At 61.5% G+C, this 51702-nt stretch carries 49 protein-coding genes; 31 read left to right on the forward strand and 18 right to left on the reverse strand.

Translation table 11 applies throughout. From position 1 onward, the window contains the following. Nucleotides 1-202: 202 nt before the first annotated feature. Both fabV and EYW47_RS37475 read right to left on the reverse strand, forming a co-directional pair. Entirely contained in the window at nucleotides 203-1399 is a 1197-nt protein-coding gene (gene fabV, locus EYW47_RS37470; RefSeq protein WP_133199853.1) for an enoyl-ACP reductase FabV, read from the reverse strand. Nucleotides 1400-1586: 187 nt separating this feature from the next. Next, the gene (locus EYW47_RS37475; protein ID WP_133199854.1) at nucleotides 1587-2612 is read right to left on the reverse strand and encodes an NAD-dependent epimerase/dehydratase family protein; all 1026 of its coding nucleotides are present in this window, start codon (nucleotides 2610-2612) and stop codon (nucleotides 1587-1589) included. 123 nt (nucleotides 2613-2735) lie between these two features. Here EYW47_RS37475 and EYW47_RS37480 point away from each other — a divergent pair, with 123 nt between their 5' ends. Further along, nucleotides 2736-3653: a LysR family transcriptional regulator gene (locus EYW47_RS37480; RefSeq protein WP_133199855.1), complete on the forward strand. Its 918-nt coding sequence runs from the start codon at nucleotides 2736-2738 to the stop codon at nucleotides 3651-3653. 28 nt (nucleotides 3654-3681) lie between these two features. Here EYW47_RS37480 and EYW47_RS37485 read toward each other — a convergent pair whose 3' ends face one another. The 3 genes from EYW47_RS37485 to EYW47_RS37495 form a co-directional block, all read right to left on the reverse strand. Beyond that, nucleotides 3682-4008: a DoxX family protein gene (locus EYW47_RS37485; RefSeq protein ID WP_133199856.1), complete on the reverse strand. Its 327-nt coding sequence runs from the start codon at nucleotides 4006-4008 to the stop codon at nucleotides 3682-3684. 127 nt (nucleotides 4009-4135) lie between these two features. Further along, nucleotides 4136-4756 carry an isochorismatase family protein gene (locus EYW47_RS37490; protein ID WP_133199857.1) on the reverse strand — a complete coding sequence of 207 codons (621 nt, stop codon included), beginning with the start codon at nucleotides 4754-4756 and terminating at the stop codon, nucleotides 4136-4138. A 141-nt stretch (nucleotides 4757-4897) separates the two neighbouring features. Further along, a complete protein-coding gene (locus EYW47_RS37495; protein WP_133199858.1) occupies nucleotides 4898-5653 on the reverse strand; it encodes an isochorismatase family protein in 756 nt (251 codons plus the stop codon). 141 nt (nucleotides 5654-5794) lie between these two features. On the opposite strand from EYW47_RS37495, the gene EYW47_RS37500 reads away from it, so the two are divergent. After that, on the forward strand, nucleotides 5795-6709 hold the full coding sequence (locus tag EYW47_RS37500) for a LysR substrate-binding domain-containing protein (protein ID WP_338117863.1): 915 nt from the start codon (nucleotides 5795-5797) through the stop codon (nucleotides 6707-6709). 42 nt (nucleotides 6710-6751) lie between these two features. Here the strand turns inward: EYW47_RS37500 and EYW47_RS37505 are convergent, their stop codons facing one another. Together EYW47_RS37505 and EYW47_RS37510 are read right to left on the reverse strand one after the other, a co-directional pair. Then, nucleotides 6752-8170 carry an amidohydrolase family protein gene (locus EYW47_RS37505; RefSeq protein ID WP_133199859.1) on the reverse strand — a complete coding sequence of 473 codons (1419 nt, stop codon included), beginning with the start codon at nucleotides 8168-8170 and terminating at the stop codon, nucleotides 6752-6754. A gap of 117 nt (nucleotides 8171-8287) precedes the next feature. Then, complete coding sequence (locus tag EYW47_RS37510; protein WP_133199860.1) at nucleotides 8288-9796, reverse strand: aldehyde dehydrogenase family protein; 1509 nt, start codon at nucleotides 9794-9796, stop codon at nucleotides 8288-8290. 609 nt (nucleotides 9797-10405) lie between these two features. On the opposite strand from EYW47_RS37510, the gene EYW47_RS37515 reads away from it, so the two are divergent. Continuing rightward, nucleotides 10406-11524 (forward strand): LacI family DNA-binding transcriptional regulator, encoded by a 1119-nt coding sequence (locus tag EYW47_RS37515; RefSeq protein WP_240764090.1) that lies wholly within the window; start codon nucleotides 10406-10408, stop codon nucleotides 11522-11524. A gap of 757 nt (nucleotides 11525-12281) precedes the next feature. Here EYW47_RS37515 and EYW47_RS37520 read toward each other — a convergent pair. Together EYW47_RS37520 and EYW47_RS37525 are read right to left on the reverse strand one after the other, a co-directional pair. Then, nucleotides 12282-13373 carry a porin gene (locus tag EYW47_RS37520; protein ID WP_133199861.1) on the reverse strand — a complete coding sequence of 364 codons (1092 nt, stop codon included), beginning with the start codon at nucleotides 13371-13373 and terminating at the stop codon, nucleotides 12282-12284. A 108-nt stretch (nucleotides 13374-13481) separates the two neighbouring features. After that, nucleotides 13482-14780, reverse strand: a complete 1299-nt coding sequence (locus EYW47_RS37525) for an MFS transporter (RefSeq protein WP_240764091.1) — start codon at nucleotides 14778-14780, stop codon at nucleotides 13482-13484. A gap of 516 nt (nucleotides 14781-15296) precedes the next feature. On the opposite strand from EYW47_RS37525, the gene EYW47_RS37530 reads away from it, so the two are divergent. Beyond that, nucleotides 15297-15707, forward strand: coding sequence for a RidA family protein (locus EYW47_RS37530; protein ID WP_133199863.1), 411 nt, complete (start codon nucleotides 15297-15299; stop codon nucleotides 15705-15707). A 74-nt stretch (nucleotides 15708-15781) separates the two neighbouring features. Here the strand turns inward: EYW47_RS37530 and EYW47_RS37535 are convergent, their stop codons facing one another. Next, nucleotides 15782-16732: an ABC transporter substrate-binding protein gene (locus EYW47_RS37535; RefSeq protein ID WP_165976790.1), complete on the reverse strand. Its 951-nt coding sequence runs from the start codon at nucleotides 16730-16732 to the stop codon at nucleotides 15782-15784. Between the two features lie 209 nt (nucleotides 16733-16941). Here EYW47_RS37535 and EYW47_RS37540 point away from each other — a divergent pair, with 209 nt between their 5' ends. From EYW47_RS37540 to EYW47_RS37565, 6 genes are all read left to right on the forward strand, one after another. Then, a complete protein-coding gene (locus tag EYW47_RS37540; protein WP_133199865.1) occupies nucleotides 16942-17856 on the forward strand; it encodes a dioxygenase family protein in 915 nt (304 codons plus the stop codon). A 14-nt stretch (nucleotides 17857-17870) separates the two neighbouring features. Beyond that, nucleotides 17871-18623, forward strand: a complete 753-nt coding sequence (locus EYW47_RS37545; RefSeq protein ID WP_133199898.1) for an SDR family NAD(P)-dependent oxidoreductase — start codon at nucleotides 17871-17873, stop codon at nucleotides 18621-18623. Nucleotides 18624-18647: 24 nt separating this feature from the next. Next, nucleotides 18648-19529, forward strand: a complete 882-nt coding sequence (locus EYW47_RS37550) for a beta-keto acid cleavage family enzyme (RefSeq protein ID WP_133199866.1) — start codon at nucleotides 18648-18650, stop codon at nucleotides 19527-19529. 137 nt (nucleotides 19530-19666) lie between these two features. Beyond that, entirely contained in the window at nucleotides 19667-20077 is a 411-nt protein-coding gene (locus tag EYW47_RS37555) for a gamma carbonic anhydrase family protein (RefSeq protein ID WP_240764093.1), read from the forward strand. Further along, nucleotides 20074-21051 carry a quinone oxidoreductase family protein gene (locus EYW47_RS37560; protein ID WP_133199868.1) on the forward strand — a complete coding sequence of 326 codons (978 nt, stop codon included), beginning with the start codon at nucleotides 20074-20076 and terminating at the stop codon, nucleotides 21049-21051. Before EYW47_RS37555 ends, EYW47_RS37560 begins: the two co-directional genes overlap by 4 nt. Then, entirely contained in the window at nucleotides 21048-21383 is a 336-nt protein-coding gene (locus tag EYW47_RS37565; RefSeq protein WP_133199869.1) for a cupin domain-containing protein, read from the forward strand. The genes EYW47_RS37560 and EYW47_RS37565 overlap by 4 nt, the downstream gene beginning before the upstream one ends. A 54-nt stretch (nucleotides 21384-21437) precedes the next feature. Here the strand turns inward: EYW47_RS37565 and EYW47_RS37570 are convergent, their stop codons facing one another. Continuing rightward, on the reverse strand, nucleotides 21438-21767 hold the full coding sequence (locus EYW47_RS37570) for a high-potential iron-sulfur protein (protein ID WP_133199870.1): 330 nt from the start codon (nucleotides 21765-21767) through the stop codon (nucleotides 21438-21440). Nucleotides 21768-21902: 135 nt separating this feature from the next. After that, nucleotides 21903-22676, reverse strand: a complete 774-nt coding sequence (locus tag EYW47_RS37575) for an IclR family transcriptional regulator (RefSeq protein WP_133199871.1) — start codon at nucleotides 22674-22676, stop codon at nucleotides 21903-21905. Nucleotides 22677-22903: 227 nt separating this feature from the next. On the opposite strand from EYW47_RS37575, the gene EYW47_RS37580 reads away from it, so the two are divergent. The 10 genes from EYW47_RS37580 to EYW47_RS37625 all read left to right on the forward strand — a co-directional run bounded on the left by EYW47_RS37580 (nucleotide 22904) and on the right by EYW47_RS37625 (nucleotide 33482). After that, a complete protein-coding gene (locus EYW47_RS37580; protein ID WP_133199872.1) occupies nucleotides 22904-24064 on the forward strand; it encodes an alpha/beta hydrolase family protein in 1161 nt (386 codons plus the stop codon). 101 nt (nucleotides 24065-24165) lie between these two features. Beyond that, nucleotides 24166-25548 (forward strand): MFS transporter, encoded by a 1383-nt coding sequence (locus EYW47_RS37585; protein ID WP_165976791.1) that lies wholly within the window; start codon nucleotides 24166-24168, stop codon nucleotides 25546-25548. A gap of 207 nt (nucleotides 25549-25755) precedes the next feature. Beyond that, nucleotides 25756-26820, forward strand: coding sequence for a porin (locus EYW47_RS37590; RefSeq protein WP_165976792.1), 1065 nt, complete (start codon nucleotides 25756-25758; stop codon nucleotides 26818-26820). A 32-nt stretch (nucleotides 26821-26852) separates the two neighbouring features. After that, nucleotides 26853-27353 carry a (2Fe-2S)-binding protein gene (locus tag EYW47_RS37595; protein WP_133199875.1) on the forward strand — a complete coding sequence of 167 codons (501 nt, stop codon included), beginning with the start codon at nucleotides 26853-26855 and terminating at the stop codon, nucleotides 27351-27353. Next, entirely contained in the window at nucleotides 27350-29521 is a 2172-nt protein-coding gene (locus tag EYW47_RS37600; RefSeq protein WP_165976793.1) for a xanthine dehydrogenase family protein molybdopterin-binding subunit, read from the forward strand. Before EYW47_RS37595 ends, EYW47_RS37600 begins: the two co-directional genes overlap by 4 nt. Before the next feature lie 172 nt (nucleotides 29522-29693). Then, nucleotides 29694-30167: a GlcG/HbpS family heme-binding protein gene (locus EYW47_RS37605; RefSeq protein WP_133199877.1), complete on the forward strand. Its 474-nt coding sequence runs from the start codon at nucleotides 29694-29696 to the stop codon at nucleotides 30165-30167. Continuing rightward, nucleotides 30164-31354, forward strand: coding sequence for an acetamidase/formamidase family protein (locus tag EYW47_RS37610; protein ID WP_240764094.1), 1191 nt, complete (start codon nucleotides 30164-30166; stop codon nucleotides 31352-31354). The genes EYW47_RS37605 and EYW47_RS37610 overlap by 4 nt, the downstream gene beginning before the upstream one ends. Nucleotides 31355-31408: 54 nt before the next feature. Further along, complete coding sequence (locus tag EYW47_RS37615; protein WP_240764095.1) at nucleotides 31409-31885, forward strand: RidA family protein; 477 nt, start codon at nucleotides 31409-31411, stop codon at nucleotides 31883-31885. 86 nt (nucleotides 31886-31971) lie between these two features. Continuing rightward, nucleotides 31972-32967: an amidohydrolase family protein gene (locus tag EYW47_RS37620; RefSeq protein ID WP_205710223.1), complete on the forward strand. Its 996-nt coding sequence runs from the start codon at nucleotides 31972-31974 to the stop codon at nucleotides 32965-32967. Nucleotides 32968-33011: 44 nt separating this feature from the next. Continuing rightward, entirely contained in the window at nucleotides 33012-33482 is a 471-nt protein-coding gene (locus tag EYW47_RS37625) for a RidA family protein (protein WP_133199879.1), read from the forward strand. Nucleotides 33483-33568: 86 nt separating this feature from the next. Here the strand turns inward: EYW47_RS37625 and EYW47_RS37630 are convergent, their stop codons facing one another. Then, nucleotides 33569-34462, reverse strand: coding sequence for an AraC family transcriptional regulator (locus EYW47_RS37630; protein ID WP_133199880.1), 894 nt, complete (start codon nucleotides 34460-34462; stop codon nucleotides 33569-33571). 149 nt (nucleotides 34463-34611) lie between these two features. Between EYW47_RS37630 and EYW47_RS42525 the strand changes: the two genes are divergently transcribed. The 4 genes from EYW47_RS42525 to EYW47_RS37650 all read left to right on the forward strand — a co-directional run bounded on the left by EYW47_RS42525 (nucleotide 34612) and on the right by EYW47_RS37650 (nucleotide 38878). Further along, nucleotides 34612-35259, forward strand: coding sequence for a c-type cytochrome (locus EYW47_RS42525; RefSeq protein ID WP_276322981.1), 648 nt, complete (start codon nucleotides 34612-34614; stop codon nucleotides 35257-35259). Between the two features lie 100 nt (nucleotides 35260-35359). Further along, on the forward strand, nucleotides 35360-36148 hold the full coding sequence (locus tag EYW47_RS37640) for an alpha/beta fold hydrolase (protein ID WP_133199882.1): 789 nt from the start codon (nucleotides 35360-35362) through the stop codon (nucleotides 36146-36148). Between the two features lie 29 nt (nucleotides 36149-36177). Beyond that, a complete protein-coding gene (locus EYW47_RS37645; RefSeq protein WP_133199883.1) occupies nucleotides 36178-36633 on the forward strand; it encodes a (2Fe-2S)-binding protein in 456 nt (151 codons plus the stop codon). Between the two features lies 1 nt (nucleotide 36634). Further along, nucleotides 36635-38878 (forward strand): xanthine dehydrogenase family protein molybdopterin-binding subunit, encoded by a 2244-nt coding sequence (locus EYW47_RS37650; protein ID WP_165976795.1) that lies wholly within the window; start codon nucleotides 36635-36637, stop codon nucleotides 38876-38878. A 16-nt stretch (nucleotides 38879-38894) separates the two neighbouring features. Here EYW47_RS37650 and EYW47_RS37655 read toward each other — a convergent pair whose 3' ends face one another. Beyond that, nucleotides 38895-39653 carry a pirin family protein gene (locus EYW47_RS37655; RefSeq protein WP_133199885.1) on the reverse strand — a complete coding sequence of 253 codons (759 nt, stop codon included), beginning with the start codon at nucleotides 39651-39653 and terminating at the stop codon, nucleotides 38895-38897. Between the two features lie 306 nt (nucleotides 39654-39959). Between EYW47_RS37655 and EYW47_RS37660 the strand changes: the two genes are divergently transcribed. The 3 genes from EYW47_RS37660 (at nucleotide 39960) to EYW47_RS37670 (ending at nucleotide 42666) form a co-directional block, all read left to right on the forward strand. Continuing rightward, complete coding sequence (locus tag EYW47_RS37660) at nucleotides 39960-40895, forward strand: LysR substrate-binding domain-containing protein (RefSeq protein ID WP_240764097.1); 936 nt, start codon at nucleotides 39960-39962, stop codon at nucleotides 40893-40895. Nucleotides 40896-41083: 188 nt separating this feature from the next. Next, entirely contained in the window at nucleotides 41084-42067 is a 984-nt protein-coding gene (locus EYW47_RS37665; protein ID WP_133199886.1) for a fumarylacetoacetate hydrolase family protein, read from the forward strand. 38 nt (nucleotides 42068-42105) lie between these two features. Continuing rightward, nucleotides 42106-42666 carry a VOC family protein gene (locus tag EYW47_RS37670; protein WP_133199887.1) on the forward strand — a complete coding sequence of 187 codons (561 nt, stop codon included), beginning with the start codon at nucleotides 42106-42108 and terminating at the stop codon, nucleotides 42664-42666. 1 nt (nucleotide 42667) lies between these two features. Here EYW47_RS37670 and EYW47_RS37675 read toward each other — a convergent pair whose 3' ends face one another. Then, complete coding sequence (locus tag EYW47_RS37675; protein WP_133199888.1) at nucleotides 42668-43150, reverse strand: OsmC family protein; 483 nt, start codon at nucleotides 43148-43150, stop codon at nucleotides 42668-42670. 197 nt (nucleotides 43151-43347) lie between these two features. On the opposite strand from EYW47_RS37675, the gene EYW47_RS37680 reads away from it, so the two are divergent. Then, nucleotides 43348-43983, forward strand: coding sequence for a GNAT family N-acetyltransferase (locus EYW47_RS37680; RefSeq protein WP_133199889.1), 636 nt, complete (start codon nucleotides 43348-43350; stop codon nucleotides 43981-43983). Nucleotides 43984-44035: 52 nt separating this feature from the next. On the opposite strand, the gene EYW47_RS37685 is transcribed toward EYW47_RS37680, so the two are convergent. Together EYW47_RS37685 and EYW47_RS37690 are read right to left on the reverse strand one after the other, a co-directional pair. Further along, nucleotides 44036-45811, reverse strand: a complete 1776-nt coding sequence (locus EYW47_RS37685; RefSeq protein ID WP_165976796.1) for a diguanylate cyclase — start codon at nucleotides 45809-45811, stop codon at nucleotides 44036-44038. A 157-nt stretch (nucleotides 45812-45968) separates the two neighbouring features. Beyond that, nucleotides 45969-46610, reverse strand: coding sequence for an HD domain-containing protein (locus EYW47_RS37690; protein WP_133199891.1), 642 nt, complete (start codon nucleotides 46608-46610; stop codon nucleotides 45969-45971). A 175-nt stretch (nucleotides 46611-46785) separates the two neighbouring features. On the opposite strand from EYW47_RS37690, the gene EYW47_RS37695 reads away from it, so the two are divergent. After that, nucleotides 46786-47778 carry a GlxA family transcriptional regulator gene (locus EYW47_RS37695; RefSeq protein WP_133199892.1) on the forward strand — a complete coding sequence of 331 codons (993 nt, stop codon included), beginning with the start codon at nucleotides 46786-46788 and terminating at the stop codon, nucleotides 47776-47778. Between the two features lie 432 nt (nucleotides 47779-48210). Then, a complete protein-coding gene (locus EYW47_RS37700) occupies nucleotides 48211-49668 on the forward strand; it encodes a sensor histidine kinase (protein ID WP_133199893.1) in 1458 nt (485 codons plus the stop codon). Nucleotides 49669-49714: 46 nt separating this feature from the next. Here EYW47_RS37700 and EYW47_RS37705 read toward each other — a convergent pair whose 3' ends face one another. Continuing rightward, nucleotides 49715-50212, reverse strand: a complete 498-nt coding sequence (locus EYW47_RS37705) for an acyl-CoA thioesterase (protein WP_133199894.1) — start codon at nucleotides 50210-50212, stop codon at nucleotides 49715-49717. A gap of 393 nt (nucleotides 50213-50605) precedes the next feature. Here EYW47_RS37705 and EYW47_RS37710 point away from each other — a divergent pair, with 393 nt between their 5' ends. Further along, nucleotides 50606-51574 (forward strand): response regulator, encoded by a 969-nt coding sequence (locus EYW47_RS37710; protein WP_133199895.1) that lies wholly within the window; start codon nucleotides 50606-50608, stop codon nucleotides 51572-51574. The last annotated feature ends 128 nt before the right edge of the window (nucleotides 51575-51702 follow it).

The raw sequence follows: 51702 nt of genomic DNA on the forward strand, positions 1-51702 counted from the left end.
GGTGCCGCCCCGCACAGGGGCAACACCAATATACCGACATGAAAACAAGGAAAGGCCAACGCGGCCAACGCGGCCAACGCGGCCAACGCGGCCAAACGCGACCAACGCGACCAACGCGACCAACGCGACCAACGCGTAATTCAACGCGCCGTTCTAATTAGTTGCCAGAACAACCAACATCAGCCGCATCGAAAGCAAAAATTCACATCTCAACAATACCAGGAATCGCGACATTCGGATTGACATCGGCGCGATAGTCGACGCCTTCGACACCGAAACCGAAAAGGCGCAAGAACTCCGCCTTGTACCCCGCGAAATCCGTGGTGGCGTAGAGATTCTCGTCGGTGACCTGGTCCCATGCCGCCTTCACGCGCGCCTGGATCTCGGGCGCGAGCTCCTTATAGTCGGCGCGCAGGCGCCCTTCGTCATCGAGCACCGGCGCCGCCCCGTAGAGCGAATCACGATAGAGACCATAAACCTGCTCGATGCAGCCCTCATGCGTGCCGTTTTCCTTCATCGCCTTGAAGAGCAGCGCAAGATACAGCGGCATGATGGGAATGGCCGAGCTGGCCTGCGTGACCACGGCCTTGAGCACCGCCACGCGCGCGTCGCCACCACGCTCCGTGAGTTTCGCGCGAATACCCAATACCTTCTGATCGAGATCCTTCTTGGCCGCGCCGATGGAGCCGTTCCAATAGATATCGTGCGTGATTTCCGCGCCAAGGTAAGTGAACGCCGTGGTCTTCGCGCCATCGGCCAGCACGCCCGCCTCGAGCAGCGCGTCGATCCACATTTGCCAGTCTTCGCCGCCCATCACGGCCACCGTGCCGTCGATCTCGCTTTGCGTTGCCGCTTCGAGCACCGTTTCCTTGATGGTTTCCTTGTCGGTGTCGATGCCGCGCATGCGCAGCATCTTGCCCACGGGCTTGAGCGTGGACGTATGCACCTCGCCCGTCACCGGATGCGTGCGGCGCGGCGCGGCAAGGCTGTAGACCACGAGGTCGACCTGGCCGAGATCGCGCTTGATGGCGTCGATCGTCTCGCGCTTGACGGCGTTGGAGAACGCGTCGCCGTTGATGGTCTTCGCGTAAAGGCCTTTTTGCGTGGCGAACTTCTCGAACGCGGCGGTGTTGTACCAGCCCGCGGTGGCGGGGCGGGTGTCGGTGCCGGCGCGCTCGAAAGCGACGCCGAGCGTGGCCGCGCCCGAGCCGAACGCCGCCGAAATGCGCGCGGCGAGGCCGTAGCCCGTGGACGCGCCCAGCACGAGCACGCGCTTCGGGCCATTGGGGATAGCGCCTTGTGCGTTGACGTATTCAATTTGCTGCGCGACGTTGGCTTCACATCCCACGGGATGGGCCGTCACGCAAATGAAGCCGCGAACGCGCGGTTCGATAATCATCAGACTTCTCCGTATTTCGCAGATGCATGCAGGAACGGGCGGCATTTTAGCGCGAGCCAATAATCCGGGCCACGCTGATCTGCGTGGCCCGGCCGGCTTGAGGGCCGTATGCCTCTGCCTGCGGGACGAGTACGGAGCGTCGCGAGCGCGCGATCCACGCGGCGCGCGGGCGCTTACTTTGCGACCCTCATTGCGCGGCGGCTAGTCCATGCGTGGTCTCGCCGAGGCAGCCGAGACCGGCCAGCGTCGCCTCGACGGCCGCATCGAGCGGCGTATGCGGCTCGCGGCCGAGCGTCGCCACGAGTCCCGCGTTGTCGAGCTGGAGCGCGTCGCGCCACAGATAGCGCATTTCCAGCATCTCGCGCGGCGTCGTGGCGAACGGCGCCAACGCGTAAATCAGCGGCCACGGGAATGACTTGCGCCGCGCGTGCAGGCCATGGCGCTGTGCCACGCGGCAGATGGCGGCGGCCATTTGCGTGCCGTCGGCGTCCCAATGTCCGGTCATGTGAAAGCGCGCGAACGGCGCGAGCGCTGCGCGCATCTCGATCAGCTCGCGTATCGCGCGGGCGACATCGGGCACGTAGGCCCATGTGTGGCCCACGCCGCGTGTGCCCGGTTCACGCACCGTGCGCACGGGCTGCCCGGCCTTCACGAGGCCCTGCGCGAGCCAGCTATTGCCTACGCGCGGGCCAAAAAAGTCGCCGGCGCGCACGATGATCGAACGCACGCCAAGCGCCGAGGCGGTTTCCAGACGCTGCTCCAGCGCGACGCGGATCGCGCCCTTGCGCGTGCGCGGCTGCTGCGGCGCATCCTCGCCGACGAGCGGCAGCGCCTCCGGACCGAAGTTGTAGACGGTGCCCGGCAGCACCACGGTAGCGCCCACGGCCTGGGCGGCGGCGATGGTGTTGTCGATCATCGGCAGCACGAGTTCCGCCCAGCGCCGGTAGGCCGGCGGGTTGACGGCGTGCACGATCACGTCGCAGCTCTCGGCGGCGCGCAGCACGGCCTCGCGGTCCATGGCGTCGCCCTGCACCCGTTCGATGCCGCGCTCGTCGCTGGTGGTGGCGCTCGCCGCTGTCGCGCCAACCCCGCGCTGCAGCGCGCGCACACGCCAGCCAGCGCCGGTCAGCTGGCGCGCGACCTCGCCGCCTATGCCGCCGCCCACGCCCAGCACGAGCGCCGTGCGGCCCGTTTCGAGAGATCTCGTTGCCATGTCCGTTCTCCGCTTCAAAGGTGTCGATGGCGCAATTCTGCGCGCCTCGCCGGCCATAAAAAATTGCCGAAAATCGCGTATCGGCTATACATTTATGTATGGCCTCGAACCTGACCTGGGATCATGAGCGAAATCGAACCGAACTGGGAGTGGTACCGGAGTTTCCTGCAGGTCCTGGAAACGGGCTCGTTATCGGCTGCCGGGCGCTCGCTGGGCCTCACGCAGCCCACCGTCGGCCGCCACATCGAAAGTCTCGAAGCGGCGCTGGGACTCAAGCTTTTTACGCGCTCGTTCGACGGGTTCTCGCCAACCGACGCAGCTAATGAGCTGAGGCCCTACGCCGTCGGTCTTGCTGCGACTTCGGCCGCCTTGCGCCGGGTGGCGAGCGGCCACGGGGCCGGGGTCCGCGGCACGGTACGGGTGACGGCGAGCGAGGTCATCGGCGTCGAGGTGCTGCCGCCGATACTGACCACACTGCGCAACGAACATCCGGAACTGACCATTGAACTTGTCCTGTCGAATAAAGCAGAGGATCTTCTGCTTCGTGAAGCAGACATTGCTGTGCGCATGTTCCGGCCCGTCCAGGAGGCACTGGTTGCGAAGCGCGTCGGAGCGATCGAAGTCGGTCTGCATGCCCACGAGCGGTATCTGGCGCAGCATGGTGTGCCGAAGTCGATGAACGAGTTGGCTCGCCACACGGTCATTGGATTCGATCAGGAGACCGCATTTATTCGCTCAGTCCAGGGAAAATTTAAAGACTTTTCGCGAAGCCGCTTTGCGTTTCGAGCGGACAGCGACCTGGCTCAATTGGGGGCGATTCGTGCTGGATTCGGTGTCGGCGCGTGCCAGGCACCCCTGGCGGCAAGGGATCCGAGGCTGGTCAGAATTCTCGCGAATGAGTTTTCATTCACGATGGACACGTGGGTCGCCATGCACGAAGATTTGCGCGGGAGCGCTCGCTGTGCAGTGACATTTGCGGCGCTGGCTTCAGGACTGGAAGGCTATATTCTGGGCGGCCCAAGTCAGGATAACGAAAGTTAGCACCCCGCAAGCACTGAAGCTGAGCCAGTCAGCCCAGCGGGTAAGTTTGGGTCAGAGTGACAATCAAAAGCAGTAGCAATACGAGCGGATACTGCATTTTCATCCACTCCCTCGAGCGGGAGAATGAAACCAGTACACCCAAAATAACGACAAGCAGAATTGAAGCTCCGACGAATCGCGTTGTTGCGATGAGGAGTAAAAGCGAACCGATCAATTCAATGATCGCGACGACGACTCTGAACCCATTTGGGTATCCCCATTTTCCAAACTCGGCACGGATGATGGATGGTCCGACGAGGTTTACGATTCCCGCGGAAAAGAAAGCACAGACGACGATCAGGTTGACGTATTTCATGTTTCAAAACGAGCTCGTGCCGGCATTGGGCGCCGAAGACGAGCGATAAAAGATGCCGGCGAGCGCATTGCAAAAGAGGCTCGCCGGCATGAGGCCAGGGTCCGCAGGCTACCGGGTGGACCGGTGTCTACGATTGCCAATATTGCTTCAGACCGAACACCATATTGCTGAATGGGATACCCAGGCCTTCGTACACGGCTTGCGCCTCGGGCGCCGCATTGTCGGCAAGCAGTTCGACGGCGACGGTCGAATAGCCAACCGGGATCACACCAGCCTGCACCATACGGGCGACGCCAAGGTCCACCTGAGTCTGCGAGAAACCTCCCGAGGCATCGATGACCGCGTACGACGTATAGCCGTTGCGCAATGCCGCGATGGCGGGAAAAGCCAGACAGACGTCAGTCGAGATGCCCGTCACGATGAGGTGTTTGCGGCCCGTCGCCTGAATGGCCTGGACGACCCGTGGGTCATCCCAGGCATTCACGGTCGTTCGTTCGATGACCTTGTGCGTGGGCAGCACCGCAGCCAGTTCAGGGATCATGGGTCCCCACATGCTTTCCGTGGTGGTGGTCACCACGACAGGAACACCGAGCGCGAGCGCCGCCTTGGTGAGGCCGATCACGTTGTGCTTCAATTCAAGCGTGGCGATGTCTCGCACCCCGGTGTAGAGGCCTTCTTGATGGTCGACATGAAACAGAACTGCGTTGTGCCTGGTGAGCCTTTCCTCGGAGGAGAGCGGGCTTGTCATTTCAGACTCCGTCAGTTGTCGGAAAATCTATTCTGACACTACGGCTCGGGCCTGAGCGTGTTTTTGTCGTCTAATGCATTGGATTCAGACTCCCGGCTGCTGGACAAAAGATGCGGACACATCCGTTCGTGACGACCACGTTTAGCCTTTGGCGAAAGCCTGCTTCAGATCGAAGACGAGACCCGCGAACGGGATTCCCAGTGCGGCGTAGACGGCTTGCGCTTCGGGCGCGGCGTTGTCGGCAAGCATCTCGACGGCGACGTTGGAGTAGCCGACCGGTATCACGCCCGCTTGCTGCATGCGCAGCACGCCCATATCGACTTGTGTCTGGCTGAAGCCGCCGGATGCGTCGATGACCGCGTAACTCGCGTAACCCTCGGCGACTGCCGAGATAGCCGGAAACGCGAGACAGACGTCCGTGGAGATGCCGGTGATGATGAGCTTCTTGCGGCCGGTGGCTTTGATCGCATCGACCACACGGCGGTCGTCCCAGGCGTTCACCGTAGTCCGTTCAATATGCCGGACGCCCGGAAGCGCCGCGGCCAGTTCGGGGATCAGCGGCCCCCACATCTTTTCCGTCGTGGTGGTGACGATCACGGGCACTTTCAGCGCAAGGGCCGCCTTCGCGAGTCCAACGACATTGTGCTTGAGCTGCAGGGTATCGATGTCGCGCACGCCGGTGTAGAGGCCCACCTGATGATCGACGAGAAGAAGGACCGCGTTATCGCGGGTCAGGCGTTCGAGGACGTGAGACGAAGTCGAGTTCATGATCTTGTTTCCGCTGGAAGGGTTGGTTGCGGCCGCGGCTTGCGTTGCGCCGAAGAGGCTCGTGCCGGCGGCGAGCACGGTGGCCGCGACGGCGGCGTTCGACTGGTTCAGGAATTGGCGTCGATCCATGATTTGCTCCGTGCCCGTCCACGCGGTCGGTCGATCAACGTCTCGGGCTTGAATGGACTATAGCCATGGGACAAACGCCGAACAATCCAGGAAAAATGGACTTATCATCCCATCCATGAGACTTTCCGCGGAAAAGGGGGGATGATGCTCGATCTGAACGATGTCTACTACTTTGTGCAGGTGGTCGAACACAAAGGCATCACCGCGGCGGCCCATGCGCTCGATGTGCCCAAGTCGAGTTTGAGCCGTCGCATCCTCGCCCTCGAGGCCACGCTCGACGCAAGGCTGATCCAGCGGACCTCGCGGCGCTTCGTCGTGACGGACGTCGGCGAGGCGTTTTACAAGCACGCGGTCGCCATGCTGGTGGAAGCCGAAGCCGCCGAGAGCGTCGTGCGTCAACGCACGGCAGAACCGAGTGGAACCATCCGCATGACGTGCTCGGTCGCTTTTGCACAATTGGCGCTGGCCGAGTTGATCCCGAAGTTCATGGCCGAGTATCCGCGTGTGCGTATCGTTCAGCACGCAACCAACCGGCACGTCGATCCGCTTCAGGAGGGCTTCGACCTGTGTCTTCGCGCGCATTCCACTCCGCTGCCGGATTCCACGCTGGTCCAGCGCTATCTGGCGACGACGCCCTGGCATCTCTTTGCCGGACCGGCGTATTTGAAGCGCAAGGGCGTGCCCAGGTCGCCTGCCGACCTTGCGGACCACGACGGCGTCGCGCTCGGCGGCGGCCATGACACGCACGCATGGCGACTGCACGACTCGCCGGATGCGCAACGAGCGGAAGTGATTCCCTTCGAGCCGAAGCTGCTGAGCGACGACATGGCCACGCTGAAAGTCGCGGCTTGCCAGAGCGTCGGCATCGTGGCGTTGCCGGGCTATGTGGGGCAGTCCGAAGTGAAGACGGGGCAGCTCGTGCGCGTACTGCCTCAATGGACGGCAGGCGTGGCGACAATCAGCCTGCTGATGCCCTCGAGGAGGGGCCTGCTTCCCTCCGTGCGGGCGTTCGTCGACTTCCTGGTGGAGCGCGTTCCCATTGCTGTGCAGTGCTGAGGATGATGCGCCGGCAGGCAGGTTCAGATCATGGCTGAGCCTTCAATGCGCGAGACTTTTCCATTGCGGATCGAGTCTGGATGAAAGACCCGCTTTACGAACGATCTCGGGGGCAAGGCGCTCCACACTGTCCAGAATGCCGCGACTATCGGTGCAACGCGTGAATTCCCCTTCGCGATAGACGATTTCGCCGTTGACCATGACGTACTTCGCATCGGTGCCTTTGCCGGCGCCGATAAACGCGGAAAGGGGGCGCTGCAATGAGCCGACGTGCGGTTTGCGCATGTCGAAGACGGCGATATCGGCGAGCTTGCCGGGTTCGAGCGATCCCAATTGGTCAGCCACGCCCAGCACTTGCGCACCGTTGATCGTGGCCATTTCCAGGCTGCGCTCGAAGGACATCCGGGTTGGGTCCAGATGACGCTGGTGCTGGAAGAGCACACAGGCTTTCACCTGCTCGAGCATGTCGTTCGTATAGTCGACCATGGCGCCGTCGGTCCCGAGGGCGGTAGGCACACCCGCACGCAGCGCATTCGCAGCCGGGGCGATACCGCCGCCGCGAATCGCTTCACTGGTTGGCGTATAGACCAGCCCGGCGCCCACATGGGCCATCTGTTCGAGATCGAGCTCCGTGCAATGGATGCCGTGGATCAGCATCCATTGTTGATCCAGCACGCCGAGCTGCATCAGATAGCGCACGTCGGTGCGCCCGGTTTCGCGCAAGTGCTTGAGGAAGCCCTGTTCCGTCGAGAACGTGCCTGCTGCGATGTGACTGCTGATCTTCACGTCGAGCTTGCGCGCCAGCTCCGTGCCACGCACGATCAGGTCTTCAGTGCTCATGCCGGACGACGTCCAATGCGCGTTCGCCTCGATGACGAGGCCCATGCGCACCAGACCGTCGTGCTTGCCATCCCAGTAGCGGATTTCCTCCTCGGCGGCGGCGAGCGATTCGTCCAGCGAAAGCGGGTGCTCGACAAAACGCTCGTTTCTGCAGCGCAGCTCCTTGCCGAAGAACTGGCGGATACCGATTTCGGCCTGAGGTTCGACAATGGCCCGCACCGTATTCGAATCCGTTACGGTGACCGAATGATTGAACGAAGTCGTCGTGCCGGTGGACAGCATTTCGAGTCCGCATTGATAGCTTCCCAGCCGCATGGCTTCGTCGGAAAGATTGGCGACGATCGGAAAGACAATGTCCGTAATCCAGTCTTCCAGCAGCAGGCCGTCGGCGATGCCTTTGAACATCGAATACCACGTATGCTGATGAAGATTGATGAGCCCGGGAATCACGAGGCAACCGCGCGCATCAATGATCTCGTCGAATCCTTCGGTCGGAGTGTCTTCATGGGAATAGACCCCCGAGATATGCTTTCCCGTAACAGCCACCGCGCCGCGCTCGAAAATCTCTCGCTCTCGATTGACCGTTACCACGTAGCCGTTCTTGATAAGAACCTTCTTCATTGTCTCTCTTCCATCGTCACTTGATCATCTGGGGCGCCACCGCGCGAGCGGAGCAACGCGCGGCAGCACTCCCTGGTTTGAGCCACTGTTGATGCCATTGTTCATGGCATCAACCGGTCAGTCCCTGGGCGGCCAGGTCGGTACGGGCTCCTTACCGGACGGGAAGCGGACATTCTTTGAGCGCACGAACTCCTTCAAGGTCTCCGTCGCATTCTCGCGGCCGAAGCCGCTGCCCTTCACGCCGCCGAAAGGCGATCCAAGGAACGCGCGCCGCATATAGTTGTTCACGAAGATCATGCCTGCGTCCAGCTTCGGCGCCAGCTTCCACGCCCGGTTCTCGTCGGTCGTGCAGATCGCCGCGGTGAGACCGTATGCGGTGCCATTCGCGATCTCGATGGCTTCCTCTTCGGTCTTGAACCGCATCAGACAGGCCACCGGGCCGAAAATCTCCTCCTGTGCGACCGTCATGGTTGGCGTCACGTCGGCGAGAACCGTCGGCGGCACCCAGTAGCCGTCCTTGTATCGCTCGTCGTCCGGCAGCTTGCCTTGCGTGACCAGTCTTGCGCCTTCGCGAAGCGCGATATCGATGTATCCCATCACACGGTCGCGTTGCTTGGCGTCGACCATCGGTCCGATGTCGGTTTTGGCGTCGAGGCCATTGCCGACCACGAGCTTTTCGGTTGCCCGTGCGAACCTCTCCTCAAACTCGGCGTAGCGCGATTCGTGCACGAGAATACGGGCGGTGGAGGTGCACGCCTCGCCCTGGTTATAGAACATCCCCTCGATGGCGACGTTGAGCGCAACGTCCATGTCGGCGTCTTCGAGGACGAGCAGCGCGTTCTTGCCGCCAAGCTCCATCGTTGCGTAAGTGATGTTCTCCGCAGCGCTCTGCAACACCCGGCGGCCCGTTGCCGTTGCACCGGTAAAGCTGATGCGCTCGACTTTCGGATGCGATGCGAGTGCGGGGCCGGCCTGAATTCCGGGAACGACGTTCAGCACACCAGGCGGCAGCACCTGGTTGGCCAGTTCGACCAGACGCAGCACCGTAAGCGGCGCTTGCTCGCCGGGTTTGACGATCACCGTGTTGCCGGCCGCAAGCGCGGGCGCGGACTTTTTGGCAAAGTGAATGGGCGGCCAGTTGAACGGCAGAATCGCCGCTACGACGCCATATGGTTCGAACAGGACACGTGCTTCAATCGGTCCCTGATCGAGGATCTCGCCGTGAAGCGTGTCTGCGAGACCAGCGAAATAGTCGAAACAGGCGTGGCAGTAAGAGACGTCGAAGCGCAGCGCATCGCGCTTGGGCTTGCCGACTTCGCGGGCTTCGAGCTCCGCGAGCTCGTCCGCGTGCTCGCGAATCTTGGCGGCAACCTGGCGCAGCAACTGCGCGCGTTCGCGCGGCGAGCGGTTCTTCCAGTCCGACTCGTAGGCTTGCCGCGAATTGCGCACGACTCGGTCAACGAGATGCTCGTCCGCGGAGACGACGTTGGCAAGCGGCTTGCCGGTGGCCGCTTCTTCAACCGTGAAGAGCGGCTGGTTTGCGTCGACCTCCACAGCCTTGCCATCAACGATGGCGCTCCAGTACGGACGGCTCAGGGTGGATCTATCGATAGATGCCAGGGCCATATCAAACAACTCCTTTACATTCGAATGCATAAAAATGCGTCGTTCCTGGTTAGCGCCGGGTTGGCGTTTCCTTTGACGCAACGGTGTTGAGGTGCACGGCAAGCCGCTGTCGTGATCAAGCGCGGCCCGGTTCCGAGTCAGCTTTGTCACAGGCGCTCTACGCAGTGAGGGCGCGCACGTCAGGGACGGATTCGATCGCTAAGCGCGGATCAGGGACCCGTTGGAAGCAACTATATTGCAATCGATTGCAGAATTCAAGTCCTTTGAATCGAAGGGTTTTTTGCTGCGGTTGAGAGGGCAGATTGCTGGTCCGCCAACGCGCCGACTGCGGGAAAACGCTAGATACGTTGGGGATATCCGGACCTGGTCGAGCCGGCGCGTGCATCCGTGGTCATGGCGCAAAATGATCAGATGATTGACGCCCAGGTTAAATTTGCACTGATTTTTGCAATCGATTGTGCAAAATTTGTATCGACTTATTTATAATGTGGTGTTGGCCGTGGCACGAGAAACCCGCTCAGAGGGGCGGGCGATCCAGCAGCAATCGGCCACGGTAAGGTCGTGATTGCTCGAGACCTTCTATGGGAAAAGCGAGGAGGTAGATCTGTCGTGAAAGCAAACACGTCTCAAACAGGCACTAACCGGCGAACCGTGACGATGAAGCAGGTCGCGGAACGGGCTGGGGTGCACGTTTCGACCGTCTCGCGCGCACTCAATCCGGAGACGCGGTCGATGGTGGTGCCCGAGTCGGTTGCACGTGTCATGAAAGCCGCCAGTGAACTGGGTTATCGACTCGACCCGGTTGCGGCCAGTCTTCGAACCGGTCGCTCCAAGCTCGTCGGCATTCTGGTTCCGGATATCGCCACCAATGTTTTCACGCCGATTTTGACCGGCGCGACGGAGCGCCTTTCCGAGCACGGCTACTCCGTGATCGTTGCCTATGTGGGAGGCGACAGCAACAAGCAGCTCGATCTGGCTCAGGGATTGATCGCCCGGCGCGTGGACGGACTCATTCTCGCGACGGCAAGCCGCGACGATCCGCTGGTGTCTTTCTGCATTGAACGGGGCGTCCCGAGTGTGCTGGTCAATCGTGCCGAGAAGGAAACGAGGCTGTCCGGGGTGGTGTCGGACGACTTGCTCGGCGCGCAACTCGCTGTGGATCATCTGGTCGAGCTGGGCCACAGCCGAATCGCCCATCTTGGCGGCCCACGCGAACATTCCACGGGTTATTTGCGTCATCGTGGGTTTATCCATGCTCTGGCTGCCAATGGTCTCGATGCGGCTTCGGCGCCCACTGAGTTCGCGGAGACTTATACCCGCGAACAAGGTGCGGCAGCGGCACGGCGGCTATTGAGTGCGCACCCCGAGGTCACCGCGATCGTCGCCGCGAATGACTTGCTGGCCCTCGGTGCGTACGATGTCATACGCGAGGCGGGATTGAATTGTCCGCGAGATATTTCGGTCGTGGGGCATAACGACATGCCGCTTGTCGATATGGTTGAGCCGCCTTTGACGACTATCCGGATCAGCCACAAGGAGATGGGGCGTCAGGCTGCTGACCTGCTTCAGCAAGCTATCGAAACGCTCGATCATCCGGCGCGTAATGTGGTGTTGCCGCCGAAGCTTATTGTGCGCGGTTCTACGGGTGCGCCCCGTAAGGGCGCTATGAAGAAGGCGGCGAAGACCGCTGCGTCGAATAAATCGGCGTCCATTTCGAATGAGGTTTGAGAGTGGGGTGTGATTTTTTTCGCGGGTTTTAGTGCGTTGGCATTTCCTTGTTTTCTTATCGGTATATTAGTGTTGCCCCTGTGCGGGGCGGCACCTACTTTTCTTTGCCGCGGCAAAGAAAAGTAGGCAAAAGAAAGCCGCTCAAACCGCCAGTGTGACGCAGTGGACCACTGACCTTATATCGGAGTGGCTCCGGGGCGTCTGTCATCACGCGCCGTCACCCGGAGTGACAAAGGGCTCATCCATCCGGCGGCGCTGCGCGCGCCGTGGGGCATAACTAAAACCAGTCGGGTGCACACGTTTTCGTAGGACTCCAGCGTATTCGCTCGGCGTTAGTTCCGCGCATTCGCAGGGCAGCACGCGCGGTTTTTCTTGCAGACTCTTCCGCCCGCGCGTAGCGCGCGGCGGGAAGAATGAGCCCTTTGTCACTAAGGCGGAGTGTGCGAGGAGACGGATGCTCCGGAGCCGCTCCGATACGAAGGGCAGTGGTGGACGGCGTCACACTGGCGGTTTGAGCCGCTTTCTTTTGCCTACTTTTCTTTGCGGCTGCAAAGAAAAGTAGGTGCCGCCCCGCACAGGGGCAACGCTCATATACCGACATGAAAACAAGGAAATGCCAACGCACTATAACACGAGCAAAAAATCAACCAAAAGCCCGCCAACCGGCGCTTAAAAACACATTTCCGCGCCAATTTTCACCACGTCGGCGCCCAGCCTCATCGAATACCTTGGCTCCGCCACGATTGATCAGACCGCATCAAAACCGATGCTGCATCCCAACCATCACGCCAAGCTGGTCCTTGCCGGCCCCGACAGTGCCACCGGCTGCAACCGGGTTGGCAGCCAGCGCGCTATTGAACATATAGCCCACCGACGTATACACCGTCACACGCTTGGACAACAGATAATTCGCACGCCCAACCAGCAAGGTCGAATTCGCGTCGTTCTTCCCCGCAGGTCCGCGTTGCAAATAACGCACCCCCTCCGCATCGAAGGAAAGGCTGGGCGTGACAAAGTACGTAGCACCCGCAAAGAAAATATCGGTCTGCAGATGGGTTGCGGCTGAACTGTTGTTTCTGATCCAGCCGAAACCGATCTTGGTCGGACCGAGCACCACGTATCCGTCGACGACGTTGTGCGTATCCGTATAGGCGCTGTTGTTGAGCGGCGTCGAGGCGCCGGCGCCACCACGCATCACATCGTAGGACGCTGCCACACCGAAGCTCGCCGAATCGTAGGCGAGCAGTGCAGTGTATTGCCGGCACGCGATGAAGTTGCCCGGCACCTGGCCCCCGCAGTTGGTCGCCGCCGGGCCCGCCGGCCCCGCAGCGTCACGGCCGAAACTGTATGTCGCGCCCAGCGTGACGCCATGGAATTTGCCGAGGTAGCCAACGGCATTGTCGCTGCGCGCGTTCGGCAGATACGAGTCGAAGTTGTTCAGCGAATGAATCGACGGCCCAATGACGTCGGCGTTCGACAGCGCGTACATCGTCATGTTCATTTGCCGGCCGAGCGTGAGCGAGCCGTAGTCGCTGCTTACCCCCACATTCGCCTGACGACCGAAGAGACGCCCGCCGTAATTGAGCGCGCCGGTGCCGGGCTGAAATCCGTTCTCCAGCACGAAGAAAGCCTTGTAACCGCCGCCAAGATCCTCGGTGCCTTTCAAGCCCCAGCGCGAAGGCGATTCGCCGGTCAGAGTGGGCATGCCGACTACCGATCCGCCGCTGGCAGTCGCGTGGTCGTAATACGATATTCCGCTGTCGATAATGCCATACAGCGTGACATTGCTTTGGGCACTGGCGAGCCCAGACGCCGCGACGAGCAACAACGCGCTCCACTTCATGTTCATGACGATCCTGTCTCCAATGGGTAAATTAATATGGTTTACTAATTAAAAGGTGCGTATGGCCGATCTGGGGATGTGCGGCGAGTGGTGAACTGAAGCGCTTCGAGCAGCCTACGACGCGGAAAGCACAGCGCGCGGTGGCTCGGGATTGCGTCGGCGATAGACGCTCAGTCCGAAGACACAGATCGCGGCGATCGCAACCGGCACGGAAACCACTCCAAACATGACTGTGGTCGGCCAATGGGCGGACAACATCAAGCCACCGATCATCGAACCGACAATCGAGCCTACACGGCCCATACCTAACGTCCACGCCACGCCGGTGGCGCGCGCTACCGTGGGGTAGAACCCCGCGGACAAGATGCTGGTGCCCGTCATCGCGCCTCCCGTTCCGACACCGGTCACAAACAGCGCTGCGAGAGCCAGCACCGGCATTCCAGTGATATGACCGAGCGAGGCCAAGCTGATGGCCGCACACAGAAACGCGCCAGCCACTACATATTGCGGATTAGCGCGATCCATGAGAAAGCCGAGCAGGACGGCTCCGAGAGCGTTGCCGGTCAAGTAGAGTGCCGTCATCAACGAAGCGTGGCTGAAGGGCACGCCGGTTTCCTGAATCAGAAGAGTCAGCCAGTTCCCCAAAAAGTAGACCACGAGCAAGGCCATGAACCCCGTGGCCCACAGGAACAACGTGCCGCCGCGCAGCCCCGCCTGCAACAGATGCGCCACGGGGGAACCATCCGCCGGCTCTTCGTCCGGCGTGAGGTGCGTCTCGGTGGGCGAGATCTCCGGCGCAATGCGAGACATGGTCGCCAGCGCCTCGCGCTGGCGATTGTGCGTGACGAGGTAGCTCATCGACTCTGGCAGCCAGACAGCCAGCACGATCGCCAGCACCAGCGGCAATGCGCCCCCCAGGATCAGCATGGATTGCCAACCGAACACGCCGATCAAATGCGAGGCAACGAGGCCGCCAACAACGCCGCCTGCGGAGATGCCGCAGCCAAGCGGGGCGACGAGCGTTGAGCGTAGACGGTCGGGGCTATATTCGACCGCGAGCGTGTAGGCGTTCGGCATGGCGCCGCCCAGGCCGAGTCCGGTCAGAAAGCGCAGGGCAACCAGCATTTCAATCGACGTCGACCACGCTGAGCCGATGCTAAGTACCCCAAAAATTAAAACGGCACCTATGAGCGTGAGCTTTCTTCCGAAGCGATCTGCCAGCGGGCCGAAGACGAAGGATCCAACGGCCAGGCCGAAGAATCCGGCGCCAAACACGGGCGCTAGCTGTGCCGCGCTGGCAGCGAAGTGAGACTTGAGCGCCGGTGCGATAAAGCCGAGAACGACTGTGTCATAACCGTCAATAACAAGGATCAGAAAGCAGAGAAGAAACGTCCGGATCTGAAAGCCGGACATGCTTCGCTCGTTGATAAACGAGCGGACCGTTACTGATTGCCGTACCACCATGCTGATGCTCCTGTTGTGTGACGCATTCGATTGGATCTATCGCTGCGGGGATGCACACCGTGCCGTGGTGGCTTCGGCGTACGGTTGGAATTTATTGCAATCGATTGCAAGTTGAAAGTAGGGTTTACGGGGAGATCGATGTGCTAAATCGGCTAGAGAGACGGCCCATATTACGGGCCATGGCGGGATACCTTGGAAGGCGATCGGGGTGTCAAACCTTTTGACAACACGCCTTGGGCCGCTTCATAATGCAATCGATTGTATAGGCTCGGGCAGCCAACCGGTGTCCCGCCAGGCGTTGCCGCAGGCTCTGCGGCGCGGTGTCCGGGAGCCTGGAATCGGCAGCCCGCGGCCGATGCATCGTCAAAAGCCGCTGTGGGCAGACGGGCGCGTCTGATTCGTGTCCCAGAAGCACATGGCTTGCACGTGAAGCGTAGTTTTATTGAACTGATCAATGAGGCAAACATGGAAAAGCAGCAACCGTCAAAGCAGGTCCGCCAGTACATCAAGCGAGATGCGGCACAAGCGCGGGCGTATTCCCCCGCGGTCATTACGCAGGGCGGCAGGATCGTGTGGTTGGCCGGCCAGACCGTGGTCGAGGATGCGAACGGCAAATCGCTCGCGGGTGACTTTGTTGGGCAGGTGAATGAGGTCTTCGCGCGAATCGGCAAGACACTCGAACAAGCCGGCGGGACGCTGGCCGACATCGTGACGATGACCGTTTCGATCACGGACGCGCGATTCGGCGATCAGTTCACGAAGGTCCGCAAGGAGACTTTCGGCGACAATTTTCCCGCGAGCGCGCTGATCACCGTGGCGGGTCTGGCCAGGCCGGAAATGCTCGTCGAAGTGCAGGCAATCGCGGTCGTCGACTGATTGCCTGAGCCAGCGTTGTGCAGGAAGGGGCAGGTGGACTGTCGTTCAATTCCACCTGCCGACGATTCGCGTTTTTAGCAGGACGCCCATGCCGTGGACGCGCGCGCTTCGTCGAGATACTGCCGGTCGAAGCAGGGTGCTCGTGGCCGAGTGACCGGTGTTCTCGCGTGGGCATCCCGAATGCGCGATACCAGCGCGAGCCCGGCGTCTTCGATGTCCATATCCCGGATCAAGCCGTGCGCAGGGTGAACGAGATCGTCGAGCACGGCGCGCGCGTCGGCATCGGAAAGCTCGGGAAACTGGGCGCGCAGCAATGCGCAGCACGCCGGGGCGTTGCGTGGGTCGAAGATCCACGTCAATGCCTCCCGGTACGCAAGAATGAAGCCGATCAGCTGTTCCCGGTTTGCGCTTGCCCATGACTCGAGCACAGCGCCGACCGTGCCGAGATAGCCCGGAAAGAGCGCTGCGCCCGAGGCCAGCGTTTTGAATCCCTGCCGCTCGGCAAGCTTTTCGAACGGTGTTCGAACCAGGGTGGCGTCGTGTTTGCCGGCCACCAGCGCGCGATACCGATTGCCCGTGCCGCCAGCAGCGTCGAACGTCACGCCATCGGAGGGAATGTCGTTGAGCAGGAGAATCTCGCGCAAGACAAATGCGAAGCCGGTTGTCAGGGCGTCGACAGCTAGCGTCTTGCCGCTCAACTCGCGAACCGACGTCACGTCCGGCCGTGCGACGAGCGAAAGGAAGCCGTGATCCCCCCCCATGAACGCGACGAGATCGGGGGCCCTGCCATCCGCGGTTTCTCCTTGACCATCCGTGTAGGCAATCACGTTGTCCACGCTGGTCAAGGCGATTTGAGCCTCGCCAGCATTCATCCGGTTGATCATGTCGATCGAGCCTTTCACGTATTCGAAGCGCGTGCTCAGCCCATATTTCTCGAACAGGCGCTGGTGCTCGCCAACCCAGAGCGGCAGGTTGAACGCGCCTTCAAAGCCGAGAATCTTTAGCGTATTCAGACGGGAGTGCAAGTGTATCTCCTTGTGCATTGCAATCGATTGCATGTTACGATGCGCCTAGCTCCCGCGTCAAGATTTCTGCGCACAGGCTGCTTTTACCCGAATCTGAGCCAAAAGAGGGAGCAATGGGCGTGGCGGCGTTTCGAGGCGAGTCCTCTAAATGGCTTTGACATGTCGATTTTTCGGTCGTATTATGCAATCGATTGCAGAGGAGATTGGGTATGAGCAGGCTAGAGCAGCGCAGCAGTATCGTTACTGATGCAGCGTCGATAACAGGGATCGTCCTTGCGGCGATGGAGAACACAGCGAATCCGCGGCTGAAGGAAATTCTGAATGCGTTGGTCAAGCATGCCCACGCGTTCCTGCATGAAGTGAAGCTGACGGACGACGAGTTCGAGGGAGGGCTGGATTTCATCAAGCAGGTTGGGCTGACATGTACGGACAGTCATAACGAGGTGGTGCTGCTGGCGGATGTGCTTGGGCTTTCGACGCTGGTGAAGGTGTTGAACAACTCCGCGCACGAAGAGCGAACCGGCGGCGCACTGCTTGGCCCGTTCTATCGTGCGGGCTCGCCACGTTATGAACATGGCGATTGCATTGTGCAGAGCACGACGTCGGGATCCCCGCTTTTCGTGAGTGGCCAAGTGCTCGACACGAACCGGGAGCCGATACGCAACGCCCGCGTCGATGTCTGGCAAGCGTCGCCGGTCGGCCTCTACGAAAATCAGGATCCGCAGCAATCCGAAATGAATTTGCGCGGGCACTTCTTTACCGACGCGCGAGGGGCTTTCGATTTCAGGAGTGTGCGGCCAGCCGGATATCCGGTTCCCACGCATGGTCCCGTCGGCGATCTCCTGCGCCTCCAGAAGCGACATCCCTATCGCCCGGCCCATCTTCACTTCGTTGTCGTCGCCGAGGGCTATTCAACGCTCATTTCGCAGATTTTTGCCGACGACGCGGAGTATCTGGATTCAGACGTCGTATTTGGCGTGACGCGCGATCTGGTCGGCAAGTTCGAGCGCCATGAGGCGGGCACGGGGCCGCATCCAGCAGCGCAGGAGCCGTATTACACGCTGGAATGTTCTTTTGTTCTTGGGGAAGGCGTCTCGACGTATCCGACGCCGCCCATCAAATGACCGAGGTAGATGAGATGGCCAACAACATGCTTGAAGGTAAGGTCGCAGTGGTTATCGGCGGCGCAGGGGGTATTGGAAAGGCTGCCGCGCATCGGCTCGCTGCGTCGGGCGCGCGCGTCGTGGTGGTGGGAATGAACGATCTGAAGCCTGTCGAGGAGATCGCTGCGAGCCTGCCGGGCGAAGGGCACATGGCGGCGCTCGCGTCGATTACCGATAGCGCGACGTTGACCGCGCTCGCGCAAGACGTCCGGGGCCGGTTTGGAAAGGCCGATATCCTGGTCAACGCGGCAGGCTTTACCAAGCCAGTCAGCCACGCGGACCTCGACGCGCTCTCCGACGAGTTGATCGATGAAATGTTCAAGGTCAACTGGCGCGGGCAATTCGCGGCTATCCGCGCGTTCCGGGAACTTCTGGTCGCATCCGGCGATGGGCTCGTCGTCAACGTGTCGTCCATATCCGCGACTACGGGCGTTGGCAGCAATGTCGCCTACTGCGCTGTGAAGGCCGGCCTCGACATCATGGCGGTATCGCTCGGCCGTGCGCTGGCGCCGCACATTCGCGTGGTGAACGTCGCTCCGGGCGTGGTCGACACGACCTTCGTGCCGGGCCGCGGCGCCGATTTCAACGAGAAAGTCGCGGGCACCACGCCGCTCGGCCGGATCGGCACGCCAGACGACATCGCAGCCGCCATCGAGGCCTGTGCCACGCACCTGACCTTCACCACCGGCACGACCCTTGTGGTCGACGGCGGCAGACAGCTGAACTAGTTGGACCGGTACTGAGGTAATCCTATGCATGCACGTAAAACCATCATCACCTGCGCGGTGACCGGGAACCTGACGAAGCCGGAGCAGCACCCGGGACTGCCGGTGACGCCGGAGCAGATCGCGATAGCGTCGCTCGATGCCGCGCGCGCGGGCGCCGCTGTCGTTCATATTCATGTCAGGGACCCCAAAACCGGTCGTCCCTCGATGGATATCGCGCTCTACGCAGAGGTGATCAACCGCATCCGGGCCGAGAACAACGATCTCATCATCAACCTGACTACGGGGCCCGGCGGCCGCTTCATTCCCAGCGACGACAATCCTCGTGAAGCGGCTCCAGGCACGACCTTGATGCGGCCGGAAGAGCGCGTCGAGCACATCCTCCAGCTACGCCCCGACATCTGCAGTCTCGACCTCAACACGATGAACTCCGGCGGCGACGTCGTTATCAATACGCCGAAGAACGTCAAGCGCATGGCCGCGGTGATTCGGGAAGCGGGGGTCAAGCCGGAACTGGAAATTTTCGACTCCGGCGATATGCACCTCGCGCGCGATTTGATCGATGAAGGGGTGCTGGATGGCCCGGGGCTATGGACCTTCGTGATGGGCGTTAAATACGGATTCTCGGCCTCGCCCGAAAGCCTGCTCTATGCGCGCAATCTGCTGCCGGCTGGCGCCACCTGGGCGGCGTTCGGTGTCGGCCGCTTTGAATTTCCGATGGTCGCCCAGTCGTGGCTGGCGGGCGGACACGTTCGCGTCGGGCTCGAAGACAACATCTACATCTCGAGGGGCGTGCTCGCGCAGAGCAATGCCGCGCTGGTCGAGCGTGCGCGGGACATCGTGTTGTCCCTCGGGGGCGAACTGGCTACGGCCAAAGAAGCCCGGGAATTTTTGGGGCTTAATCGATGAGGAATGCGAATATTTCCGCACCCCTTGAACCTTCTGTCGACCCGGACGCGTTTGTTGCGAGCGGTACCCGGCTGATAGGAGAGGTGACAGTCGGTGCGCAAAGCTCCATCTGGTTCAACTGCGTGTTACGCGCTGACGTGCAGAAGATCGTGATAGGTGAGCGCACGAATATTCAGGACGGCACGATTATCCACGGCACGACAGGCGGGTTGCCTGTCCTGGTCGGAAATGACGTGACCGTGGGGCACGGCGCCATTCTTCACGCTTGCACGATCGAGGATGGGGGCTTTGTTGGCTTCGGCGCCAGGGTACTGGACGGGGCCATTGTGAAATCGGGTGGGATGCTTGCCGCAGGCTCGCTTCTGTCGCCAGGCAAGGTAGTCGGATCCGGCGAGCTTTGGGCCGGGCATCCCGCCCGCCTGGTGCGCCCGCTGACCGATAAGGAACGCGACGATATGGTCGCCACGACGGCGCGCTACGTCACGCTCGCCAGCCGATACAAAAGTACGAATCTAGTTATCTTCAGCTACCAGGAAAATCAACGATGAACGCAGTTTTTGTTACCGCGCCGAGCGCCAGTGTGGACGCTCTTGAACTCGATATCGTCAATCAGGGCGCGCTCGACGTTGCCGCAGGCGAATGCCTGATCGAGGTGCATAGCGCCGGCGTCAATCCGAGCGACGTCAAGGCTGTTCTCGGCGCGATGCCGCATGCAATCTGGCCGCGCACGCCGGGACGCGATTATGCCGGCATCGTGATCGAGGGACCACCGGCGCTGCTCGGCAAGCAGGTGTGGGGCAGCGGCGGAGAGCTCGGAATTCGTCGCAACGGTTCTCATGGTCGCTTTCTGGTGGTCCCGGCCGAAGGCGTGCGCGAAAAGCCGTCGAGCCTGACCATGGACGAGGCCGGCTCGATTGGCGTACCGTTCGTCACCGCTACCGAGGGCCTGCACCGCGCTGGTGGGGTAAGGAAGGGCGACGTCGTTCTCGTGCTGGGCGCCAACGGCAAGGTGGGGCAGGCCGCCATCCAGCTCGCCACCATGGCCGGCGCAAAGGCGTTCGGGGTCGAGCGCACCGCCGAGCCGTATGTGGGCCACGCGAGCGGCGAAGTGATCATGATCGATGCTTCGTCGCAGTCGATCGACGAGGTCGTGCGCGAGCAGACGGGCGGACATGGCGCCGACATTGTGTACAACACGGTCGGCAGCCCCTATTTCGAAAGGGCTAACAAGGCGCTTGCGAAGCGCGGCACCCAGATCTTCATCTCGACCGTCGATCGGGCCGTACCGTTCGATATCTTTGCGTTCTATCGTGGCCAGCACACGTATGTCGGCATCGACACGCTTGCGATCGACAGCATCGAAGGTGCGCTGATTCTGGATCGGTTATTGCCCTCATTCGAGAGCGGCGCATTGAAGCCGTTTCCCATCAACCAGGAATTCGTCTTTTCGATCGAAAACGCCGCGCTCGCCTACCAGGCCGTACTGCGGGGCTCCACGAACCGGGTGCTGCTCAAACCATGAACGTCACCCGCTACGAGAAGGCGCCGCAATATTTCCCGGAGAACCATTTCGCCATGCGCTGCGTGAGGCTGCAGGGGCATGAAGCCGGTCCCGCGGAGTCGTTGTGGATAGGTGTTTCGGTCATCGAGCCTGGCGGGCATACGACCCTGTCCGCTTCGGCGCTCGAGAAGCACTACGTCGTGCTTGCGGGTGAGCTTACGGTGCAGACGGAAGAGGGGGAGGTGGTGTTGCGCACCAACGACTCGTGCAGATTGGCGCCGAATGAGCAGCGGGCGCTAAAGAATCGGTCTTCCGCTCCCGTTTCGGTATTGCTTGCGATGCCGTTTGCGTAGACTCTGCAGCGAGCCCGCGTTAGCGCCAATGCGGGCTCGAAGATCGAGCAGCCATTATCCCTTTTTGGAGTAGGCGCTGCACCAGCCTGTCGCCGAGACAACTTTGCCCCCGAAGATCGGGCAGGGGCCAGAACTCGAGCTGGCCGGGCCTTGATACAGGGCGCAGTTGGCGCAGTTTTGGCCGGCAACGTACGCGGGATATTTTGCCTTGTCGACATGCGAAGCGTCGGCTCGGTAGCCAAGGGATTGTGCGGTTGGGTCGGTTTCCTGCACCTGATTGTCTGCGGCGAGTGCAGCGGGAAGCTTGGCGAGTAATGCGGCCGAAGCAATCGCCGTAACGTTGACAAGCAGAAAATTGCGCCGATACACGTTTGTGTTCTTCATTTTGTACTCCTGTTCAACATTGTGAGAGAGCGATGACTGGAATTCAAAGCCCGCGCTAACCCGTACACACGACTGGAGGGACGAGGCGCAGGCCGAAGGCACGGCCCGATGTTGCGGCTACTGTGAATGTGAGAGCTACCGAATGCTTACCGGATAGTCCCTCAACGTGTTCTGAATTTGCTTCGAAGCCGCTTGCAATTGCCGTGCCAATGCGAGAACACGTTTAGCACCCATGCGGGAGTCGACCGCGGCGACGCTAATGGCCGCGACAGGAGAACCGAACGCGTCGTTGATGTGAACGCCGACCGCCGATGTTCCGAGCGTGACCCGATTGCGGACGAGCGCGTAGCCGTCGCGATGGTAGCGATCGATGGCGTCGTAAAGGCCGGTACTGGTCAACCTGCTTTGCGAAAGGATCGCGGGGGTGACGCTCCTGATGGCTTCTTCGCGCTCGTCGCGAGGCATGGCGGCCAGAATGGCGAGCCCGCCCGCGCCGAGTCCGAGCGGACGCCGGCTTCCGGCCTCGAGTGTCAGCACGCGTAGCGGCGACGGGCCGTCTGCGCGCTCGATGCATACCGCTTCGTTTGCGCTGCGCACGACGAGATAGACGGTATCGCCAACCTCGTCGGCGAAGGAGCGGATCAGTGACCGCGCGAATTGCCAAACGTCGAACTGCGCGGCGGCCGCGATCCCCAGCTCGAATGCAAGCGGTCCGAGCGCATAGCGCTTGCTTTCCAGTTGCAGCGCGAGTCGCTCTGCAATGAGGCGCTGGAGAAGTCGATGGACGGTCGCATGCGATAGCGCCGCTGAGGACGCCAAATCGGTCAATGCGGCGCCGTGCTGTCCCGCGGTGGCAAGTAGACGGACGAGATGAACCGCGCGCTCAACGGATCTGGAGGACGCAACCATATTCAAGCCGGTGAATTTCGATGCGGAGGAAGTCTAGTACCGGCTGACGAGATTGAAAAGCGTTGAAGACAGCCTGCCGAGGCAACAGGACTATTTGGCTATTCGTGGAACATTCCGGTAAGCACCCCGTGCCGTCTGTTCTTACGATGAACCCCGACTTGCCGTTGCGGACACTGCCGTAGCGTTGGTCTCCAATCGACCCCGAAGTTAGAGATAAGGACATCAGAATGTTTCAGTACTTTCCAGGCAACTACATGTGGTCGCTCGCGGTAATGCGCTGCCTTGCGAGCGGAGGTCACTTCGGCGAAATTCACTGGGCCCTTCAGGATCTCCAGGATGCTGCCAAGGTTGCACCGCAAGGGGACAACGAGGCATGGCATGCGGCGTGGAAGCGGCTTGCCGTTCAGGTTGAAGGCATTGGCCGGGAAGCGCTTCAGCAGGGCAAGAACGAGACGGCAGCTTCGGCGCTGATGCGTGCTGCGCACTATTGGCAATGGGCGGAGGCTTTCATCGCTCCGGACGACGATCGTGCAGCAAGCTCATACGAGCATCATCTCGCCTGCTTCCGGGATGCGGGCCGCTTGCTGCCGAACAAGATCGAGGTCGTTCAAGTGCCGTTCGGCGATACGAGTCTTTTCGCCTACTTCGTCAAGGCAGAAGGAACGTCCGGTCCGGCGCCTGCCGTGATCCTGTCGGATGGCCTCGACGGCACGAAAGAGGAGATGGTGCTCATGGCGCAGGCGCTCGCGGCGCGCGGCATCTCGTGCCTCGCGGTCGATAACCCCGGGCAAGGTGCGAGCCTGCGTCTGAACGGGCTGAAGGCCCGACACGATTCTGAAGTGGCTGCAGGCGCGGCATACGACTACCTGAAGAGCCGTGCGGAAATTGTCGATCCGAATCGGGTTGGCCTGATTGCCGCGAGCATGGGGGGCTATTACGCGCCGCGTGCCGTCGCATTCGAGAAGCGCATCAAGGCTTGCGTGGCCTGGGGGGCCATCTACGACTACCACGCGGTGTGGGTGCGGCGCCTCAATCTGAAGCCGGGTGCGAGCGCCACCGTCGACTATCGGGCAGCGCTCGGGACTACGGGCAAGCATTTGCTCAACATCGTTGGGGCAACGGACTTCGACGAGGCCTTGCGCAAGTTCGAGCCGTTCACGCTCAAGGGCATTGCGCACCAGATCTCGTGCGACATCCTTCTGGTTCACGGCGAGGACGACAAGCAGACGCCGTTGTCCGATGCGGAAAAGCTCTACCGCGAAATTGGCTCGTCGAACAAGGAACTGCGTGTGTTCACACGTGCGGAGGGCGGCGCGTCGCACGTGCAACTGGATCGGCAAGAGCCGGCCGTGAGCCTGATTGCCGACTGGATGGTCGACCACCTTTAATTGGCAGGCCAGGAAGACGTCAGCCAGGGTTATGTCGCTTTGTGGAATTTCCGCAAACGCGCGTGACCCTGGTCCAGTGCATCAATTGGAGGGGATCATCTTTGAGCCATTATCTGGGATCAGCTTCCGCAGCGAGAAAATTCGAAGTACTGAACGTAACGAACCTGATCGAGGACGGTGCTCTGAGCCTCTTTCAGATCAGGGTCTATTGTCTTTGCGCATTGGTTGCGCTGGTTGACGGATTCGATAGTCAGCTGCTCGGGCCGGCTGCTCCCTCGATCGCGCATGCACTGCGTGTCAGTGTCGCCGGGTTCGGTCCCGTATTCAGCGCATCGCAGGTGGGCTTTTTTGTGGGGGCGCTAGTGCTCGGTCCTGTAGCCGACTGGTTGGGCAGACGCTGGGTGCTCGTTGGCGCCACGGCCGTCTTCGCGGTCTTTACCTTGCTTACCGCGCTGGCGCACTCGATCTCCGCGCTTCTGTTTTATCGCGTGGTCGTTGGACTCGCGCTGGGCGGCGCGTCGCCCTGTTTCATCGGGTTGGCTGCCGAGTATTTGCCTTTGAGGCAGCGCACGCGTCTCGTGACGATGTTATGGGCAGCGGTTCCGCTGGGAGGGATGTTGGGTGCGGCCGTCAGCTCGGCTTTGATCCATACCGCCGGCTGGCAGGCTTCGTTCCTCGCCGGTGGGCTCATTTCCCTCGGCGTTGCAATGCTGCTGGGCTTCGCCCTGCCTGAGTCCGTTGGATTCCTGGTGAGGCGCGGCACACCCCGACGAAAGATAAGCCCGATTGTCGAAAAGATAGCGGGCGGCCCCGTTGCGCACGACGTTCGCTTCGTGAGCAACGAGCAAAGGACACAGGGCGTGCCGTTACGAAAGCTATTCGAGTCGGGCCGGAGACTGTGCACGATTTATCTGTGGGCGCTGTGCTTTATGGCGTGGATGGCGCTAATCGTCGTGTCGTTCTGGACGCCTGCGCTGATTCAGCGTGCCGGATTCTCAATGTCTGAAGCCGCGGCGACTTTGCTGGTCAATAACGTCGGTGCGGTAGCGGGAACTGTTCTCATTGGCTCGGCGATGCAGCGGTATGGCGATTTCAGAGTTTTGGCATGGAGTTTTCTCGGGGCTGCATTGTCCGTTGGCGGATTCGGTATTTTCACTTCAGCGCTGAGCCACGTGTTGATCAGCTCAGCGCTTTCCGGATTTTTCCTTTCCGCGAGTTGTGCGGGGCTAATAGCGGTTGCGGCTGAGTCGTATCCGACATCGGTTCGGTCAACCGGAATCGGCTGGGCAATTGGCGTGGGGCGGATAGGTTCGATTGTCGGGCCCATGTTCGCGGGCCAACTATTGATGCTTCAGTGGAGCGTTCGCAGCATCTACCTGGTCCTGGGCATACCTTGCCTATGCGCGGTTGGCCTGATAGCGCTGCTACGGCGTCATACGTCGAGAACGGCCACGTCCCGGGCGGACGAGTCGGTTGCGACCTGATGATCTTGCTCCAGATCGAGGCAATCGCGAGTTTCTAGACCGTTATTCCGGTGGACTAAACAGCAACTTTCAAGACTATCCGGTCAACGCTGGAAATTTCGCCGGCATACCTTGGATGCGTGGCGGCGAACGCAGTGCTAGTTGCCACAACAAGACGCTTCTACGCCAATCACGAAAGAAACTCGAAGATCACGACGGGAGATGGAGATGAGGAAGTATTTGCTGGCATCCGTTGTCTTGTGGCCGATGCTCGGAACCGCGAATGCGCAGTCGAGCGTAACGCTTGCGGGCATTATCGACGGAGGGATTGGATTCAGGACGGGCGCGAGCGCGAATAACAGTACGCAATGGGCTTTCCAGTCGGGCGCCATACAAACTAGCCAGATTGTTTTCACTGGTACCGAAGATCTGGGCGGCGGCTACTCAACGTACTTCTATCTGGCGTCCGGATTCCTCGCGGGGAACGGTGCGCTCACAAACGCACGCCTGCCCGCCACCTCGGGTACGTATTTGTTCGACCGGGGCGCATGGGTGGGCCTGAAGGGGGACTTTGGATCCGTTCAGCTGGGGCGCAGCTTCACCCCTTTCGCGGACGTGCTCTATCGGTCCGATGCGAGCGGCTATGCGAATTTTGCGTCGCTCTCCAACACGATCTATCAGAACCTGACGGGCATCACCGGCGCGCAGTACACGTGGAGCAACAACGCTGTCAAGTATTTGTCTCCCACCTTCCACGGGCTGAGCGCTGAGTACATGCAGAGCTTCGGCGGGGTGGCCGGCGATTTCGGGGCTGGCCGTATGCGGTCCGCAGCGATTTTTTATACGTACGGGCCGATTGCGGTCAATGCCGCGTATCTGGACGCCAATAATCCGGGCGGTGTCGCGGGCAACGATATGGTCGCACGGTCCTTCACGGTGGCCGCGATGTATAGCAGCAGTACTTTCCGGGTCGGCCTCGATGTGGCGAATTTCAAGAACCCGGCCATCGGCACGAATCAGACGTTTTACTCCGCCGAGGGGACTTATCACGTTGCGCCTGACTTCGACGTTGTCGCGGACTATACGTTCCTCGCAGACAAGGTTGCCGATCGCGACGGAATGTATTTCAAGCTCGGCGCTCATTACTACCTCTCTAAAGCCACGGACTTGTACGTCGAGGGCGGCATGGCCCGCAATCACTCCGACGGCACAGTGGGCGTCGCAAGCGTCTTTCCAGCCAGCCCCGGCATCAACCAGATTGGTGTCATGACAGGCGTGCGGCACTACTTCTAACACGCGACGCTTATGCACGAGCGGAAAATCAGATGAAAGTGACCATCAACGAAAAGCCGTACGACGTGGACGTCGAACCGGAAATGCCCCTGCTCTGGGTCATTAGAGACGAGATTGGGCTGACCGGAACGAAGTTCGGCTGCGGAATGGGAATCTGCGGTGCATGTTCAATTCATCTGGACGGTGAACTGGTCCGCTCGTGCGTTTTGCCCGCCTCGGCGGGGCAGAACCGCAGGATCACGACGATCGAGGGGCTCGGAGGCAAGGGGGCGGAACTGCAGGCGCAATGGATTGCGAGTCAGGTTCCGCAGTGCGGGTACTGTCAAAGTGGCATGTTGATGGCTGCAGCCGATCTGCTGGCGCGCAATCCGCACCCGGACGACGCGGCAATCGATGCCGCGATGACCAATATTTGCCGCTGTGGCACCTATGCGCGCGTGAAGGAGGCCATCCACAGGGTGGCTGGCGGGAACGGGCCGAAAGCCCATGCGCAAGAGCACGCGTCCGGAAACGGGGAAAGGGGAAGCGTGTGACGGTCAACGCCAATTCAACGAGTCCTTCGCGGCGTCGTTTCCTCAAAGCTTCGGCGGTGAGCGCGTCGGGGCTCGTGCTGGGGTTTCATCTTCCGGCGGCCATCGCAGGGCGTGCGAACCGCAGTGAGGTTAGCAACGATCGGACAGAGATCAACGCATGGATACGCATCTCCGCACAAGGCGATATCACGCTTGAAGTCGCGCGCGTGGAAATGGGACAAGGCATCGCGACGGCCCTGCCGATGCTCATCGCCGAAGAGCTCGAGTGCGACTGGAAGGACGTGGGGATGGTCTTTGCCTCGCCGTCCGAGAATCTTGCACGAAAGGGCGTCTTCGTGACCATGATCACGGGCGATAGCCGGAGCGTTCGCGATTCCCAGCAGTACCTTCGCCTCGCGGGCGCCAGTGCGTGCCTCATGTTGAGGCAGGCGGCGGCGCAGCGCTGGGGAGTCGACGTAGCGCAGTGCGTGGCCGGTGGGAGCCGGGTCACGCACTTGAAGAGCGGGCGCTATCTAGGCTATGGCGAACTGGCGGCGGCTGCAGCAAAGCTTCCAGTTCCGAAAGATGTCGCCCTCAAGGATCCTTCGGCATGGAAGCTCTTGGGCAAGGCGCGCGGCCGACTCGATCTCCATGAAAAGGTTAACGGCGCCGCGCAATACGGCATGGATGTTCGTGTGCCAGGCATGCTCTACGCGGCAGTGGCGCAGTGCCCGGTGTTCGGGGGAAAACCGGTATCGGTCGACTCCAGCGAGGTCGATCGCCGGCGCGGAATCGTAAAGGTTCTGGAGATAGAGAACTTCGTGGCGGTCATTGGCGATAGCTGGTGGCGTGCGAAAGAAGCGCTCAAGCTGCTGAAGATTACGTGGGACTTCGGCGGGCACGAGAAGACGGACGACGCGAGTATTCGCGCATGGCTCGAAGCAGGGTTTCAAAGCGATTTGAAATCGGTTCGCCTGGAGGGCGACGCAACCGCCGCGCTCGGCGGTACAAAGAATGTGTACGAGAGCACGTACTTCACGCCGTTCGTCGCCCATACGACGATGGAGCCGCAGAACTGCACGGCACGTGTCGCCGACGGAAAGGTGGATCTGTGGGCGCCCTCGCAGGGCCCCGATATATCGCTCGGTATTGCGGCGGGTATAGCGGGGGTGCCGCCCGAAAATGTTACGGTGCATCGGCTGTATCTGGGCGGCGGATTTGGCCGTCGTGGTATCAGTCAGGACTACGTTCGAATGGCGATGCTGATTGCAAAGGCCATGCAGGGCCCCGCGATCAAGATGGTCTGGACCCGCGAAGAAGACGTGCAACACGACTTCTATCGACCGACCTCGGTGGTTCGTCAGCGGGTAGCGCTTGATGACACGGGGCAGATCTACGCCTGGCGTGTCGACGTGGCATCGCCTTCGGTACTTGCGGTGTTGCGTCCGGCGGCGCTAAAGAATGGCGTCGATGTCATGCCAACCGATGGCTTTCGCGACATGCCGTACGCGATACCGAACCTCGATATCCGCTATGCAATGCGCAATACGGCTGTGCCCGCAGGATTCTGGCGCAGTGTTTACCACTCGCAAAATCCATTCGCACGCGAGTGCTTTATCGACGAAGTCTGTGCGCTGATCAAGCAGGACCCCGTTGCCTTTCGACTCAAGATGCTCGCCGCGCGTCCACGGACAGCCAGGTTGCTGGAAGCGGTAGTTGCAGCGCACCGGCCAGGCGCATCGCCCACGGCGGGCTTCGGCGTGGCGGTCAACGAGATGGATGACACCGCTGTCGCGGGGGCGGTCGAGGTCTCGATTGCCGCGAATAAAGCCGTGAAGGTGGAGCGCGTAATCGTTGCAATCGACTGCGGGTACATCGTCAATCCCGACACCGTGGCAGCGCAGATCGAATCTTGCGCGGTATTCGGGATCAGCGGGGCGTTCTTTGGCGAGATCAACATCAAGGAAGGGCGGGTGGCGCAGAGCAATTTCTCGGATTGCCCGGTCATGCTGATGAAGCACATGCCGAAGGTCGAGTCGCTGTTGCTGCCGTCCGGTGGATTTTGGGGCGGAGTCGGTGAGCCGCCAATCTCCGTAGTGATTCCTGCACTCGTGAACGCAATCTCGTCCGCCACGGGAGAGCGAATCCGTGAACTGCCTCTCGTGCGGCACGGATACACATTGGCTTGATCACGCATTCGATTAGGAATGCATATCTACCTATGTTTTTTATGCAAACGAGATGCAAAAGCGCCTGTGTCCAAGGGCTGAAAAAACGGACTTTACGACAAGGACGGAACGCGGCCGCGTTTCACGATACAGGTATCGAATGAGTTGCTATGAACGATCTGGAGGCAATGCAATGAACAACCCAAGTCACGGCGATTCGAGCGCAGCGGTAACTCGCTCGGTCATATCTTATGCGCAGGCAAACAAGGCGATCAACGCGGCGATGGCCTTCGCGCAGGAGAGCGATCTCCATTTGAGCATCGTCGTTCTCGATACCGGAGGGCACGTCGTCGCCTCCGCGCGGATGGACGGCGCGGGGTTCGTGACGATCGAGGTGGCGCGCGGCAAGGCGTTCGCGGTCGTCGCAACGGGCGGCACGCCAGGCGATGCGCTCGCCCGACGGTACACGGAGAACCCGATGGTTTGGGGCAACGTTGCTTCTCTCGGTTATGGTGCGCCGTTGCTGCCGGCGCGTGGCAGCTTGCCGATTTACAAGGATGGTGCGCTCATCGGCGCCATCGCCGCGAGTGGCGCGCCTTCGGAACAGGACGAGCTCGCGATTCTCGCCGGCATTGCGGCAATCGATGCGACGGACACGCTGCGATGAGCCCGATCGATCAAGGCCACGAGCAGGGGACGCCGTCACTCAGCCGCCGAAACGCCATCAAGCTGGGCGGCTCGCTCGGGCTGCTCGGGATGGCGCTGCCGCTGGCCGGCCACGCGCAGGCGGCATCAACGGTACAAAGGGTACAAACGGTACAAACGGCCAGCGATGCCCCGCGCGGACGTCAGCATGTGGTGGAGTCGAATGAGCGGACGGTGCGGGTTGGCGTAGTCGACCCCAAGGCCGCAGCGATTGTGACTATCGAGTCGGGCGACGTGGTTCGATACGTCAACACGTGGATCAACTGGGGCAATGAAGCGAAGTATGGGATGAGCTTTGCCGAGCGCGAGCCGATCCGCCGCAAGTATCCGCAAGGACCGTATTCGCTGGTCGGCCCGGTTGCGGTAAAGGGCGCGGAGCCTGGCGACCTGATCGAATGCAGGATGCTCAAGTTGCGCCCGATCGACTGGGGTTGGAATGCCGCGCCGATGGGTGTCGGTGCGCTGCCGAAGGACTTCTCCAAGCCGTACCTCAAGTATTTCCGCTTCGATCAAGCGCGACAGTACGCGGATTTTGCCCCCGGAATCAGGATTCCCCTGCGGCCCATTCAGGGCTTCATGGCTACTGCGCCCGCTACCGATGAAATCAGGAGTGCGATTCTCGCCGGTCACAATGGCGGCAATCTTGCATTGAGCGAGCTTGTAGTTGGGACCTCGCTCTTCCTGCCGGTATCGCGCGAGGGCGCGATGATCTGGACCGGCAACTCGCATGCCGTTCAAGGCGACGGCCAGGTCGATCAGACCACGATCGAAACAGCCATGGAAGACCTGCAGATCCAGTACATCCTGCACAAGGGGGCGTCCCTGCCTGGACCGATGGCGGAAACGCCAACCCATTGGATTGGACTTGGCTTTGGCGAAACCATTGCCGATGCCCTCAGGTCGTGCCTGCGCGACATGATCAGATGGCTGGCATCAACGGCCGGCATAGACGAGGTCGAAGCCTACGCGATCTACAGCATGGCCGGCAGTTTTCGCATTACGCAGTACGCCGATCAGGTTGCGAGTGCATACAGCGTGATTCCCGCCAAGGCGGTACACGGGATGTTGCCGAAGTCACTGCTGATGCCGCAATTGCGCGACAGGATCGCCAGCCGAACACGGTCTGGCGACGGCGAGGGTCGCGCATAGGGCGGCGCTCTCAATCAGAAAAACTGTGCTTTTACTTCCACAGAGGAACGCAACATGTATTGCTCGAAAACGAAGTCGATTGCCGCGACGATCGCTGTCGCGATGGTCTCGACCATGACGCTGATGACGTCGGCGAAGGCCAACGAGTACGTCACCACCCCCGACACCGACAAGCGGGCCTACTCTCTTTCGGTGTCTACCCAAGGCGGGAAGACGGTCTATCTGGCGGGCCAGTTGAATATCGCGGACCTCAACGACAAGCCGCTACCCGGCGATTTCGACGGTCAGGCGCGCGCGGCATTTCAGCGAATCCAGAAGACGCTCGAGGCGTCCGGCGGGAAACTCAGTGACATCGTATCCATGACGGTGTTCATTACTGACGTGCGCAACGGAGAGCACTTTGCCGATATACGCCGGGAGTTTTTCGCTCCGGGAAAGTACCCGACTAGTGCGCTGATCGCGATTCGCAACCTCGGTATCCCCAATGCGCTGATCGAGATTCAGGCGACCGCAGTAGTGGGTGGGAAATGACGAACGGCGGATGCGAGCTTTGCGCCCCGGGGCGCAGACGCTTTTTCACAGGGCTAGCCGCGTTGGCGGCCGGCGGTGCGCTTGGCATGCCAGCAGTGAAGGCGCAGGGCAGTGCGAGCGACGTTGCGCAGCAGCGCAACTGGATCGATGTCCACCACCATCTCGTGCCGCCGGGCTACCTGGCACAGGTCCCGGACGACGACGCGGTACCTGGTGCGTCGGCCACGCCGCGCCGGGCGTTGGCGAACTGGACGGTCGAACATTCGATCGAGCAGATGGACCAGGCAGGCGTTGCGACATCGATGCTGTCAATCAGCAATCCCGGAATCTGGTTCGGCGACGTGGCGAAAGCGCGGAAGCTCGCGCGTGAATGCAACGAATACGGAGCGAAACTGGTGTCGGGCTATCCGGGACGGTTCGGTCTGTTCGCGGCGTTGCCGCTGCCGGACATCGAAGGGAGCCTCGCGGAAATCGCCTACGCACTCGATGTGCTCAAGGCGGACGGAATCGGACTCTATACCAGTTACGGGACCCGGTGGCTCGGAGATCCCGCGTTTGACCCGGTCTTTGCGGAATTGAACCGGCGTAAGGCGCTTGTTTATACGCATCCGACCACGGCGGATTGTTGCCGTAATTTGCAGCCGGCAGTGTCGCCCAACGTCGTCGAGTACCAGACCGATACGACGCGCGCCATCGCAGAGATCCTGGCTAGCGGCACGGCTTCACGCTATCCCGATGTGCGAATCATTTTTTCGCATGCGGGGGGCACGATGCCCTTCCTCATCGAGCGGTTCGTCGGCTGGGCAAAGAGCCCGCAGATCGCCAAAAAGCTGCCCAATGGATTGAAGTACGAACTGGAGCGCTTCTACTACGACACAGCACAAACATCCAACTCCACGGCGATGGGTGCGTTGACGAAGATCGTTCCGGACTCGCAGATACTTTTCGGCACGGACTACCCGTTCAGGACGGTGGTCGATCACGTGAAAAATCTGACCGAGTGCGGTGTCTTTGACGATCGTCGCCTGCGTCTGATCGGGCGAGACAACGCGCTGGCGTTATTGCCTCGATTGCGAACCTGAATTTAATTCATCAGCAACTCAACGATTTACTTTAGGAGAGAGACATGAAACCGATCAAATTCACCAGCAAGATGGTGACGCTCATGTTGTCAGCGGCTGCGTGCATGGCCGCAACGTCGAGTGAGGCGAAGGACTACGTCACGACGCCAGATACTCAGGCGCGCGCGTACTCACTTGCTGTGTCCAGCGATAGCCCGAAGAAGACCATTTACTTTGCGGGGCAAACGGGACATATCGATGCCGACGGCAAACCCATCACCAACTTCGACGCTCAAGCGCGACGCGCTTTCACACTGCTCGATCAAACATTGCGCAAGTCGGGCGGCAAGTTGAGCGATGTGGTTTCCATGACGGTATTTATCACCGACGTGCGTAACGGCAAGCATTTCGCCGATATCCGTAAGGAGTTCTTCCCGGACGGAAAATTTCCGGGTAGCGCATTGATTGCCGTGGATGGATTGATGGGGCAATCGATGATCGAGATTCAAGGCGTGGCAGTCGTCGACGGTAAATGAGATTTGCCGTAGAGATTCAGTTGTGCGTTTGAGCGGCGCTGCTGGCCGCGTATGGGGTCAGCAGCGCCAGTACTCGACGAATCGAATCACGCCGGAGTGGCGCCAGCAAGGGGCCGCGCGTCGACCACGATGGAGTTGCGTCGAAACTCGCTGGGCGGAACGGCCATATGCTGGGTGAAGAAGCGGGTGAAGTGACTGTGCTCTTCAAAGCCGAGTTCGAGTGCGATGTCGATCAACGGCCTCGTCGTAGCGGTGAGGAGCTTGATCGCTTGCGTCATTCGCGTCCAGTCGATGTAGTGCTGGGGTGGAATGCCTACGCAGTTTTTGAACTGCTCGAAGAATCGCGAACGCGACATGCCAACATAGGCGGCGACAGTCGTGACGGTCGGATTCTCCTCGACATTGGCGTTGATATAGTCGAGCGCCTTGCGGATGCGGAAGTCGGCTGGCTTGCCGGAGGAGCGCAAGCCCATCGTGAGTGCGGGATTTGCAAAGTCTCGGACTACCGCACGGAGCAAATCTCGCAAGATCGCTTGAGAAGCGTCCTGGCTCGCGACGGAGGGATTCGTAATGGCGGCGGACAAGCGGTCGACATGATGTCGAACATCAGGCGTGCAGATGACGTTCGAGCACGGGAAAATGCGCGTTTCCCGGCTCAGCGGAAGCTCGAGTGCAGACCCGAGCCAGTCGACTTCGATCACCAACGACAGGACCACGGAGGGATTGTTCGTGGAATCTGTCTTGGAATGTGACTCCCATGGGTTGATCAGGATGGCCCCACCGTCGCCTAGCACGTGCGATGCGTCGCCAATGCGAAAGTAGCTGTCATTCCCCCCAAGCTTGAAGAGGAACTGATACTGCGCGTGGGCATGAGCGACGAGTGCCCGGCGAGTGAAGTTGACTGAGGCTCGCCCAAATGGGCCCTGAATGATGCAGGCAGACTTGCCAGTCTCCCCCAGCAGGTCGTCACTATGTTGCATGTTGCACTCCAAAAATCAGTAACGCTTTTCGCGCTGCAGTCTTGATCGATTAGCAGGACTATTCGATAAGTTGCCGGATATTCCGGCCAGATCGACATGGCGCGTCGAGCTAATCTGAAGCAAGGTAAACAGCGTGAATCTTGACGTCAATGAAAAGGTATTCAGTGGTTTCCCGCATAGTATCGAATGTCTTCCTGGCCGGAGCGCTTCTGTTACCGGTGGTGGCCGTTCATGCGCAAGACGGCACTACTCGCGTCCACGAACTGGTGACCGCGCGCTGTGCTGCGTGCCACGGTGTGGACGGCAATAGCATCGCGAGTGCATACCCTCGTCTTGCCGGTCAGTATCCAGGATATCTTCAACAGCAACTCGAAATGTTCAAGGGTTTGGACGGTCGTCCGCCCATGCGTCATAGTCCCGTGATGGAGCCTATGGTTGCCGATCTTTCGGATGAGGACATGCGGGCGCTCGCTGCCTATTACGCGTCACAAATGCCGAATGGCAAGAGCGATGTTGTGACCTCATCGTTGGCGCCTGGCAAGAGGGTCTATGTGGAGGGATCAAGTGGCGGTGCGCCGGCGTGTGCGGTCTGCCATGGCGTGGACGGCGCCGGGGTGCCCGGATTGTTTCCGCGCATCGCGGGGCAGCACCCTGAGTACATTGGAGCGCAACTGGAGAACTACAAGAACGGTCGCCGCGGTGGAAAAGGCAGGGCCATGACTACGATAGGACCGCTGCTATCGGACGACGAAATAAAGGCAGTCGCATCCTATATCGGATCCCTGAAACCGCAGTGAAAACTGGGATGATCCGGTAAGTTTAAGGGACACACAAGACATAGAATCGGCTCACGACTGATAGCTGAATTTTGCGCAAGTTGCAAAGAGGGGACTGCTTATGCCGTTTTTCGATCGTGATGGAGTGAGGCTGTGGTACGAGGAGCGAGGCGATGCGAGCAAGCCCGCCGTCGTCTTTTCACATGGTTTTCTCATGGACGGATCGATGTTCGATACGAATATCGAGTCGTTCATCGACGAGTTTCGTTGCATCGTCTGGGATCAGCGCGGGTTCGGGAAAACCGGTGAGGTTGGCAAGCCATTTTCATTCTGGGACTCGGCACGCGACCTGCTCGCGCTCCTCGACCATCTGGAAATTGGCGCGGCGGCGCTGGTGGGGATGTCGCAGGGGGGCTTTGTTTCGATGCGTGCTGCGCTCCTGGAACCCGACCGGGTACGCGCGCTGGCACTCATCTCGACACGCTCGGGTGCGGATGCGCCGCCCGTCATCGAGTCGTTCGCGCAGCTAAAGGCGGCGTGGAGGCATAGCGGCCCCGAACCGCTGGCCAAGGACTTGAGCGGACTCCTCATCGGGGCCCGTTTCGATTCGTCCAGTTGGGTCAGCGCCTGGCAGAGCATGTCGAGATCCGGCATCGATCATCCGGTCGATGCATTGACCGGCCGCGACGACCTCACGCCTCAGCTGGGAAGCATTACGTGTCCTGCGATCGTCTTTCACGGCAATCAGGATCGTGCCATCGACATTGCGCATGGCCGCGAGCTGGCGCAGGGATTGCCGAATTCGAAGGGATTCGTCACCATAGACAGGGCCGGACACGCGCCCAATCTGACGCATCCACAGTTCGTCAACGGTCCGTTGCGTGACTTCTTGCTGCGCTATACCGGTTGAAGGCATCCCTATTGCCTGATGGAGCGAACATGGCCCAAACGATCGTGGTGAACGGCGTATCGCATGAGGTGACTTCCAGCCCCGAGACGCCGCTCCTTTATGTGCTGCGTAACGAGCTGCGGCTGAACGGCCCGAAGTTTGGGTGCGGTCTCGCGCAGTGCGGTGCCTGCACCGTGCATCTGGGAAAAGATGCGGTCCGCTCGTGCGTGCTGCCTGTGTCAGCCATCACGCAGCCCGTTACGACGGTCGAAGCGCTTGCCGCCGAGACCCCGCATAACCGCATCCTGGCGTCGTTCGTCAAGCATCAGGCTGCGCAGTGCGGCTACTGCATCAATGGCATGGTGATGGTGGCAGCGTCGCTGCTGAATGCCAAACCTCACCCAACGAGAGCGGAAATCATTGCAGCGCTCGACGGTAATCTTTGTCGCTGTGGGACGCATCTGCGCATACTCGATGCGGTCGCGGACGCTGCCGGGACCCAGTGACATGACAACGCGCCGGCAGTTCTTGAAGGCAGGCGGGGGACTCGCCATTTCGTTCACACTTCCGCTATCGGCGATGACTTTGGCGTCGAGTGCGAATGCCGTCGATGCCCGGGGACGAGCGGCGACAGAGGCGTCAGCCGGAGGGAAGTCGCAGGACGCCGCGCGCGTGTCGGCGTGGCTCGCCATCGACAAGCAGGGCGACGTCACGTTGTACGCCGGTAAGGTCGAGTTGGGCACGGGGGTTCAGACGGCGCTTGCGCAACTCGTCGCAGAGGATCTCGACGTACCGGTCGATCGCGTGATCGTGCTGATGGGGGACACAGCGACCGCAGTCGATCAGGGGCCGACGGTCGGCAGCATGACGATGAAGACCAGTATGCAGCCTGTGCGCCGGGCCGCGGCCACCGCGCGGGCCCACATCGTTGCGCGGGCATCTGCGCAATGGGGCGTCGCTCCCGAGCAGCTTGCGACTCGGGCGGGGCACGTATACAAGCGTGCCGATCCCGCGCGGGCGTTGGCGTATGTCGATGTGCTTCCCGAAGACTGGACGTCGTTGGCAATAGATGACACGGTGATGTTGAAGCCGTCCTCCGAACTCACAGTCATCGGCACGGCGGTGCCGCGCGTGGAGTTGCCGGGGAAGGTGAATGGGGCGCACATTTATCTGCAAAACATCAGATTGCCGAATATGGTGCACGCGCGGGTCATTCATCCACCGATAAACGGGGCGACGCTTTCCCGGGTGGACCGAAAGAGCGTCGAGAAGATGCCGGGCCTTATCGACGTGATCGTCAAAGGCAATTTCGTGGCCGTCGTGTGCGAGCAGGAGTTTCAGGCCGTGCTGGCGTCGCGTGCTCTCGCGCTCGAATGGTCCCCTCCGAAGCCAGGTGTCGATAGCGCGGGCGTATACGACGCGATGCGATCGGAGCCAGGTGTCGACGAGGTGTTGCGCACGACTGGGAACCCCGACGGCGCCGATAGCCATGCTGCGAAGCGCCTCGTCGCAACCTACAGGACGCCTTATCAAACCCATGGCTCGATCGGCCCGTCGTGTGGCGTTGCCGACGTCAAGGCGGACTCCGCGACTGTGTGGTCGGCTACACAGGGCTCGTTTCCGTTGCGCGATGCCATCGCGGAGTTCATCGGCATGCCGCGCGAGAAGGTGCGCGTCGTGTGGACCGAAGGCGCGGGCTGTTATGGGCACAATGGCGCGGACGACGCCTCGGCGGAGGCCGCTTTCCTTTCGCAAGCCCTGAAGCGGCCAGTGCGGGTTCAATGGATGCGCAACGACGAGCACGGCTGGGATCCAAAAGGTCCCGCCACCGAAGCGCAGATACAAGCGAGCGTCGACGCTGAAGGGAGAATCGACAGGTGGATATATACGATATCGACGCCGACCCATATATCCCGGCCGATGGGGAGCGCAGGCAATCTTCTGCCTGGCAGGATGATGGGGCTCGCGCCCAAGCCCGTACGCATTGGCGGTGACCATTGTGCGCGCACGCTCTACCATTTCGCTAACGAAAGGGTAACGGTGCGCTGGCTGCCCGACGGCGCACTTCGCCCTTCAGCCTTGCGAGGGTTAGGCGCCGTAGCGAATACATTGGCGAACGAGTCGTTTATGGACGAGCTCGCCAATCTGGCCAAACGCGACCCCATAGATTTTCGCCTGGCTCATCTGACTGACGAGAGGGCGAAAGCCGTACTCCAGGCAGTGAGGCGCACGTCGGACTGGAACGCGCGCAGAGCGGCCGCGACGAGAGCCAATGCGCCAGAGAAAGAGGGCGTCGGGGTCGCGCTTGCACGACTGGAGCCCGCGGGCGCCTACGTCGCGACAGTCTGCTGCGTCACCGTGAATGCACAGACTGGCGATATGCGGGTGTCGCGCGTATTTGTTGCCCATGACTGCGGTTTGATCGTGAACCCGGACGGTCTTCGAAATCAGATTCAAGGCTGTGTCATACAGACGATAAGCCGCACGATGAAGGAGGAGTTTCGCTTCAGCGCGACGGCGATGCTCACGCTGGATTGGGCAAGCTATCCTATCCTCCGTTTCAGCGAATGCCCGGAGGAGGTCCAGATTTCATTGATCAACCGTCAGGACCAACCGCCGGTAGGTGCCGGCGAACCCACCGCGCTGACGATCGCACCGGCGATTGGCAACGCCATCTTTCATGCGACCGGAGTGCGGATCAGAAAGACGCCGTTCACGGCTTCGCAGTTCAAGGCGTCGCAAAAGGCCTAGTTTCGCGGCGTCCGTGCTACGTCCGCACCGATTCGCCGCACAGCATCACGAAATGGCTGTTGCTGCGGGCGGTAATGCTCAACGGCTCGGCTCCGCTGAAACCGGCAAGGGCGATGGCAGTGCCCTCGGTGAGGACTTCGCCCTCCTGTCCAACGTTCACGCTCAGCGTGCCGCTTATTGCGTAGATCCACACCCCCCACCCGCGTTTGATTTGCAAATCCACATTCGCGTGTGCGTCGACGAAGGCATCGAAAAGAGAAAACGGCTGAGGCAGGACGACAGGCGAGCGGACTTCACCGAACTCGCCGGCGACGACGCGCACACGAGTGCCATCCGCCGTGAACGTTGGGATGTCCCCGGATTCGAGATGCACGGCATAAGGCGCAACGGACTTCATGGAGGCCGGCAGGTCGACGAAGAATTGCAATCCGTGAACCTCGGGATCGTCGCCGCCCGGCCATTCGTCGTGAGTCACGCCTCGGCCGGCGACCATCCAGTGCAGCGAGCCCGGCATGATGGGCAGTTCGTTACCGATCGAGTCGGCGTTGAGATGGGGGCTGCGTGAATCTTCAAACAGATAGGTCACGGCAGAAAACCCGGCATGCGGATGGGGGCCAAATGTGGGCTCGGTCATCCTGAAGTGATCGACCATGAGCACGGGATCCATCGCGCCTCCAAAATGGACGTTGCGGAAACTGGAGGCGGAGAAGTGCTTGCCAATGTTGTGCGGCGAGCCTTTGACGGGTTTGGTAATACGAATCGAGTGGGTCAGCATGACATTTCGCTTTCATAAGAGGTGAGCCGAAGACGGGGCCGCGCGGGTAAGCCGCGGGCGGTCACGTGTTGCTGCCGTCAATAGTAGTTGGGAGAGCGGCCGGGACAAACGCACCCGGTTGGACATTGCGTCCCACAGGTGGGATGACCGCGCCCGGCGGCGCGCCGGCTCCGGACTGGGTCTCAATTTGGGGATGCGCACGTGTCGTCCCGTCAGGTGGACGATGGATCCCGGATACGAGGGGCAAACCCGTCACCCTGGGCCGCTAAGATGGTGCTCAGGGCCTTGCGCGATGGCTATTGCGCAATGGCGCTCGATCTTCAGGGAGTCCGCATCATGCTGGATCTAAACGACTTCTATTATTTCGTTCATGTCGTCGACCGCCACGGCATAACCGCCGCGGCCCGCGCCCTTTCCGTGCCTAAATCGACAGTCAGCTTTCGCATCCAGCAGCTCGAAGCCGCGCTGGGCGCCCGTTTGATAAACAGGACTACGAGACAATTCAATGTGACGGAGGCGGGCCACAACTTCTACAGGCATGCGGTATCGATGCTAAAGGAGGCGCAGGCGGCGGAAGCGGTCGTGCGTGACGGGCAGCTCGAACCCAGCGGGACGATTCGCTTCACCATTGCGGCGGCGACCGCACAGTTCGCAACGGACAAACTATTGCCGATGTTTCTCGGCAAGTACCCAAAGATCAGTCTGGTCCAGCATGTCACCGATGCATCAGTCGACCTCGTGGCGGAGAATTTCGATCTGGCGATCCGGGCGCATTCGACCATGTTGCCAGACTCCAGTCTGGTTGGCAGGGAACTCGCCTCCGCGCCCTGGCGCTTGTTCGCCGGAATTCAGTATGCCGAGGCGCGTGGTCTGCCAGCCAGCCCCTCACAGCTGGGGGAACACCACACACTGTTCATGGCAAGAACGGGCGTACGCGTTGAATGGCGTCTTCGTGATGCGCATGGCCAGGAGCAGGTGATACCGCTTCGACCACGGTTGGTGAGCGAGGACATGCTCGTACTCAAATCCGCGGCGCAGCAAGGTCTGGGTATTGTCGCGTTGCCCGCTTATGTTTGCCGCGAGGAAGTGGCCCTTGGGACGCTAACGCCGGTCCTGCCGGAATGGTCCGCAGGCGAGTCAACGCTTACGGCGTTGCTCCCTTTTCGGCACGGGATCTCGCCGTCGGTGCGCGCTTTCGTGGACTTCTTGCTGGGCGAGATGCCCAAGGCCGTTGTCTTTTGAGATGTCGTTCAGGGGCCGTAATTTGCGGCAGAACGCCGGGCGTTTTACGAAATTGCGTGTTCCCGCGAATGCCCGGCTGCAGTTCGTGTTCACCAGATGGAAATCGACGACGCCTTCCCTTGCGCCGAGCCTATGATCGAAACATGAAGTCGCATCAACGGCGTATTTGATAAGGAGTTTGAACAGATATGAAGATGGCGTCATTGCGTTCCGGTCGGGACGGTGAACTGGTGGTGGTCAGTCGGGACCTGGAACAGGCCGTACGTGTGAGTTCGGTCGCGCGCACATTGCAAGCCGCGCTCGACGATTGGGAGAGCATTGCACCAAAGCTCGAAGCAATCTATGCCGCGCTGAATGCGGGTGATGTCGAAGACGCCTTTCCCATTGTGTGGCACGAGTTGGGAGCGCCTTTGCCGCGCAGCTATCAGTATCTCGACGGGGCCGCCTATGTGAGCCACATCAAGCGCAACCGCGCTGCGCGTGGCGAAGCCCTTCCGGATGATTTGATGGAAAGGCCGCTCGTCTATCAGGGTATTTCGCATGGTTTCCTTGGCTGGAACGAGGACATCCCGGTGGCATCGGAGGCGCTTGGAGTCGACTTTGAAGCGGAAATCGCCGCGGTGACCGGGGCCGTCCCTATGGGAGTCGGTGCTCAGGAAGCGTGTTCATATATTCGACTGTTCGTTTTGCTGAACGATGTGTCGCTGCGCGCGATTATTCCCGGCGAACTGAAGCGGACCTTCGGCTTTCTCACGGGAAAGCCAGCCTCGAGCCTGGGTCCCATTGCCGTGACACCCGACGAATTGGGACCGCTTTGGCACGATGGGCTGGTGGGCGGGAGAATGCAATGCTCGGTGCGCGGCGAGTGGGTTGGCAATATCGACACGGGAATCGACACGCCGTTTCACTACGGCGATTTGATCGCCCACGTTGCCCAGACGCGGGCGTTCGAGCCGGGCACGATTGTCGGGCTCGGCACCGTATCGAACGAGGACGAAGCTGCCGGCTGCGCGTGCATCGGCGAAATCCGGGCGCTCGAGACCTTGCGTGACGGCAAGGCATCCACGCCGTTCTTTAGCTTCGGAGATCGTGTGCGTATCGAACACGTCGATCATGAAGGCCGGTCCATCTTCGGCGCAATCGATCAGCGTTTCATGCCGGCGGCGCGATGAGCGGCGTTCAGCCTACGTATCTGAAAGGAGGAGGCGTCATGCTTTGCAAGGGCCTGCATCACGCAGCGTATCGCTGCCGGGATGCGCGGGAGACGGTCGATTTTTATACCCAGGCGCTCGGTCTGAAGTTCATCCACGCGATGGGCGAGGATCACGTACCTTCGACGGGCATCTATAGCCCGCACATCCATATATTCTTCGAAATGGAGGATGGCGCCTGTATTGCGTTTTTCGAATTACCGGCAGACGAAGGTGAACCGTCGGGAAGAGACGCCGGGACGCCAGACTGGGTTCAGCACTTTGCCTTTCGGGTGGCCGACCGGGCCACCGTCGATCGCGCAAGGGAATCGCTGACGGGTCGGGGTATCGCGGTCGTTGGGCCGACGATTCACGACGACTTCCTGTACTCGATTTATTTCTTCGATCCGTCTGGGCATCGTCTTGAATTGACTGCCGTTACGGCTACGCCCGAGCAGGACGCCCAATTCCGCGAGGAAGCGATGGACGTCCTGCGCTTGTGGGAAAAGACGCATGACTGGTCCCAGCGCGCGGCCTTGTTTGGTGGTGCTACGGGCTATCGGCGCGAGGACGCTGTGTAGTTCACGCTGCGCTTGCGGCTTCGATGGTGGGTTCGCAGCGGATCGGGAAATTGACCGAGTTCGCGATATAGCATTTCTCGTGCGCCGCGTGATGGAGTTGCTCGGCAAGGCTGCGATTGTCGCCCGCGCGGATGGTCACGCGCGGACGCAACACGATCTCGCTGAAGCGTCCTGATTCGTGGGCACTGTCGATCATGGTGCCCTGCGCCTCGTCGACATAGGCAAGCACTGCGATGCCCGCATCGGCGCACAGGTGCAGATACCAGAGCTTGTGGCAGGCGCTGACTGAGGCCACGAGCAGCTCTTCGGGGTTCCAGCGATCGCGGTCGCCGCGAAACGCGGGGTCCGATGAACCGGCAATGGCGGGCTTGCCCGCCGCCTCGATCGTATGGTCGCGGCCGTAGTCGCGATAGCCCGAGGTGCCGCTGCCACGATTGCCGGTCCATTGAACGGTTACGGTGTATTGGTGTTCCGTGTGCGCCATTTCAGCTCTCCATGCTGTCGGTCAGCGCGCATTATCCCATCGATTGATTATCTGGCGCGGGCTGCGGTCCGTTGCGATCGCGCCAAGCGAGCCCATCGCTGTGCTCGCCCATTTCGCCCGCTTTTTTACGACATTTTTTCTTGTGGCCCCTGGCGCGCAAACCTAGACTTGGCAGCACAGTAACGACTGGAGAGGCCATGTCGACACGCCATGTAACGCAGCGCCAGGACGAACGGATCACCTGTAATCAACCCGGCATCGGCCGGCTGGTGCTGCGGCGTTTCGATCCGCAGCGCGACTCGTGGGAACGTCTCACGCAACTGTTGCATCGCGCGTACGCGCGGCTCGCATCGCTCGGCCTGCATTGCGCGAGCGCGGACCAGGCGGCCAGCGCCACACGCTCGCGTGCGTTGGCGGGCGACTGCTTCGTGGCCGTGTGCAATGGCCGCATTGTCGGCACGATGACGATCGAAGGGCGTGACGGCGACTCGCTTTGCGAGCACTATCGCCTGCATGGCGTGGCCTCGCTGCAGCAATTCGGCATCGAGCCGGCGTGGCAGGGCCGCGGCATTGGCCGCGCGCTGCTCGCCTTCGCGCTTCGCTGGGCCGCCGCGCGCGGATTCACGCAACTCGCGCTCGACGTGCCGTTCCCCGCCGCGCATTTGCTTGCGTTCTATCGTGCAGAGGGTTTCAGTCTCGTGGATGTCGTGCGCTTCGCGGGGCGCGGCTACGACAGCGCCGTCTTCAGTAAGCCCGCCGCGAGCCATCCGCTAGCCAGCGTAAGGCAAGTGTCGGCGTTGCCGTGCGAGGCAGGCGTCCGCGCCGCACGTTGAGCGTGGCGGGCATGCGGCGCAGCACAGCACGCTATAGCACGCGTTACGTACGTTATGCGCGGGCGTCCGGCACTTGCTCGTCCACACCCACCACGCGGTTGCGCCCGCCTTCCTTCGCCACATAGAGCCGCTGGTCCGCCACATGCATGAGTGCCTCGTAATCGGCGGGGCAGTCCACCGGACTTGCGGCCACGCCGATGGACACCGTGAACGCGATGGCCTCGGGATGTGCGGCGCTCGCCAACGCCGCTGCGTCGCGCGCATGGGCCTCGACCGCCAGGCGCACGCGTTCGGCCACGGCGGTGGCCGTTGCGAGATCGGCATCGGGCAGCAGCGCGGCAAATTCCTCGCCGCCCATGCGCGCAGGCAAGTCGACGCTGCGCAGGCTCGCGCGCAGGATTTCGGCGAGGACGGTGAGCACGTGGTCACCGGCTGCGTGGCCGAAGCAGTCATTCACTCGCTTGAAAAAGTCGATGTCGAGCATGAGCACGGCCAACGCAACCGGTTGTTGCGATGCGCGGGTCGCGCGTTCGAGCGCTTCCGCGAATGCCTCCTGAAACCGGCGCCGGTTCGGGAGACCCGTGAGCGGGTCGCTGCGGGCGAGTGTCTCGAGCCGCTCGCTCGCCTCAACATAGTGGCCGAAAATGTTGGTCACGATGCGCAGCGTGCTCACCAGCAGCACGCCTAGCACGATCCACGCGGCAATCAGCGGACTGCTCAACACCCGGCGCGCCGTGGCGAGCGTGAGCTCGGCGTTGTTGGTTGGCGCCATAAGCATCCAGTGCGACTGGCCGATGCGCCGATAGAGCAGGTATTGGCCATTGCGTTCGATATAGCCGGAGCCGCGCTGCATCCATGTATCGACGGAAGTCCTGGCCGTTTGCAGCAGGCTGGCGCTAAAGCGTGCCGGGCGCTCATCGATCACCACGCCGTTGCGAAAGTACACGATGCTCCCGTTGGTGTTCAGGAGCCCGAACTCAACGGGATCGTCCTCATCGTCGATTGGTCCGCCGGTGGAGAGCTGCAGCGAGAGCAGGCGCGACTGCGTGATGTCCATCACCACGGCGCCGCGAAACTGGTTGCCGAGATAGACGGGTGCGCTCAAGGTGGAAATGGCTTCGCCCTTTTGCAGCCCGCTGTAGACGGGCGTCCAGAGCACGTCGCGGCGCGGATTGCGTTCGGGCAGCTGGCCGCGGTAGTAGTTCATGGTGTTGAAGCGGCGCAGCAACTCGGGCACGCTCAGGTCCTGATGCTCGGGCGCGATCACGAACACGCCGTTGGGCGAGATGAACGCCACCGTGCTCTGCACGGCGTCCGCGTGCTGGCTGATTTCCACGAGCGGGCTGAGCGTGCGTGCGAGCGCAATGTCGCCGGGCAGCAAGGCTTCGTTGCGATGAAAGCCGTCGAGGCCCGCGAGGGCTGCCGCGTTCGTGCCGAACACGGCCGGACCGCTTAGCGAGCCGGGCGTCTGCCAGACCGGCCGCGAGGTTTCGCCAAGCACCGCTTGCACGGCGGGGTTCTGAATGCCGATGCGTTGCTGCCTCTCGGAGGCGAGCACGTGCTCGGCGTAGTTGCGCAGAAACAGGAGGCGGCGGCGCTCGGAGTCGATGAGCGCATCCACGCCCACGGCGCGCACTTCGAGGTCGCGCTGGCGGCTTTGCAGGTCGTCGCGCGCGAGGTTGTAGAGCTGGCGCAAGCCCACGATGGTCACAAGCGTCATGGCGCCGATGAAGCACAGCGTCACCACGAGACGCGGCCGTTTCATGACGATGCTGGAGAAACGGTCGGGCCGCGTGCGGCCTGCCGTGCGCTTCGCGCTGTGCTGCATGGTATCCCCGACCATTCCAGGTTGTGTGGTTGCGCCCCGGCCGACATATCGGCCGGGGGCGACCGTCAAGGATAGCATTGCGGCACGCGGCCGGACACGGCTGCCGCCACCGCGGGTTATGCGCGTGCAAGGAGCCGCTCCAGCGCGACGTTCGTCGCTAGCCGCGCCACGCGGAGCCGCGGATCACGCTGCAGAAGTTGCCCGCGTGGAAATGCGGGTCCCTGTCGGCGAGCACGTCGGCCTTCACGTTGCCGAAGGTCGTGCCGGGCTTGTGACGAATGCCGTCGTAGAACGCCTGGATGATGTCCTCCTTGAAGTGCTCCGTGCGCGGATGCGCGTGCACGACGGCTTCGCGTTGCGCGTCGCTGTACTCGCGGTAGGTGAGCCCGAGCACATCCATCTCCACGCCCGCCGTGACGAGTGCGATCACGGGGTGCATATGCTGAGGAATACCAGGCGTGGTGTGAAGGGCGATGGCGGTCCACACGAGATCGAGATCGTGCTGTGCGATGCCACGCGCTCGCAGGAAGTCGCGGGCGGCGTTCGCGCCGTCCACTTCGAAGCGCTCGTGTTCGCTGCTGTGCGAGTGCATGAGGCCGACGTCGTGAAACATGGCGCCCGCGTACAGCAGCTCGCGGTCGAACTTCAGCTCGCGTTTCAGGCCGGCCAGCGCGCCGAAGTAGTAGACGCGGCTCGAGTGATGAAACAGCAGGGGCGATTCGGTGTCGCGCACGAATTCGGTGATTTCGCGTGCGAGTTGGCTGTCGGGGACGGCGACGCCGGCAAGGTCGAGGCTCATGGCTGGACTCCATCGAGGGGGGAAGGTGGAGTCCATTGTGGTCCGTGATAGCATTGTCCTTAATTGACGTGAGACGTCGTTTTCTGCCATTTCGTGCGAGAACCGGACGCATGCGCTGCGCGGCTGTCCACGTGCTGTCGCGGTGGCGCGCACACATGCCGGAGCCTGACCCCCTATGCCTAAAATCGTCGCCATTCTTGCGCTGCCCGGCGTGCAGCTGCTCGACGTGAGCGGTCCGCTCGACGTGTTCGCTCAGGCCAATACGGAAGCGGGGCGCACGGTGTACGACTTGCGCGTGATCGCGTGCCGTGCGGGACCCATTCGCAGCTCCGCGGGCGTGCGCCTCTTGCCCGACGAGGTGGCGGGGCAGACGCGAGAGCGCGTCGACACGCTGCTCGTGGCCGGCGCGCCCGACGCCGCCACGCTCCAGCTCGCACCGCGCGTGCTCGACTGGCTGCGCGCCACGGCGGCGCGCGCGCGGCGTTACGGCTCAGTGTGCACGGGCGCGTTCGCGCTGGCGGCCAGCGGGCTGCTGGACAAACGCCGGCTGACCACGCACTGGGCCGCTGTGGAGGCGCTCGCGCAGGCGTGCCCGACGGTCTCCATCGAAGCCGATTCGCTCTACGTGCGCGACGGCAAGCTGCGCACGGCGGCGGGCGTCACGGCGGGGCTCGATCTGGCGCTCGCGCTCGTCGAGGAGGATCTGGGGCGCGAGATCGCCATGCGCGTGGCGAGCCAGCTCGTGATGTTCTTCAAGCGGACCGGCGGTCAGCTGCAGTTCAGCCGCAAGGGCGAGACGCGCCCGGCGGGGCGCTCCGCGCTGCAGGAGGTGCAGCGCTGGGTGGCCGCGAATCCGGCGCTCGCGCACCGCGTGCCCGAACTCGCGGCGCGCGTGGGGCTGAGCCCGCGCCATTTCGCGCGCCTGTTCCAGGCCGAGGTGGGCATTACGCCCGCTGCGTGGGTCGAGGCCGTGCGCGTCGACGCGGCGCGCGAGCTGCTCGAAACGCACGGCGAGGCGCCCAAGCGCGTGGCGGCCCGCTGCGGCTTCGCGAACGCCGACACCTTGCGGCGCGCGTTCATCAAGCATATGGGCGTGACGCCGGCGCAATACCGGCGGCGCTTCGGCGGCAGCGCCGAGCCAGGCGGCCAAGTGCGCGCCCGAGACTGACGGCGTGGTTCAGGGGGGAGCGCCGCTTGCGCTGCGCAGGTGATTCGCTACGCATCTTTGCGTCGGGTTAAACGGAATTTCAGGCAAGAGTCGTCGATCCCGGCGATAATCGTAAGGATCAGCGCGCCGCCCATGGCCGTTATGCACAGGCGGCCTACGGGCCTCCTGGCTTCATGTGCGTGCATGCTTGCCGCCACGGTGTGCCTCGCAGTGCAATACGCAGGCCGTGAAGCGCCGCGGGCGGCGGCAGACAGGAAGACTGGAAGGGTCGCACGGGGACGCCCCCAAAGCCGCAGGTGCGGCAAAAGGGGCGCGCGGCCGTGGCATCGAAGCCGTTTGACACGCGGCGTGCGAGCGCCAGAACAGGAGCCTTGCCCGGCGCGACCACGCCACGCGCCGTTCGAAGAAAACAAGAATTCACGCGACAAATTTATGTATTCGATCTTGCCCGCGTTCGTATCCGCCTTGTTTCTCGGGTTCGGTGTGTACGTACTGCTCACGGAAGGCGTGACGCGCCTTTCACTGCCTTTTGCGTCGATGTGCGGGACCACCTTCGTCTGGCAGGGCAGCTGGGCGTTCCTGTTTCAGATATCGGACCCCGAGCTTGCGGGTGCGCTCGTCAAGTTCGGCTATCTCTTCATCCTGTTTCTGCCCACGACCTTCTATCACTTCGTGATCGAAGTCGCCGCGCGGCGCAGCGAGCGCCCGTGGCTCTTCGCGTCGTACGGCCTGTGCATCGCCCTTGCCATGGGGCTGGCGGTGAGCGACGAAGTGGTCGCGGGCTACGGCACTTTCTTCTTCGGCAAGTATCCGCGCGCGGGGCTGCTGCATCCCGTGCACGTCGCGCAAACCGTGCTGCTCGCGCTGCGCTGCGCCTGGCTGCTGCTGGCGGCGCGGCGTCAGACCCAGGCGCAAGACCGCCGCAGGCTGCTCGATCTCTGCTTGCTGAGCCTGTGTCTCTACGGGCTGGCCGCTACCGACTACGCGGTCAATTACGGCATTGCGTTCTATCCGGTGGGCGCCGTCGTCATCGCCGTGAGCCTCGGCATACTCGCCGTGACCATCGTGCGCTACGGCCTCATGCGGCCCTACCTGCTCGCCGCGACAGTGGCGCACGAGGTGGCCACGCCGCTTGCGGCCATCGGCATGCACGCCGAGGAAATCGGCACTGTGCTGCCCGAGCTCATGCGCGGCTACCAGCTGGCGGTGCAGCACCAGTTGTGCGTGGACGGCCTCTACCCGGGCCAGTCGGAGCGTCTTTCGTCGCTGGCCACTTCGATACAGCGCCAGGTGGACAGCACGAGCACCGTCGTCGAGATGTCGCTCGCGTCGTTCACACTCGACCGGCTCGACCGCCGCAGCTTCGAGGCCTGCTCGATCCGCTCCTGCGTGAACGCGGCGCTCGAACGCTTTCCGTTCCGCCCCGGCGAGCGCGAACTGGTCAACGTGTTGCCGATCGAAGCGCAACTGAAGTTTTCGGGCTCCGATTCGCTGATCGTGTTCGTGCTCTTCAACCTGCTCAAGAACGCGCTGTTTGCGATTCACTCGGGCGGCGGCGGCAGTGTGGAGATTGCGGCAACGAGCGAGGGCGGCTATTGCGTGCTGCGCTTTTCCGATAACGGCCCCGGCATTGGCGCCGACGTGCTCCCGCATATTTTCGAGCCGTTCTATTCCACCAAATCGCACGGCAAGGGTGCGGGCATGGGGCTCCCGTTCTGCCGGCGCGTAGCGGAGGCGCTGGGCGGCGCCATTGCCTGCGAGTCCGAGCCCAACGTGGCGACCACCTTCACGCTCCATCTTCCCGAACCGGGGTCGGCCGCCGATCGCGCGCTCCACGATCCGGCGGCCAAGGCCCGCCGGTGGCCGGCGGGGCAGGACTATACAGGTTGAGTCACTAACGGCACGAATTCAGCCTGGCTACGGTCTGAGTCGAGCCTCAGTTGGCCCCTGCGGGCAGAATGAGCTCATATTCCTTGACGCGCTCGATGATCCCCGGCGGAAAACGGCGAATCCGCTTGTCGGTGCCGGTAAAGAGAATCTGCTGGTAACCGAGCGAAACGGGACGCCCGTCCACGCAAAAGCGAAACACAAGATAGGCGGAGCATTGGCGCACCTGGAAGGTGTTCAGATAGCAATCGACGCGCTGAAACGGAAACGTCTCTTGCACATACTCCTGGTGCGCGCGCTTCGTTACGAAGATGCCGCCCGCCGCGAGCAGATTATTGTGGATGCATTCGTGGAACCAGCGCTCGCGGCAAATGCCCTGCCATTCGAAGTAGCGGGCGAAGTAAGTGTTCATGAACGCATTCGAGTCCTTGAGATAAATGTCGATGACATGATGGAAGGTCTTGCTCGGCGTGGCCTCCATGATTTCGTCGGTAAAGCCGTGTGCGCCACGGGAAAGCACGGCGGGGATCGATTCACGGGCATTCATTGAAGTACTCCAGATGGAACTGGCCGCTGGCGGCGGCCACGCATGCCTTCGATGTTTGAAGACATGCGCCAATTCTCGTCGGCTTCCCGGGTCGCCAATACCGTCTTCATCACATACTCGAGGCGATCCTTGAATGGCCTGTGCGTACTGGCTTGTATGCACACGCGCAGCCGGATGCCCGCGCAAACGATTACGCGCGTCCGAAAACGGGCTACGCGTCGTGCGGAGCGTGTGCAGCGGTTGCGGGGCGCGCCCGCGAGGCCGCATAATCTGGCAGCTACGGGTTGCGGAGCGATGCGCAATGGATCGCGTGTCGAATCAGCGCGCTGGGTTGCAGATCGAGAGGCGCATCGAGACCTGCCGCAGGCCTGTCGCGCGAACAGAGGCCATTACATGAGTTCCATCGTCAGACAGCCGGTTTTCTACCCCGTATCTGTGGTCTTCCTTGACGACAGCGCGGATTTTCTTCACGCCCTGCGCGGCTTTTTCCCGAATGCGCACACGCATCACTTCTTCACCTCGCAGCCCGAGGCGCGCGCGTTCATCGAGGCGCACGGCACAAGCGACGCGGGCCATAGCCCGATGTCGGGCGCGGCGTGGTCGGAGTTCGAGAAGCGCGGCGGCAACGCGCTGGGCCAGGACGTGATGGCTGACGCAAGCCGCTTCGCTGACGTTGCGGCCATTGTGGTGGACTACGACATGCCGGGTCAGGACGGACTCGAATTTCTCGACTCGGTGAAGGACGCGAACTGCACGCGCATCCTGCTCACCGGCACCGCTGACGAATCGCATGCCGTGGACGCGTTCAACGCGGGGCTCATTCATTTTTACCTGAAGAAGTCGGATCCGGGCATGACGCGCAAGCTCGCTCAAGCGCTCGGTAATGCGCAGCGCAAGTTTTGCGCGGGGCGCGGGCATATTGGTGTGCACGGGGTGGGGGCGGCGTATGCGGACCAGCGTACGGCCGAGGTGCTGGACGAGCTCGCGCAGCGCGAGCGGATCGTTGAATATTATTGGCGGCCTGAACAGAACGCGGTGCTCACTTTCGATGCGGCGGGCAATGCGGGCGTGTTTCTCGCGTGGGACGCGCACGACTGGGCGGCGCAATGCGATGTCGTGACGGATGAAGGCGGGCCCGCAGCGTTGCGCGATGAGATGGAAGGGCGCCGCATCATGCCGGTGTTCTGGCCGAATGAGGCGTATCGGCCGGGTATGGAGCGGGTGGAATTTGCGGTGCCGCAGCCTGTGGCGGGCACGCAGGATAGGTATGTGAGTTGGACTCGTGTTGATGGCATCGAGCTTGGGGTGGGGTTTGTTACCTATGCGATGTGGTTGCGTGCGCAACTGAATGTGAAGGGGTAAGAGTTGGTTTGAGAGTTGTTTTGTTGTGTTTTGTTTTGGGTTGTGGGTTGTGGGTCGTGGTTCTTGGTGGTGTTGGCCTTTCCTTGTTTTCATGTAGGTATATTGGTGTTGCCCCTGTGCGGGGCGGC

Origin of the sequence: Paraburkholderia silviterrae, from assembly GCF_004353915.1 — a bacterium.
Taxonomy (GTDB): domain Bacteria; phylum Pseudomonadota; class Gammaproteobacteria; order Burkholderiales; family Burkholderiaceae; genus Paraburkholderia; species Paraburkholderia silviterrae.

Bases quoted from the DNA above. Each gene is read 5' to 3' on its own strand.
- fabV (WP_133199853.1), bottom strand. From the start codon at position 1,399: ATGATTATCGAACCGCGCGTTCGCGGCTTCATTTGCGTGACGGCCCAT.
- EYW47_RS37475 (WP_133199854.1), bottom strand. From the start codon at position 2,612: ATGGCAACGAGATCTCTCGAAACGGGCCGCACGGCGCTCGTGCTGGGC.
- EYW47_RS37480 (WP_133199855.1), top strand. From the start codon at position 2,736: ATGAGCGAAATCGAACCGAACTGGGAGTGGTACCGGAGTTTCCTGCAG.
- EYW47_RS37485 (WP_133199856.1), bottom strand. From the start codon at position 4,008: ATGAAATACGTCAACCTGATCGTCGTCTGTGCTTTCTTTTCCGCGGGA.
- EYW47_RS37490 (WP_133199857.1), bottom strand. From the start codon at position 4,756: ATGACAAGCCCGCTCTCCTCCGAGGAAAGGCTCACCAGGCACAACGCA.
- EYW47_RS37495 (WP_133199858.1), bottom strand. From the start codon at position 5,653: ATGGATCGACGCCAATTCCTGAACCAGTCGAACGCCGCCGTCGCGGCC.
- EYW47_RS37500 (WP_338117863.1), top strand. From the start codon at position 5,795: ATGATGCTCGATCTGAACGATGTCTACTACTTTGTGCAGGTGGTCGAA.
- EYW47_RS37505 (WP_133199859.1), bottom strand. From the start codon at position 8,170: ATGAAGAAGGTTCTTATCAAGAACGGCTACGTGGTAACGGTCAATCGA.
- EYW47_RS37510 (WP_133199860.1), bottom strand. From the start codon at position 9,796: ATGGCCCTGGCATCTATCGATAGATCCACCCTGAGCCGTCCGTACTGG.
- EYW47_RS37520 (WP_133199861.1), bottom strand. From the start codon at position 13,373: ATGAACATGAAGTGGAGCGCGTTGTTGCTCGTCGCGGCGTCTGGGCTC.
- EYW47_RS37525 (WP_240764091.1), bottom strand. From the start codon at position 14,780: ATGTCCGGCTTTCAGATCCGGACGTTTCTTCTCTGCTTTCTGATCCTT.
- EYW47_RS37530 (WP_133199863.1), top strand. From the start codon at position 15,297: ATGGAAAAGCAGCAACCGTCAAAGCAGGTCCGCCAGTACATCAAGCGA.
- EYW47_RS37540 (WP_133199865.1), top strand. From the start codon at position 16,942: ATGAGCAGGCTAGAGCAGCGCAGCAGTATCGTTACTGATGCAGCGTCG.
- EYW47_RS37545 (WP_133199898.1), top strand. From the start codon at position 17,871: ATGGCCAACAACATGCTTGAAGGTAAGGTCGCAGTGGTTATCGGCGGC.
- EYW47_RS37550 (WP_133199866.1), top strand. From the start codon at position 18,648: ATGCATGCACGTAAAACCATCATCACCTGCGCGGTGACCGGGAACCTG.
- EYW47_RS37560 (WP_133199868.1), top strand. From the start codon at position 20,074: ATGAACGCAGTTTTTGTTACCGCGCCGAGCGCCAGTGTGGACGCTCTT.
- EYW47_RS37565 (WP_133199869.1), top strand. From the start codon at position 21,048: ATGAACGTCACCCGCTACGAGAAGGCGCCGCAATATTTCCCGGAGAAC.
- EYW47_RS37570 (WP_133199870.1), bottom strand. From the start codon at position 21,767: ATGAAGAACACAAACGTGTATCGGCGCAATTTTCTGCTTGTCAACGTT.
- EYW47_RS37575 (WP_133199871.1), bottom strand. From the start codon at position 22,676: ATGGTTGCGTCCTCCAGATCCGTTGAGCGCGCGGTTCATCTCGTCCGT.
- EYW47_RS37580 (WP_133199872.1), top strand. From the start codon at position 22,904: ATGTTTCAGTACTTTCCAGGCAACTACATGTGGTCGCTCGCGGTAATG.
- EYW47_RS37590 (WP_165976792.1), top strand. From the start codon at position 25,756: ATGAGGAAGTATTTGCTGGCATCCGTTGTCTTGTGGCCGATGCTCGGA.
- EYW47_RS37595 (WP_133199875.1), top strand. From the start codon at position 26,853: ATGAAAGTGACCATCAACGAAAAGCCGTACGACGTGGACGTCGAACCG.
- EYW47_RS37605 (WP_133199877.1), top strand. From the start codon at position 29,694: ATGAACAACCCAAGTCACGGCGATTCGAGCGCAGCGGTAACTCGCTCG.
- EYW47_RS37610 (WP_240764094.1), top strand. From the start codon at position 30,164: ATGAGCCCGATCGATCAAGGCCACGAGCAGGGGACGCCGTCACTCAGC.
- EYW47_RS37615 (WP_240764095.1), top strand. From the start codon at position 31,409: ATGTATTGCTCGAAAACGAAGTCGATTGCCGCGACGATCGCTGTCGCG.
- EYW47_RS37620 (WP_205710223.1), top strand. From the start codon at position 31,972: ATGCCAGCAGTGAAGGCGCAGGGCAGTGCGAGCGACGTTGCGCAGCAG.
- EYW47_RS37625 (WP_133199879.1), top strand. From the start codon at position 33,012: ATGAAACCGATCAAATTCACCAGCAAGATGGTGACGCTCATGTTGTCA.
- EYW47_RS37630 (WP_133199880.1), bottom strand. From the start codon at position 34,462: ATGCAACATAGTGACGACCTGCTGGGGGAGACTGGCAAGTCTGCCTGC.
- EYW47_RS42525 (WP_276322981.1), top strand. From the start codon at position 34,612: ATGAAAAGGTATTCAGTGGTTTCCCGCATAGTATCGAATGTCTTCCTG.
- EYW47_RS37640 (WP_133199882.1), top strand. From the start codon at position 35,360: ATGCCGTTTTTCGATCGTGATGGAGTGAGGCTGTGGTACGAGGAGCGA.
- EYW47_RS37645 (WP_133199883.1), top strand. From the start codon at position 36,178: ATGGCCCAAACGATCGTGGTGAACGGCGTATCGCATGAGGTGACTTCC.
- EYW47_RS37650 (WP_165976795.1), top strand. From the start codon at position 36,635: ATGACAACGCGCCGGCAGTTCTTGAAGGCAGGCGGGGGACTCGCCATT.
- EYW47_RS37655 (WP_133199885.1), bottom strand. From the start codon at position 39,653: ATGCTGACCCACTCGATTCGTATTACCAAACCCGTCAAAGGCTCGCCG.
- EYW47_RS37660 (WP_240764097.1), top strand. From the start codon at position 39,960: ATGGCGCTCGATCTTCAGGGAGTCCGCATCATGCTGGATCTAAACGAC.
- EYW47_RS37665 (WP_133199886.1), top strand. From the start codon at position 41,084: ATGAAGATGGCGTCATTGCGTTCCGGTCGGGACGGTGAACTGGTGGTG.
- EYW47_RS37670 (WP_133199887.1), top strand. From the start codon at position 42,106: ATGCTTTGCAAGGGCCTGCATCACGCAGCGTATCGCTGCCGGGATGCG.
- EYW47_RS37675 (WP_133199888.1), bottom strand. From the start codon at position 43,150: ATGGCGCACACGGAACACCAATACACCGTAACCGTTCAATGGACCGGC.
- EYW47_RS37680 (WP_133199889.1), top strand. From the start codon at position 43,348: ATGTCGACACGCCATGTAACGCAGCGCCAGGACGAACGGATCACCTGT.
- EYW47_RS37685 (WP_165976796.1), bottom strand. From the start codon at position 45,811: ATGCAGCACAGCGCGAAGCGCACGGCAGGCCGCACGCGGCCCGACCGT.
- EYW47_RS37690 (WP_133199891.1), bottom strand. From the start codon at position 46,610: ATGAGCCTCGACCTTGCCGGCGTCGCCGTCCCCGACAGCCAACTCGCA.
- EYW47_RS37695 (WP_133199892.1), top strand. From the start codon at position 46,786: ATGCCTAAAATCGTCGCCATTCTTGCGCTGCCCGGCGTGCAGCTGCTC.
- EYW47_RS37700 (WP_133199893.1), top strand. From the start codon at position 48,211: ATGTATTCGATCTTGCCCGCGTTCGTATCCGCCTTGTTTCTCGGGTTC.
- EYW47_RS37705 (WP_133199894.1), bottom strand. From the start codon at position 50,212: ATGAATGCCCGTGAATCGATCCCCGCCGTGCTTTCCCGTGGCGCACAC.
- EYW47_RS37710 (WP_133199895.1), top strand. From the start codon at position 50,606: ATGAGTTCCATCGTCAGACAGCCGGTTTTCTACCCCGTATCTGTGGTC.